The sequence below is a fragment of the Paracoccus sp. (in: a-proteobacteria) genome (assembly GCF_032007265.1).
GTDB lineage: Bacteria > Pseudomonadota > Alphaproteobacteria > Rhodobacterales > Rhodobacteraceae > Paracoccus.
This window is the reverse complement of sequence record NZ_DALZMB010000015.1, coordinates 1-52,172: the sequence shown is the minus strand read 5'-3', so window position 1 is coordinate 52,172 and position 52,172 is coordinate 1. Positions and strand designations below refer to the sequence as shown.

51 protein-coding genes, 2 tRNA genes and 1 pseudogene are annotated in these 52,172 nt (G+C 58.0%); 22 read left to right on the top strand and 32 right to left on the bottom strand.

The window, feature by feature from the left end; genetic code table 11:
* The coding region (locus RTS12_RS05285) for a DsbA family protein (protein WP_312526192.1) at window positions 1–475 on the bottom strand (475 nt) is incomplete at its 3' end.
* 80 nt (window positions 476–555) lie between these two features.
* On the opposite strand from RTS12_RS05285, the gene RTS12_RS05280 reads away from it, so the two are divergent.
* Window positions 556–1,575, top strand: coding sequence for a ribose-phosphate pyrophosphokinase (locus tag RTS12_RS05280; RefSeq protein ID WP_312526190.1), 1,020 nt, complete (start codon window positions 556–558; stop codon window positions 1,573–1,575).
* Here the strand turns inward: RTS12_RS05280 and RTS12_RS05275 are convergent.
* The 3 genes from RTS12_RS05275 to rlmB form a co-directional block, all read right to left on the bottom strand.
* Window positions 1,563–1,997: a CoA-binding protein gene (locus RTS12_RS05275; protein WP_312526188.1), complete on the bottom strand. Its 435-nt coding sequence runs from the start codon at window positions 1,995–1,997 to the stop codon at window positions 1,563–1,565. The genes RTS12_RS05280 and RTS12_RS05275 overlap by 13 nt on opposite strands.
* Before the next feature lie 204 nt (window positions 1,998–2,201).
* A complete protein-coding gene (locus tag RTS12_RS05270) occupies window positions 2,202–2,624 on the bottom strand; it encodes a YHS domain-containing (seleno)protein (protein WP_312526186.1) in 423 nt (140 codons plus the stop codon).
* A 131-nt stretch (window positions 2,625–2,755) separates the two neighbouring features.
* Complete coding sequence (gene rlmB, locus RTS12_RS05265; protein WP_312526185.1) at window positions 2,756–3,550, bottom strand: 23S rRNA (guanosine(2251)-2'-O)-methyltransferase RlmB; 795 nt, start codon at window positions 3,548–3,550, stop codon at window positions 2,756–2,758.
* 116 nt (window positions 3,551–3,666) lie between these two features.
* Here rlmB and RTS12_RS05260 point away from each other — a divergent pair.
* From RTS12_RS05260 to RTS12_RS05235, 6 genes and pseudogenes are all read left to right on the top strand, one after another.
* Window positions 3,667–3,750, top strand: a tRNA-Tyr gene (locus tag RTS12_RS05260).
* Window positions 3,751–4,583: 833 nt separating this feature from the next.
* A pseudogene (locus RTS12_RS05255) lies at window positions 4,584–5,633 on the top strand (DUF2817 domain-containing protein); the annotation flags it as partial.
* 138 nt (window positions 5,634–5,771) lie between these two features.
* Window positions 5,772–6,554, top strand: coding sequence for an ATP-binding cassette domain-containing protein (locus RTS12_RS05250; RefSeq protein WP_312526200.1), 783 nt, complete (start codon window positions 5,772–5,774; stop codon window positions 6,552–6,554).
* A gap of 77 nt (window positions 6,555–6,631) precedes the next feature.
* A complete protein-coding gene (locus RTS12_RS05245) occupies window positions 6,632–7,429 on the top strand; it encodes a transporter substrate-binding domain-containing protein (protein WP_312526184.1) in 798 nt (265 codons plus the stop codon).
* A 101-nt stretch (window positions 7,430–7,530) separates the two neighbouring features.
* Window positions 7,531–8,238, top strand: a complete 708-nt coding sequence (locus RTS12_RS05240; RefSeq protein ID WP_312526182.1) for an ABC transporter permease subunit — start codon at window positions 7,531–7,533, stop codon at window positions 8,236–8,238.
* 1 nt (window position 8,239) lies between these two features.
* Window positions 8,240–8,932 (top strand): ABC transporter permease, encoded by a 693-nt coding sequence (locus RTS12_RS05235; RefSeq protein WP_312526180.1) that lies wholly within the window; start codon window positions 8,240–8,242, stop codon window positions 8,930–8,932.
* Here RTS12_RS05235 and RTS12_RS05230 read toward each other — a convergent pair.
* Entirely contained in the window at window positions 8,929–9,864 is a 936-nt protein-coding gene (locus RTS12_RS05230) for a LysR substrate-binding domain-containing protein (RefSeq protein ID WP_312526178.1), read from the bottom strand. The two genes, RTS12_RS05235 and RTS12_RS05230, sit on opposite strands and share 4 nt — an antisense overlap.
* A 123-nt stretch (window positions 9,865–9,987) precedes the next feature.
* On the opposite strand from RTS12_RS05230, the gene RTS12_RS05225 reads away from it, so the two are divergent.
* Together RTS12_RS05225 and RTS12_RS05220 are read left to right on the top strand one after the other, a co-directional pair.
* Window positions 9,988–11,031, top strand: coding sequence for an aromatic ring-hydroxylating dioxygenase subunit alpha (locus RTS12_RS05225; protein WP_312526177.1), 1,044 nt, complete (start codon window positions 9,988–9,990; stop codon window positions 11,029–11,031).
* 9 nt (window positions 11,032–11,040) lie between these two features.
* A complete protein-coding gene (locus RTS12_RS05220) occupies window positions 11,041–12,153 on the top strand; it encodes an FAD-binding oxidoreductase (protein WP_312526175.1) in 1,113 nt (370 codons plus the stop codon).
* An 83-nt stretch (window positions 12,154–12,236) separates the two neighbouring features.
* On the opposite strand, the gene RTS12_RS05215 is transcribed toward RTS12_RS05220, so the two are convergent.
* The gene (locus tag RTS12_RS05215) at window positions 12,237–12,794 is read right to left on the bottom strand and encodes an NYN domain-containing protein (RefSeq protein WP_312526173.1); all 558 of its coding nucleotides are present in this window, start codon (window positions 12,792–12,794) and stop codon (window positions 12,237–12,239) included.
* 25 nt (window positions 12,795–12,819) lie between these two features.
* On the opposite strand from RTS12_RS05215, the gene folK reads away from it, so the two are divergent.
* From folK to RTS12_RS05195, 4 genes are all read left to right on the top strand, one after another.
* A complete protein-coding gene (gene folK / locus RTS12_RS05210) occupies window positions 12,820–13,401 on the top strand; it encodes a 2-amino-4-hydroxy-6-hydroxymethyldihydropteridine diphosphokinase (protein WP_312526171.1) in 582 nt (193 codons plus the stop codon).
* 68 nt (window positions 13,402–13,469) lie between these two features.
* Entirely contained in the window at window positions 13,470–13,826 is a 357-nt protein-coding gene (rpoZ, locus tag RTS12_RS05205; protein WP_312526169.1) for a DNA-directed RNA polymerase subunit omega, read from the top strand.
* 22 nt (window positions 13,827–13,848) lie between these two features.
* Complete coding sequence (locus RTS12_RS05200; RefSeq protein ID WP_312526167.1) at window positions 13,849–15,969, top strand: bifunctional (p)ppGpp synthetase/guanosine-3',5'-bis(diphosphate) 3'-pyrophosphohydrolase; 2,121 nt, start codon at window positions 13,849–13,851, stop codon at window positions 15,967–15,969.
* 18 nt (window positions 15,970–15,987) lie between these two features.
* Window positions 15,988–16,662, top strand: a complete 675-nt coding sequence (locus RTS12_RS05195; RefSeq protein WP_312526165.1) for a DUF2062 domain-containing protein — start codon at window positions 15,988–15,990, stop codon at window positions 16,660–16,662.
* 9 nt (window positions 16,663–16,671) lie between these two features.
* On the opposite strand, the gene RTS12_RS05190 is transcribed toward RTS12_RS05195, so the two are convergent.
* The 3 genes from RTS12_RS05190 to RTS12_RS05180 are packed head-to-tail and all read right to left on the bottom strand — an operon-like array spanning window position 16,672 to window position 20,032.
* The gene (locus RTS12_RS05190; protein ID WP_312526163.1) at window positions 16,672–17,982 is read right to left on the bottom strand and encodes an FAD-binding oxidoreductase; all 1,311 of its coding nucleotides are present in this window, start codon (window positions 17,980–17,982) and stop codon (window positions 16,672–16,674) included.
* Window positions 17,979–19,337, bottom strand: coding sequence for a glutamine synthetase family protein (locus tag RTS12_RS05185; protein WP_312526161.1), 1,359 nt, complete (start codon window positions 19,335–19,337; stop codon window positions 17,979–17,981). The genes RTS12_RS05190 and RTS12_RS05185 overlap by 4 nt, the downstream gene beginning before the upstream one ends.
* Window positions 19,334–20,032: a type 1 glutamine amidotransferase gene (locus tag RTS12_RS05180; protein WP_312526157.1), complete on the bottom strand. Its 699-nt coding sequence runs from the start codon at window positions 20,030–20,032 to the stop codon at window positions 19,334–19,336. The genes RTS12_RS05185 and RTS12_RS05180 overlap by 4 nt, the downstream gene beginning before the upstream one ends.
* Before the next feature lie 244 nt (window positions 20,033–20,276).
* Between RTS12_RS05180 and RTS12_RS05175 the strand changes: the two genes are divergently transcribed.
* On the top strand, window positions 20,277–21,404 hold the full coding sequence (locus tag RTS12_RS05175) for an aminotransferase class V-fold PLP-dependent enzyme (protein ID WP_312526156.1): 1,128 nt from the start codon (window positions 20,277–20,279) through the stop codon (window positions 21,402–21,404).
* Window positions 21,405–21,496: 92 nt separating this feature from the next.
* On the opposite strand, the gene RTS12_RS05170 is transcribed toward RTS12_RS05175, so the two are convergent.
* From RTS12_RS05170 to gltX, 14 genes are all read right to left on the bottom strand, one after another.
* On the bottom strand, window positions 21,497–22,828 hold the full coding sequence (locus RTS12_RS05170) for a glutamine synthetase family protein (protein WP_312526154.1): 1,332 nt from the start codon (window positions 22,826–22,828) through the stop codon (window positions 21,497–21,499).
* Window positions 22,829–22,831: 3 nt separating this feature from the next.
* Window positions 22,832–23,659 (bottom strand): ABC transporter permease subunit, encoded by an 828-nt coding sequence (locus RTS12_RS05165; RefSeq protein WP_312526152.1) that lies wholly within the window; start codon window positions 23,657–23,659, stop codon window positions 22,832–22,834.
* Window positions 23,659–24,534, bottom strand: coding sequence for an ABC transporter permease subunit (locus RTS12_RS05160; protein WP_312526150.1), 876 nt, complete (start codon window positions 24,532–24,534; stop codon window positions 23,659–23,661). The genes RTS12_RS05165 and RTS12_RS05160 overlap by 1 nt, the downstream gene beginning before the upstream one ends.
* Window positions 24,535–24,588: 54 nt before the next feature.
* Window positions 24,589–25,323 carry a transporter substrate-binding domain-containing protein gene (locus RTS12_RS05155; protein ID WP_312526148.1) on the bottom strand — a complete coding sequence of 245 codons (735 nt, stop codon included), beginning with the start codon at window positions 25,321–25,323 and terminating at the stop codon, window positions 24,589–24,591.
* A gap of 23 nt (window positions 25,324–25,346) precedes the next feature.
* Window positions 25,347–26,174 carry an amino acid ABC transporter ATP-binding protein gene (locus tag RTS12_RS05150; RefSeq protein ID WP_312526146.1) on the bottom strand — a complete coding sequence of 276 codons (828 nt, stop codon included), beginning with the start codon at window positions 26,172–26,174 and terminating at the stop codon, window positions 25,347–25,349.
* 60 nt (window positions 26,175–26,234) lie between these two features.
* On the bottom strand, window positions 26,235–26,696 hold the full coding sequence (locus tag RTS12_RS05145; protein WP_312526144.1) for a TerB family tellurite resistance protein: 462 nt from the start codon (window positions 26,694–26,696) through the stop codon (window positions 26,235–26,237).
* A gap of 127 nt (window positions 26,697–26,823) precedes the next feature.
* Entirely contained in the window at window positions 26,824–27,114 is a 291-nt protein-coding gene (locus RTS12_RS05140) for a DUF1330 domain-containing protein (protein ID WP_312526142.1), read from the bottom strand.
* Window positions 27,115–27,218: 104 nt separating this feature from the next.
* A complete protein-coding gene (gene ppk2, locus RTS12_RS05135) occupies window positions 27,219–28,127 on the bottom strand; it encodes a polyphosphate kinase 2 (protein WP_409455668.1) in 909 nt (302 codons plus the stop codon).
* Between the two features lie 65 nt (window positions 28,128–28,192).
* Window positions 28,193–28,678, bottom strand: a complete 486-nt coding sequence (locus tag RTS12_RS05130; RefSeq protein WP_312526140.1) for a hypothetical protein — start codon at window positions 28,676–28,678, stop codon at window positions 28,193–28,195.
* Window positions 28,679–28,857: 179 nt separating this feature from the next.
* Window positions 28,858–30,501, bottom strand: coding sequence for a CTP synthase (locus tag RTS12_RS05125; RefSeq protein WP_312526138.1), 1,644 nt, complete (start codon window positions 30,499–30,501; stop codon window positions 28,858–28,860).
* A gap of 145 nt (window positions 30,502–30,646) precedes the next feature.
* A complete protein-coding gene (secG, locus tag RTS12_RS05120) occupies window positions 30,647–31,228 on the bottom strand; it encodes a preprotein translocase subunit SecG (protein WP_312526135.1) in 582 nt (193 codons plus the stop codon).
* Between the two features lie 98 nt (window positions 31,229–31,326).
* A complete protein-coding gene (locus tag RTS12_RS05115; RefSeq protein WP_312526196.1) occupies window positions 31,327–32,001 on the bottom strand; it encodes an SDR family NAD(P)-dependent oxidoreductase in 675 nt (224 codons plus the stop codon).
* 129 nt (window positions 32,002–32,130) lie between these two features.
* Window positions 32,131–33,423, bottom strand: a complete 1,293-nt coding sequence (gene gltA / locus RTS12_RS05110; protein ID WP_312526133.1) for a citrate synthase — start codon at window positions 33,421–33,423, stop codon at window positions 32,131–32,133.
* Window positions 33,424–33,474: 51 nt separating this feature from the next.
* Window positions 33,475–34,881 (bottom strand): glutamate--tRNA ligase, encoded by a 1,407-nt coding sequence (gltX, locus tag RTS12_RS05105; RefSeq protein ID WP_312526131.1) that lies wholly within the window; start codon window positions 34,879–34,881, stop codon window positions 33,475–33,477.
* 119 nt (window positions 34,882–35,000) lie between these two features.
* Between gltX and RTS12_RS05100 the strand changes: the two genes are divergently transcribed.
* The 5 genes from RTS12_RS05100 to RTS12_RS05080 all read left to right on the top strand — a co-directional run bounded on the left by RTS12_RS05100 (window position 35,001) and on the right by RTS12_RS05080 (window position 41,610).
* Entirely contained in the window at window positions 35,001–37,211 is a 2,211-nt protein-coding gene (locus tag RTS12_RS05100; RefSeq protein WP_312526129.1) for a ComEC/Rec2 family competence protein, read from the top strand.
* A 44-nt stretch (window positions 37,212–37,255) separates the two neighbouring features.
* Window positions 37,256–37,822 carry a heme NO-binding domain-containing protein gene (locus RTS12_RS05095; protein WP_312526127.1) on the top strand — a complete coding sequence of 189 codons (567 nt, stop codon included), beginning with the start codon at window positions 37,256–37,258 and terminating at the stop codon, window positions 37,820–37,822.
* Window positions 37,823–37,827: 5 nt separating this feature from the next.
* Entirely contained in the window at window positions 37,828–38,829 is a 1,002-nt protein-coding gene (locus RTS12_RS05090) for a GGDEF domain-containing protein (protein ID WP_312526124.1), read from the top strand.
* A 280-nt stretch (window positions 38,830–39,109) separates the two neighbouring features.
* Window positions 39,110–39,265 (top strand): hypothetical protein, encoded by a 156-nt coding sequence (locus RTS12_RS05085; protein WP_312526123.1) that lies wholly within the window; start codon window positions 39,110–39,112, stop codon window positions 39,263–39,265.
* A gap of 1,127 nt (window positions 39,266–40,392) precedes the next feature.
* A complete protein-coding gene (locus tag RTS12_RS05080; protein WP_312526121.1) occupies window positions 40,393–41,610 on the top strand; it encodes a glycosyltransferase in 1,218 nt (405 codons plus the stop codon).
* Window positions 41,611–41,733: 123 nt separating this feature from the next.
* On the opposite strand, the gene RTS12_RS05075 is transcribed toward RTS12_RS05080, so the two are convergent.
* The 3 genes from RTS12_RS05075 to RTS12_RS05065 form a co-directional block, all read right to left on the bottom strand.
* Entirely contained in the window at window positions 41,734–41,922 is a 189-nt protein-coding gene (locus RTS12_RS05075) for a hypothetical protein (protein ID WP_312526119.1), read from the bottom strand.
* Between the two features lie 64 nt (window positions 41,923–41,986).
* The gene (locus RTS12_RS05070) at window positions 41,987–42,349 is read right to left on the bottom strand and encodes a hypothetical protein (protein WP_312526117.1); all 363 of its coding nucleotides are present in this window, start codon (window positions 42,347–42,349) and stop codon (window positions 41,987–41,989) included.
* A gap of 382 nt (window positions 42,350–42,731) precedes the next feature.
* Window positions 42,732–42,807: transfer RNA gene (locus tag RTS12_RS05065), tRNA-Ile, on the bottom strand.
* Window positions 42,808–42,991: 184 nt separating this feature from the next.
* Between RTS12_RS05065 and purM the strand changes: the two genes are divergently transcribed.
* Window positions 42,992–44,038: a phosphoribosylformylglycinamidine cyclo-ligase gene (purM, locus tag RTS12_RS05060; protein WP_312526116.1), complete on the top strand. Its 1,047-nt coding sequence runs from the start codon at window positions 42,992–42,994 to the stop codon at window positions 44,036–44,038.
* Window positions 44,035–44,631: a phosphoribosylglycinamide formyltransferase gene (purN, locus tag RTS12_RS05055; protein WP_312526115.1), complete on the top strand. Its 597-nt coding sequence runs from the start codon at window positions 44,035–44,037 to the stop codon at window positions 44,629–44,631. Before purM ends, purN begins: the two co-directional genes overlap by 4 nt.
* Before the next feature lie 134 nt (window positions 44,632–44,765).
* Here purN and RTS12_RS05050 read toward each other — a convergent pair whose 3' ends face one another.
* From RTS12_RS05050 to RTS12_RS05025, 6 genes are all read right to left on the bottom strand, one after another.
* The gene (locus RTS12_RS05050) at window positions 44,766–46,106 is read right to left on the bottom strand and encodes a branched-chain amino acid ABC transporter permease (RefSeq protein ID WP_312526113.1); all 1,341 of its coding nucleotides are present in this window, start codon (window positions 46,104–46,106) and stop codon (window positions 44,766–44,768) included.
* 9 nt (window positions 46,107–46,115) lie between these two features.
* Window positions 46,116–47,123 carry a branched-chain amino acid ABC transporter permease gene (locus RTS12_RS05045; RefSeq protein ID WP_312526111.1) on the bottom strand — a complete coding sequence of 336 codons (1,008 nt, stop codon included), beginning with the start codon at window positions 47,121–47,123 and terminating at the stop codon, window positions 46,116–46,118.
* A 3-nt stretch (window positions 47,124–47,126) separates the two neighbouring features.
* Window positions 47,127–47,837 carry an ABC transporter ATP-binding protein gene (locus tag RTS12_RS05040; protein WP_312526109.1) on the bottom strand — a complete coding sequence of 237 codons (711 nt, stop codon included), beginning with the start codon at window positions 47,835–47,837 and terminating at the stop codon, window positions 47,127–47,129.
* Window positions 47,834–48,694 (bottom strand): ABC transporter ATP-binding protein, encoded by an 861-nt coding sequence (locus tag RTS12_RS05035; protein WP_312526107.1) that lies wholly within the window; start codon window positions 48,692–48,694, stop codon window positions 47,834–47,836. Before RTS12_RS05035 ends, RTS12_RS05040 begins: the two co-directional genes overlap by 4 nt.
* A gap of 97 nt (window positions 48,695–48,791) precedes the next feature.
* Window positions 48,792–49,976, bottom strand: a complete 1,185-nt coding sequence (locus RTS12_RS05030; protein ID WP_312526105.1) for an ABC transporter substrate-binding protein — start codon at window positions 49,974–49,976, stop codon at window positions 48,792–48,794.
* A gap of 164 nt (window positions 49,977–50,140) precedes the next feature.
* Window positions 50,141–51,133, bottom strand: a complete 993-nt coding sequence (locus tag RTS12_RS05025) for a GlxA family transcriptional regulator (RefSeq protein ID WP_312526194.1) — start codon at window positions 51,131–51,133, stop codon at window positions 50,141–50,143.
* A 156-nt stretch (window positions 51,134–51,289) separates the two neighbouring features.
* Here RTS12_RS05025 and RTS12_RS05020 point away from each other — a divergent pair.
* On the top strand, window positions 51,290–52,172 hold an 883-nt coding region (locus RTS12_RS05020; RefSeq protein WP_312526103.1), incomplete at its 3' end, for a 3-deoxy-7-phosphoheptulonate synthase.

The following is a 52,172-nucleotide window of genomic DNA, read 5'->3' as shown; positions in this document are numbered from 1 at the left end:
CGCGCCCATAGATTTCAGCGCCGACGAATAAACCTTTGTTCGCGATTTCAGGGTCAAATCCGCAGCTGGTAAGCACATCGCGGATAACTTCGTCGTCCGAGATGTCGCGATCCTCGACCCAGCGCGCGCGCAGGAACCCTTGGACCAAGGCGCCGATGTTGCCCTGACCGGCCTCTTGTGCAGCAATCACCGCGTAAGACGAGGGCGCCATATTGACCTGAGGAAGGGTCGGATTGGGATTCATGGGCATGCCAAGCCACTTTGACCAACGCAGGATTTCCTGCATGCGATAGGCCACGCGGTTGGGGTGACGCGCCGGGGGGCGGGTGCCGCCAGAGCGGTCAAAAAGCTGCATCACATCCAAGGGGCGATAGCGAATGGTGGCGCCGTGGCGGGCTGCAATCTCTTCCAGCCGGTTGCCAGCGAGGTAGCACCAGGGGCTAAGTGTCGCGAGGTAGTAGTCGATATGCGCCATCTGCATTCCTTCCGGGTTTGCGGGCAAGCTAACCGGGTGCTAAGGCGTGTGCAATCGCGCCAAAACCAACGGAGTCTGCCATGCCGGCTATGACCGAACCCAAGCTGATTGCAGGAAATGCCAACCGCTCGCTTGCCAATTCCATTGCCCGCCGCATGTCCATGCACAGAGGAATGAACGTCGCACCCATCGAAGCACGGGTCGAGCGGTTCAACGATCAGGAAGTTTTTGTCGAAGTCTACGAAAACGTTCGTGGCGAAGACATGTATATCATTCAGTCGACGTCGAACCCGGCCAATGACAACTTGATGGAGCTGTTGATCATGACTGATGCGCTGCGCCGTTCGTCGGCTGCGCGTATTACTGCCGTGATCCCCTATTTTGGTTATGCGCGTCAGGATCGCCGCGCCAAAGCCCGTACGCCGATCTCGGCCAAGCTGGTTGCAAACCTGCTGACCGAAGCCGGGGTTGACCGCGTGTTGACGCTGGATCTGCATGCTGCTCAGATCCAAGGCTTTTTCGACATTCCGGTGGATAACCTTTATGCCGCGCCGATCTTCTCGTTGGATATTCTGCATCACTTCCGCGAGAAGCTAAGCGATGTCATGGTGGTCTCGCCAGATGTCGGCGGTGTGGCCCGCGCGCGCGAGATCGCGCAGCGCATTGGCGCGCCGCTGGCCATTGTCGACAAGCGCCGCGAAAAGGCTGGTGAAGTCGCAGAAATGACGGTGATTGGTGATGTTTCGGGCAAGATCTGTATCATCGTCGACGATATTTGCGATACGGCAGGGACGCTGTGCAAAGCCGCCCAGACCCTGATTGACGGCGGCGCCACCGAAGTTCACGCCTATATCACCCATGGCGTTCTGTCGGGACCGGCCATCACCCGCGTCGAGAATTCGGTGATGAAATCGCTGGTGATCACCGATTCGATCGAACCAACCGATGCGGTGAAAAATGCGCGCAATATTCGCATTGTTCCCACCGCACCGATGTTTGCTCAGGCGATCTTGAACATCTGGAACGGCACCTCGGTCAGCTCACTGTTCGAGCTTGATACCCTGGGGCCGATCTACGAAGGTCTTTATCACACCGAATAAAGCGCAGCGCCAAGGCGGGGAAGCTCGATTTTCGGGCAGCGGTCCTCGATGACCGCGATCCCCGCCTTGCGGGCCTTGGCGCTGGCTTCGGCGTGGCGCACCCCCAATTGCATCCAGATGGATTTGAGGTCGGGCAGATATTGCAGCGCCTCATCGACGATGCCGGCGACGGCCTCGGGGCGACGAAAGATGTCGACCATGTCGACCTTGACCTCGGCGGGGATGGATTTCAGATCCGCATAGACGGTTTCATCCAGGAAAGTCGAACCTGCATGGCCGGGATTGACCGGGATGACGCGGTAGCCTTGCGATTTCAGAAAGCGCGCGACGCCCCAGCTTGGGCGATCCTCTTTAGGAGACATGCCGACAATGGCAATGGTGCGCGCTTGTTTCAGGACACGTGCAATATCTTCATCGCTCATGGGACCTGTTCTCCTTTCGGCCAGAAATTCGGCCTTGGTCTTTCTTGGTCACTCGCATGGAAAAAGCGCCCGGTCGAGAATATCGCCGGGCGCAAGTCGCGGAACGAGGGACAGTGATCTGAGCAAGACCGTTCCGTGGTCAAGCTCAATAATTAAATAGTTGTGTAGCATAAAAGTTCCAGTATTCTCACGAAATAGTGAGAACTACCGCGGCATTTTCGAAAAAGCCGTCTCGGCGGCGCGCAAAATCGCGTTGGGGTTATTCAAAAGTCGCGACCGCGCCGCTGCTGATTGCGTCAGATAGGTGCGATTGTGAATGACCACGAAATAGCGTGGGTTTCCTGGCTCGGCGCGGCCCTCGGATAGGGCGACGACACAGCGGCCCCCCAATCCCGGCGCATAGGCATGGGGGTCGGCCTCGAACGAGGCGCGGCTTTCCTCAGAGACAAAGTGCCAGCTTTTTCCATGCCAAAGCGTGACAATATCCTGACGGCCCGCCCGCGCCGCGCCATCATGTTGATAGGCGACCGGGTCCATCCCGTCCAATGCCCAATCCTGCGCCAGCGCGAGCGAGGGCATCAAGTAAACCGCAGTGGCGGCGGCTCTGACAAAGAGACGACGGATCATGGCTCTCACGGCTGTTGGAACAGGGTAGCTAGATGCCCAATACGGCCCCTAGCCACCCGTGATATGTGGCAGTTCGCTTGGCGATTCTCAACCATTCATGGGGGATGATGGCGGGGATGTGAAATCTGCCCTCACGCCTGTGAAGCAGCGTAAAGCGCGATGGCGGCCGCATTCGAGACGTTCAGCGAGCCGAAATCCGTCGCATAGGGGATGCGCGCCAGCTTGTCGCAGGTTTCCAGCGTACGCTCGCGCAGACCCGGCCCTTCGGCGCCCAGCACCAGACAGATCGCGCGGCCTTTGATCGGTGCCAGAACCTCGGACAGATCCTCGGTGGCGGTGCCATCAAGGCCGATGACGATATAGCCCATGTCCTGCAGTTCAATCAGCGCATCAGCAAGGTTGCCGACCCGAAGATAGGGCTGACGCTCTAGCGCCCCCGAGGCGGTTTTCGCCAAGGCGCCGGTTTCAGGTGCGGAATGGCGGGTCGGGGCGATGACGGCGCGCGCGCCAAAAACCTCGGCCGAGCGCAGAATGGCGCCGATATTATGGGGGTCGGTCACGCGGTCTAGCGCCACCAGCAAGGGTTTGCCCTCGCCCTCAAGCGCCAGATCCGCCAGCTTGCCCCATTTAAGCGGTTTAACCTCAAGCGCCGCACCTTGGTGAACGCTTTCAGGTGGCAAGGGCACTTTCTTGTCGAAGACGCGCACATCGACGATCTCGGGTTCGATGTCGGTACCGATGTCGCCCAAGCGATCCAGCGCATTTTGCGAGACCACAAGGCGAATTTTCTCGCGGCGTGGGTTGGCCAGCGCGTCGCGCACCGCATGCAGACCAAATAGCCAGACCGTTTCGGCGGCGGCTGCGCGCTTGGCGCGCTCTTTATCGATGACCCAGGTTGGTTTTTTGGCCTTAGGCGGCTGGCTCATGGTGGCAATCCTTCTTATTTCGCCCTTCCTGCGACGATGTCATCAACTTCGCAACCAAAAAGCTGAAATCTGCTCTTGACCCTCCGAAATGCTGCGGCTACTTACCCCCCAGCGTCGGGCGACGTGCTGCAAGGTGCGGCAGCGGACTGTAACTCCGCCGGGGAGACCCATGCCTGGTTCGATTCCAGGGTCGCCCACCATTCAACCTTTTCAAAGGGTTGGATGGTGGAGCCCAGCTTTTCCATATCAGAACATATCGAAGCCAGAACACCAGCTAGGTGGCCGCGTCTTGATCAATTTGCGCGTGGTTTCGTGACCTCTTTGCCGAATATCAGGCATGCGCTTTTTTAGTCAGCAGGGCAGGAAGATCCGCCTTGGCTTGTGGCTTTGCACAACAGATCCATGCGCGGCGGGGGAAAGCTGAAACACCGATTCTTTGGCCATGTTTTTGAAGCAGGGCTTTTCGCAAAGCGGTGACTTTAGAGCGTCCTTCCACGCGCTAGTGACCGGCAAATGACAGTTTGCTCGGCCACCAAACACGATTACTTGTTAATAACGAAAACTCACTCATTACCGGATATGAACGTTCGAGTGCCGCTCTGCGTTTCCTGTCTAATTCGTCAGGATCGCCAAAGCGTTTTAGCCGGCCCGAAACTCAGCCAGCAGAGCTTTGCCGCGTCGCCAACTTGGGCGAATGCAGCGGTCGGTCAGCCGACCGATTCGGCGCGATTGACGTAGCGGCGATCAACCAATTGCGCGAATAAGAGGCAGTTGGCCAAGTTGTGGTGTTTCCTTCATCATACAATCGTATGAGTTTGCGGATTGTTGCAGGCTGTTGAAGCGCTTGAAGATCATTGGATTTCTAAGGATTTTCACGCCTTACGTACCCTCGCCAAGGCTGATATGGAGAGGGCTGCGACTGAGTTTGGAAAAATAAAGTCTATACATATTCCCCCCGATCCCTAAGGTTTGCTTTCAAGAGGACGCGGAATCGGAACTTGGTTTCCTGCTGCGCTAGAAGGAGAGGGAACCCATGCCTAACGTGCCGACCGGCAAGCCCTATGCGATCGATTACCAAACCATGCGGCAGGAATTTCTGGCGGCAGCGCAGGTCGCTGGCGCAAGCATTTCTGCCTATCCACATCCGTTGCGCGGTCCCGCCGATGAAGAGCTGGCGACCGATGTCGCGTTGATCGGGCGGCCCGATGCCGCCAAGCTGATTGTCGTGAATTCGGGAACGCATGGGGTCGAAGGGGCCTATGGCTCGGCGTGTCAAAGCCAGTGGCTGCGTGATCACCAATCCTGGTCGCTGCCAGAAGATGTGGCGATTCTGTTTATCCACCTGATCAACCCTTGGGGCGCGGCGTGGTCGCGTCGGGTCAATGAGGATAACGTCGATCTGAATCGCAACTTCATCGATTGGAACGGCACCCCGCCGCGCAATGACGCATATGGCGATCTGCACGAGGCCTTTACATTCACCACGCTAAGCGGCCCTGACCGCGACCGCGCTGATGCCCATCTTGAGGCCCAAAGCCAGGCGCGCGGCGGCTTTGCGGCGCTGTCGCCGATCATCGAGGCTGGGCAATACGACTATCCCGCAGGCATGTTCTATGGTGGGGCAGGCCCGGTTTGGTCCAACCAGACGTTGAACCAGATCCTTCAGGATTTTGGTCAGACCGCCCGCGACGTGGTCGTATTTGATCTGCATACCGGAGCGGGCCCTTACGGCTATCCGGCGCTGCTTTCGGTCGCGCAAACGGCTCATGATGGCTTGGCTTGGGGGCAATCGCTGTTTGGCCCGGCCCTTTCAGTCGTATTGACGGGCGCCAATCGCACCACCGACACCGGAATTGCCGCCACTGCGACGGGCTATGTCTCGGCGGCGGTGATCGATGCGATGCCCCAGGCGCGCGTCCTGCCTTTGGTGGTGGAATGTGGCACCTTGCCGGGCGCTCTGGTGACGGCGGCGGTGCTTGCTGACAACTGGCTGCATCTGCATGGCGAGTTGGCCTCGAGCGAAGGCCAGCAGATCAAAGAAGATCTGCGTCGCGCCTTTATTCCCGACGATGCAATCTGGCAGCAGCATTGCCTGAACGTCACGCTTGGCTTTTTCGATCGCGCCTTGACCGATCTTGGCGGTGTGCAGGCTCAACCGGTGCAGGCTCAACCAGAGGCAGCGCAACCCGTCGCGGCCAAGCCGCGTGAAACCGCGCGTCCGCTGGCCGATGTTTCCGATGAAGTTGCCGCCGTCGAGGTCCATGATCTGCACAAAAGCTATGGCAGCCACGAAGTCCTGAAGGGCGTCGGTCTGGTTGCCCGGCCCGGTGAGGTCGTGTCGATGATCGGCTCGTCGGGTTCAGGCAAGTCGACCTTCCTGCGCTGCATCAACCTGCTAGAGCAGCCGAAATCCGGCCGTATCATCGTTGATGGTGAAGAAATCCGGATGAAGCCGGGCAAAGATGGTGCAGCGGTTCCGGTCGATCACAAGCAGGTCGAGCGTATCCGGGCGCGCGTCGGCATGGTCTTTCAGAACTTCAATCTGTGGCCGCATATGTCGGTCGTGGACAATATTATCGAAGCGCCCGTGCATGTGTTGAAAGAAAACCGTGCCGATGCGATCGAGCATGCCCATGCGCTGCTGAAAAAGGTCGGGCTGTCGGATAAGCATGCTCAATATCCGGGCCAGCTTTCGGGTGGTCAGCAGCAGCGCGCGGCGATTGCCCGCACACTTGCCATGCGCCCCAAGGTCATTTTGCTGGACGAGCCGACCTCGGCGCTTGACCCCGAGCTGGTCGGCGAGGTGCTGCGCGTCATTCGCCAGCTGGCCGAAGAAGGCAACACCATGATTCTTGTGACGCATGAAATGCAATTTGCGCGCGAAGTCTCGCATCGCATCAAGTTTCTGCATCAGGGCGTCGTCGAAGAAGAGGGCGCGCCTGCTCAGCTTTTCTCCAATCCTCGCTCCGAGCGTCTGCGCCAGTTCCTGTCACGGACCAATTAACTGGCCAGATCTTGGAAGGAGCCGCATGATCACTCGGCAAAAAATGTGACGCCAATCAAACCCAGGGAGACCACCGAATGAAACTTAAACTTCTGAGCCTCGCTGCAGCTATGACGCTTGGCATGAATGCCGCCTATGCCGCCGAGGGCGAGCTGGTGATCGGGACCGAAGGCGCTTACCCGCCCTTCTCGATGGCCGATGCCAATGGCAATGTCACCGGCTTTGACGCTGATGTCGGCAATGCGCTTTGCGCCAAGCTGGAACTGAAGTGCCGCTTTGTGGTTCAGGCGTTCGACGGCCTGATCCCCGCGCTGAACGCCAAGCGTTTCGACGTTATCATTTCCGGCATGTCGATCACCGACGAGCGTGGCAAGCAGATCGACTTCTCGAACAGCTATGCGGAATTCCCCAACCAGTTCGTCGCCAAGAAGGGCTCGCCCCTGACCGAAGCAAACGATCTGGAAACGCTGAAGAAAGACCTGAGCGGTCTGCGCATTGGCGTTCAGGGTGGCACCACCCACGCGGCCTATGTTGAAAAGAACATGCCCGACGCGCAGCTGATGACCTATGACACGCTTGACCAGATGCAGATCGATCTGGCCAGCGGTCGTCTGGACAGCTCTTTCTCGGATAGCTCGGCCCAAAACGACTTCCTTGCCAAACCCGAAGGCGCTGACTTTGCCCTGGTTCCGTTTGTGATCGATTCCGCTTCGGACAAGACGCTTGGCGACGGTCTGGGCATCGGTATCCGCAAGGATGAAGGCGATCTGAAAGCCAAAATCAACACCGCGCTGTGTGAACTTGGTGCAGATGGCACGCTGAAAGCGTCCTCGGAGAAGTGGTTCAAAATGGACATCTCGCGCAACTGCCAGTGAGCGCGTGACAGCTAAGGAAGGGGCGCGCCGCGCCCTTTCCGATCGGACGCCAAAGATTGGCGGGTCGAAAACTCCCACCTGACGAACGGTAGGTAAGACGGATGCAATTCGGGCTATTGCAGCTTTGGGAGGGCGGCTGGATCAGCGCGCTTCTTCGGGGCGCGACAATCACGGTACTGGTCGGCCTTTGCGCGATGTTCGCGGGGCTGGTGATCGGTATTATCTGTGGGCTGATCAAATGGGGCAGGCTCAAACCCCTGAGTTGGCTGGTCGATATCTACACGACCGTTGTGCGCGGTGTTCCCGAGCTATTGATCATCTATCTGCTGTTCTTCTCGTCGGTCGAATTTGTGACCCGCGTGGCCAATGCCTTTGGCTGGTCGGGATTGGCGGATACGGGCTATGCATTCATCATCGCTGTGATCGCGATTGCTGCCATCTCGGGGTCGTATTCGACCGAGGTCGTGCGCGGTGCATTGTCGTCGATCCCCAAAGGCCATCTTGAGGCTGCACGTGCCTTGGGCATGCCGGGGCCGCGGATTTTCCGCAAGATCATTCTGCCGCAGATGTTGCGCATTGCTGTGCCGGGCATGAACAACGTGTGGCAAGCCACCATGAAAGATACGGCGCTTGTGTCGGTTGTCGGCTTGCAAGAGCTGATGCGCGCGGCCTCGGTCGGGGCAGGATCGACGCGAAATCCGTTCATCTTCTACCTGATTGCTGCGGTTGTTTACCTCTGCATCACCTTTGTCAGCCAATTTTTCTTCAAACGGGCCGAGCGCTCGCTGATGCTTAAGGGAAGGGGTTGAGATGGATCTAGATCTTGCTCAACGCGCGTTCGCGACAATTACCAAGGGCGTATCGGTTACACTGACCCTTGCCGCGACCTCGGCCGTGATTGGCTTTTGCCTTGGGCTTTGCCTGGCGATGATGCGCGTCTCGTCCAACCGCTTCCTGCAGAAATTCGCGGAATATTACAGCGCGGTCTTTCGCGGCACGCCGCTTTTGGTGCAGCTGTTCCTGTTCTATTACGGGCTTGGTCAGTTTGAATTCGTACGCAATAACGCGATCTTATGGTCGGTTATTGGCGGCGGCATGAATTGCGCGATCATGGCTTTGTCGCTGAACACGGCTGCCTATACATCGGAAATTCTGCGCGGCGGTTTGATGTCAGTCCCCGTTGGGCTGATCGAGGCGGCCAAGGCAGCCGGCATGTCGCGGATGATGCGCTTTCGGCGTATCGAATTCCCGTTGGCGATCCGTCAGGCCCTTCCGGCCTATAGCAATGAGCTGATCCTGATCGTCAAAGGGACCAGCCTTGCCTCGACGATCACCGTGCTGGAGATCACCGGACATGCGAAACGGTTGATGAGCCAAACCTATGCAATCTTCGAGATTTTCGCGATCGCGGGCGTGTTTTATCTGGTCATCAACACGATTCTGGTCTTGCTTGTGCGCTATTTTGAGGGTCGTTTGACGCGCTATCAAACCGCCTCGCGCTAAGGCGCGGCGGGATTTGCGGGCGGCGCTGACAAAAGCGTCTGGCGCCGTCCGATCTGCAAAAGCCAATTGTGAAAAGCCGGGCCATTTGGCTTTTCCATCGCCGCCCTGTCCCAAGCAAGATAATAGCTCTCGGGCAGCTGCAGGCGAATATCAAAGGGCACGACCAGCGTTCCTGCCGCCAATTCCTCGCCAATCATTGATAGCTGAGCTAAAGCAAAGCCGCGCTTGTTGATGGCCGCGTCAATCGCACTGCTGGACAGGGTGAACGACAGCGTCGACAGCCTTTGGCCGCGGCTTGCGCCGACATGGCGCGCCCAGTCCGACCATTGCGGCGGCGGCAGGTAATGCTTCTCCCATTCGACATTCAGCAGGGGAAATTCCAGCAGATCTGCGGGTTCGCGCAGCTTATGATCTGTGATCAGCATAGGAGAGCAGACAGGCACCGACCAGTCCCGAAACAATTCGGTATAATGGCGATGGGCCTGAACCCCACGGCCATAGGTGATGCGAAAATCCACCTCGTCGTGACCCAAAAGCGGTTCTTCGTCCTTGCCGATAATGCGCACATTCGCGGCGGGATGCAGGCTTTGCCAGTCAAAAATGCGGCGCGTTATCCATTTATTCACAACCGAGGTCAGTGCGCTGAGCACGATTGCGGATTGATTGCGCGCGCGTTCCAGCGCATCTGCTGCCAGCTCGAACTGCCTAAAGCCTTTCGCAATTTCCTCGTAATAGATCCTGCCCCAGCTGGTCAGCTCGACCCGCCTGCCACGCCGTTCCAACAGCGTGACGGCAAGGTGATCTTCAAGATTGCGCACCTGCTGGCTGATGGCGCCGGGCGATACAGCCAGATCGCGGGCGGCGCCGCTTACGGTGCCTGTTCGGCCAATCGCCTCGAATGCTTGCAGGGCGCGCAGGGAAGGAAGGGGCATAAATACACCTGTTTTTGTCAGGTTAATTGTTTAGCTAATCTAAAATAGAACGCAACCCCCGGCTGCTTGCGACCGACCTCAACCAGGCGGATAATCATGCAAAGAGAACGCAAGGGGTATCCAATGTTTTTGAAGAATGCCTGGTATGTAGCTGCATGGGATCACGAAGTCGGCCGCGAGCTGAAGCCGGTGACCATGCTTGGCCAGAATCTGGTGCTCTATCGCACGCAGGATGGCCGCGCGGCTGCGCTTGAGGATGCTTGCCCGCATCGCAAGCTGCCCCTGTCGATGGGACGGATCAAGGGTGACGAGGTCGAATGCGGCTATCACGGCCTGACCTTCGACACGACGGGCACCTGTACCCGCGTCCCCGGCGCCGAGAAAATCCCGCATGTGGCCTGTGTGCGCTCTTATCCGATCGAAGAGCGTTATGGCCTTTTGTGGGTCTGGATGGGCGATGTGGCCGAAGCTGATCCTGCCAAGATTTTCGAGGTCGAAAACTGGGGCGATCCGGCTTGGGGCGTGAACCGCGGCGAGTCGATGACCCTGCGCTGCAACTATCTTTACATGACCGACAACCTGCTTGACCCTTCGCATGTCGCTTGGGTTCACCAGTCGTCCTTTGCAAGCTCTGCCTGCGAGGAAACCCCGCTGGAAACCACCGTCAAGGATGACGGCGTGACCGTATGGCGCTGGATGCTGGATTCCGAGCCGGCACCTTTCTATGCGCCCTTCCTGCAGTTCGAGGGCAATACCGACCGCAAGCAGCATTATGAAGTGCGCTATCCGTCGAATGCCATCATCAAGGCGATCTTTGCACCCGCGCATACCGGTGGCGAAGGGGCGGTGTTGCCCGACAACACTTTCCTGATGGACAGCTACAACTTCATGACCCCGGTCGATGACAAGCACACGAAGTACTATTGGTTCCAGATGCGTAACTTTGCGCCGAACGATCCGGAAGTTTCGGCAAGCTTTGCGAAATCGGTCCGCGGCGCCTTTGAAGAGGACCGCCTGGTTCTTGAGGCCGTCCAGAAGGGGATCGATGAGATGATCACCCCGAACCTCGATCTGAAAATCGACGTTGGCCCGATGCGCTTCCGTCGCAAGATGACCCAGTTGATCGCAGCCGAAGAGGCCGCGGCCGCCAAGGTTGCAGCCGAGTAAAGGTCCGCCATGAAAGACAGCCAATCCTCTCGTTTTCGTCCGTTCAAGGTGGTCGATAAAGTGCGCGAAAGCGCGACGATTACCTCGTTCCATCTCGAGCCGGTCGACCGGCAGGATTGGATGCCTTTCGAGGCCGGTCAGTTCTTGATCCTGCGTGTGCCCGAGGGATCGGGCCACGCTATTCGCAACTATACCGTCTCATCCGCACCGCAGGACGAGGGGCGCTATCGCATCACGGTCAAGCGTGAGGGTGCGCCACAGCCGGGGCTGGCCGAGGGGCTAAGCTCGACCTGGTTGCATGACCGCATCCAGCCGGGCGATGAGATCGACGTGCAGGGCCCGCGTGGCGGGTTCAAGCTGGACCGTGATAGCAAGCGCCCGGTTCTGTTGATTTCGGGCGGGGTCGGCGTCACGCCGATGATCTCGATGCTGAAGGTGTTGGCCGAGACATCCGACCGTCCTGTCTGGTTTATCCATGCCTGTGACAGCCGCGAGGTTCATGCGCTGCGCGACGAGGTTGCGCTGCACGCCCAGAAGCGCCCGGGCATCCATGTTCACTATTGCTATCGCAATGCCACCGACGAAGATCGCGCCGAAGGCCGCCATCACTCGGAAGGGCTGCTGACGCGCGAAGTGTTGCAAAGCATTTTGCCGCTGGATGACTATGAGGCTTATCTTTGCGGTCCGCCGCCCTTCATGCAGGCGCTTTACGGGCTGTTGCTGGGGCTTGGTATCGCCAAGGATCGCATCGCTTACGAATTTTTCGGCCCCGCCAGCCTGCTATCTGATGGCAGCGCTCCGGCGGCTGCTGCGGCCCCTCGTGATGCCGCCGCAGCACCCGCCGTCGCCGAAGCAGCCGCAGGCGATGGCCCGCAAATCGTGCTGAACCGCTCGGGTCGCGTCATTCCCTGGCAGGAGGGGGCAGAATCGCTTTTGTCGCTGCTTGAGGATGCCGGGCTGACGCCCGATTTCAGCTGCCGGGCAGGGGTCTGCGGGACTTGTGTGCAGGGCTTGGTCTCGGGCGAGGTCGATTACTTTGAAGAGCCGCTGGACGAGCCCGAGGCCGGCAAGGTGCTGCTGTGCTGCTGCCGTCCAACCTCGAATGTGGTGCTGGACCTTTAAGCACCCTGATCCAAGAGAAAGCAAATGGCCGGGTTGTTGCCCGGCCTTTCCTATTGAATGATGATGATCTGGGGCAGACGGATTTATTCGGTCACAAGCGCCGCGGTTTGTTCGCGCGGGGGGCGGCCAATCGTGTCGCGCAGGGCATCCAGCTCGATGAAGTTGTCGGCCTGACGGCGCAGCTCATCGGCGATCATGGGGGGTTGGCTGCGGGTGGTGGAGACGATCGAGACGCGCACGCCCTGACGCTGCAGCGCCTCGACAAGCGGGCGAAAATCACCATCGCCCGAGAAAATCACCGCATGGTCCATACGCGGCGCCAGCTCCATCGCGGTGACGGCCAGCTCGATGTCCATATTGCCCTTGATTTTCCGGCGGCCCAAACCGTCGGTATATTCGCGCGCCGATTTCGTCACCATCGAAAAGCCGTTGTAATGCAGCCAGTCAACCAACGGGCGAATGGGTGAATACTCGTCATTTTCCAGCAGGGCGGTATAGTAGTAAGCGCGTATCAACTTGCCACGGCGCTCGAACTCTTGACGGAGAAGCTTGTAGTCGATGTCGAAACCGAGTGACTTTGCTGCGGCATATAGGTTAGAGCCGTCAATGAACAAAGCCAGACGATCGTCCTTATAAAACATAATCTTCTCCAAAAATAACCAACAAATGGAATACCAAGCACACAGTTTAGGCCTGCTCGCACTTGGAGCAAACCTGCCAACTTCGGCAGGTAACCCTTCAGACAGCTTGCGCATTGCATTACAGCAATTGACGCGCGACGGGGTCCAGTTGCGCGGGGTCAGCCGATTCTGGAAAACCCCAGCATTTCCAGCGGGATCCGGGCCAGATTACATCAATGCTGCCGCTGTGGTTGCAACCAGTCTTCCCCCTCGTGAGCTGCTTGATTGGCTGCATCTGATCGAGGCGGGGCTGGGCCGCAAACGCGATGGCGGCCGGTGGCAGGCGCGCGGCATCGACATCGATCTGATCGCCTATGACGGGATGATCTTGCCTGATTTGGCCACACAGGACAGCTGGCGCAATCTGCCGCCCGAGCGGCAATTGCGCGAAGCGCCCGATCAGTTGATCCTTCCCCATCCAAGGATGCAGGAACGCGGCTTTGTACTTGCACCGCTGGCCGAGGTCGCTCCGCTCTGGCGTCACCCGATCATAGGTGCTAATGTGCAAGAAATGTTGGCGGCCCTGCCGTCAGCCTCGTTAGAGGGGATGCAGCTTGTGGAAGCTTGACTTTAATCCGTCGAGCAACCATTTAACTGTACTCGCCTCCCCAGCCGATTCGAAATCATAGGTGACCGATGGCCCGCGTTACAGTCGAAGATTGCGTCGACAAGGTTCCCAACCGCTTTGATCTGGTGATGATCGCTGCACATCGCGCACGCGAAATCGCTGCCGGCAGCGCTTTGACCGTTGATCGCGACAACGACAAAAACCCGGTCGTCGCCCTGCGCGAGATCGCTGACGAAACTCAGTCGGTCGATGAGCTGCGCGAGCGCATGATCGAAACCACCCAGACCCAGATCGAGGTCGATGAGCCCGAAGAAGACGCGATGGCGCTGCTTCTGGGTGCCGAGGTGGATCGTCCCAAGCCCGCCGATGAGGAATCGGAAGAGCGCATGTTGCGCATGATGCTGGAAGCGCAGGGTCGCGAGTAACGAGCGGAGTCTTCGGCTAGAAATGATTGACGTCGAAGACCTCATTGCCCTTGTTCGCAATTATAACCCGCGTACCAATGCCAATCTGATCCGCGACGCCTATGAATATGGGCGTCGCATGCATGAAGGGCAGTTCCGCCATTCTGGCGAGCCCTATTTTACCCATCCTGTTGCCGTCGCCGCCATTCTGACCGAGATGCGGCTTGACGATGCCACGATCATCACCGCGCTATTGCACGATACGATCGAGGATACCCGCTCGACCTGGAGCGACATTGCCGAGCAATTTGGCCGCGAGGTCGCCGAGCTGGTCGATGGGGTCACCAAGCTGACCAATCTGCAGCTGTCGGGCGTTCACTCCAAGCAGGCCGAGAATTTCCGCAAGCTTTTCATGGCGATGTCGCGTGATCTTCGCGTGATTTTGGTCAAGCTTGCCGACCGTTTGCACAATATGCGCACCATCAAATCGATGCGCCCCGAAAAGCAGCTGCAAAAAGCCCGCGAGACGATGGATATCTTTGCCCCCCTTGCCGGACGCATGGGGATGCAGGGGATGCGCGAAGAGCTGGAAGATCTGGCTTTCAAGGTCATCAATCCCGAGGCGCGAAACTCGATCATTCGCCGCTTTGTCACGCTTCAGCGCGAGACGGGCGATGTCGTGCCCAAGATTACCGCTGACATCCGCACCGTCCTAGAGGCGCAGGGCATCGAAGCCGATGTCTATGGCCGGGCCAAAAAGCCGTTCTCGGTCTGGCGCAAGATGCAGGAAAAGCAGCTGTCCTTTTCGCGGCTGTCCGACATTTACGGCTTTCGCCTGATCACCCGCAACGAGGCGGATTGCTATCGCGCGCTTGGCTGTATCCATCAGCGCTGGCGGGCAGTTCCGGGGCGGTTCAAGGACTATATCAGCCAACCGAAATCGAACGGCTATCGCTCGATCCACACGACAGTGTCGGGTCGCGATGGCAAGCGCGTCGAGGTTCAGATCCGGACCCGCCAGATGCACGAGGTCAACGAGGCAGGCGTCGCCGCCCATTGGGCCTATCGCGACGGCGTGCGCACGCAAAACCCCTTTGCTGTTGATCCGGGCGAATGGATCACCAATCTGACCGAGCGTTTTGGCGAAGAGGATCACGACGAATTCCTCGAACATGTCAAACTCGAGATGTATTCCGATCAGGTTTTCTGCTTCACGCCGAATGGTGACGTGATCCAGCTGCCCAAGGGGGCGACCCCGATCGATTTTGCCTATGCAATCCATTCGCGGCTTGGCCATTCCTGTGTGGGCGCCAAGGTTGACGGCATTCGCGTGCCGCTGTGGACGCGCCTGAAAAATGGCCAGTCGGTCGAGATTATCGCGGCCTCGGGCCAGCGCCCGCAAGCGACATGGCTGGATATCGTTGTGACCGGGCGCGCCAAGGCGGCGATCCGGAAATCCTTGCGCGACGAGGACCGCGATCGCTTCATCCGGCTAGGTTCCGAGCTGGTGCGCGTGGCCTTTGAACATGTGGGTCGCAAGGTGACGGACAAGGCCCTGCGCACTGCCGCACGGACCATGGCTCTGCCCGATACCGATGAACTGCTGGCCCGTATCGGCAGCGCTGAAATCGCAGGCCAAGAGGTTCTGGCCGCGCTTTATCCCGAGCTTGCAAGCAGCCCCCAAGGCGAAATCGACGCCAAACGGGCCGTGGCCGGGCTTGAGGCCGATCAGGAATTCACACGCGCGCCTTGCTGCTCGCCGCTGCCCGGAGAGCGGATCGTGGGCATCACCTATCGCGGTAAAGGCGTGGTGATTCACGCGATCGACTGTCCGGTTCTGGCGGATTTCGAAGATAGCCCGCAGCGCTGGGTCGATTTGCATTGGCGTCAGGGCCAGCATCCTGCCGCCTATTCGACAACGCTGTCGCTGACCATTCGCCATGATGCGGGTGTTCTGGGCCGCATTTGTACTTTGATCGGTCTGCAAGGCGCCAATATCTCGGATCTGGAGTTTCTGGACCGCAAACCCGATTTCTATCGCCTGCGCGTCGAGGTCGAGTTGCGTGATCGCGAACATCTTCATGCCCTGATGACGGCATTGGATGCGGAAAGCGATGTGGCGCAGGTCTCGCGGATCCGGGACGTCAGCGCGCGCCTGCAATAGGGCCGATCGGGGGAAGCCGTGTTCAAACGCCGGACGCCACGCAGTTATAGCCAGCTGGCGACCGAGATGGTCTATCCACGGGGCGGCTGGAAGCGCGCTGCGCGCTATGTTCTGCACCGCATCCGTCGTCTGCCGGATCAGCCCAGCCGCATCGCTTTGGGCTTTGCCTGCGGTATCTTTATCTCTTTCACCCCGTTTTTCGGCTTTCATTTTCTGGGCGCTGCGGGGCTTGCCTGGTTGTTTGGCGGCAATATTATCGCGGCGCTTCTGGGCACATTCGTCGGCAATCCCCTGACCACGCCCTTCATGGCCTTGGCCTCGATCTCAACCGGGCGATGGCTGCTAGGCAGCAGTGAGGCGATCTCGATCAAGATGGTGCCGGTCGAATTCGCCCGGGCAGGCGGCGAGATCTGGCACAATATCCGCGCGATTTTCAGCGATGAGGTCATGCATTGGGGGCATCTGGGTTGGTTTTACCATCAGGTGTTTTTGCCCTATGCCGTCGGCAGCATCATCCCGGGGATCATCGCGGGTGCGGTGGGATATGCCATTACGCTGCCGCTGATCCGCGCCTATCACAAGCGTCGCGAAAAGAAGATGGCGGCACGCATTGCCAAGCAAAAGGCGATCCAGCAGGCGCGTGAGCAGGCCAGCTTTGAGGCAAGCCTGACTGCGACGGTAAAGAAACCCTAAGGGGCGGCGCTATAGCCCCAATTTGTCGCGCAGCGAAAACCACGACATGCCGGCAATCAACAACGGAAAGCGCAGCATCCCGCCGCCCGGAAAGGGTGGGGGCGACAGGCTGGCCATTGTGTCAAATCCCGCGGCCTGACCCGCAATCGCCTGTGCCATCAACTTGCCCGCCATGCTGGCCATGGCAACGCCGTGGCCGGAATAGCCGCTTGCAGACAGGCAGTTCGGGGCGGGGCGTGCAAAGCACGGCATCCGGTTGCGCGTGATGGCCAGCGTGCCGCCCCAGGCATGGGTCAGTCGCACATCGGCAAGGCTTGGATAGATCTCGAGCAAGGGCTTGCGCACTTTGGCGGCGATATCGCTGGGAAAGCGATAGGTGATGGTCTCGCCACCGCCAAAGATCAGGCGCTTATCGGGCGACAAACGCCAATAATTCACCACGAATTTTGTATCATGCACCGCAATGTCACGGGTAAGCACTTCCACCGCGCGCGCGCCCAAAGGCTCGGTCACGGCGATGTAGTTGTTGATCGGCATGACACGCGCAGCAATTTTGGGCTCGAGGCGGTCCAGATATCCATTGGCCGCAAGGATCACGTGATCGGCCCGCAGTTGGCCCTGTTCGCAGTGCAAGATGCTTGGCTCTGATGCGGTTTGGCCGTGATCAATGCGTAAAACCGCGCTCATTTCATGCAGCACGGCACCCGCGTCGCGCGCCAGTCTGGCCATGCCAAGTGCCAAGTTCAGCGGATGCAGATGGCCTGCTCCGTGATCCAGCTCGCCGGCCATATAGGTTTGGGACGGCAAAATCGCGCGGAAGTCAGCGCCGTGAAAGGCCTCGATCTGATCATAGTCATAGCGGCTTGCCAAAAGATCGATATGGGCGCGGGCATGGTCGAATTCGCGCTGATTGCGAAAGGCATGGGCGATACCGGGGGTAAAGGGCACGCCGCTTTCGGCTGCAAGGTCTTTGACCAAAGCCTTGGCCTCTTCGGCCAGGTCCCACAGCTGTTTCGCAGTCTCGCGCCCGGCCAGACGCTCGAGCTCCTCGACATCCAGACGCTGGCCCGAGCCGACCTGACCGCCATTGCGTCCCGATGCCCCAAATCCCACGCGATGGGCCTCGAGCAGGGTCACACGAAATCCCGCCCGCGCCAGATGCAGCGCCGCCGAAAGGCCGGTATAGCCGCCCCCGACAATGGCCACATCACAGCGCGCCTCGCCCTGCAATGGTGCAAAGGGCGCTAATGCATCGCGGGTATCGGCGTAAAGTGAGGGGGGGTATTCCCCCCTTTTGTCGTTGGCAAAGAGCAGGTTCATACGTTTAACAGCAGATGCTCGCGCTCCCATGGGCTGATGACTTGCAGGAACTCTTTGAACTCGTTGCGCTTGACTGACACGTAAACATCAACGAATTCCGAACCCAAAACGTCGCGCATCGCCTGGCTTTCGGTCAAAAGATCCAGCGCATCGCCCAGGTTATAGGGCAGCTCATCATCGGACATATAAGCATCGCCCAGACATTCCGAGCGCGGCTTTTCCTGTTCGATCAGGCCCAGATAGCCACAGGCAAGGCTTGCGGCCAGACCCAGATAGGGGTTGCAATCCATCCCCGCCAGCCGGTTTTCAAGGCGACGGGCCTCGGGGCTGGAAACGGGGACCCGCAATCCGGTCGTGCGGTTGTCGCGACCCCATTCAAGGTTAATCGGGGCCGCAAAATCAGGAACATAGCGGCGATAGCTGTTGACGTAGGGGGCCAGCAAAGCGATCGCGGCAGGCAGATGCTTTTGCATGCCCGCGATGAAGTTCAAAAACTCGGGGGTTTCGCGACCCTTGCTGTCAGAAAAGATGTTCTTTCCGGTTTTCACATCCACCACCGAATGGTGAATATGCATGGCCGATCCCGGCTCGTCCTCGATCGGCTTGGCCATGAATGTGGCAAAGCAGTCGTGGCGCAGTGCTGCCTCTCGGATCAGGCGCTTGAAGTAGAAGATCTGATCAGCCAGATGGACGGCATCGCCATGGTTGAGGTTGATCTCGATCTGGCCTGCGCCGCCTTCTTGCAAGATGCCATCGATTTCAAAGCCTTGCGCTTCGGCGAAATCATAGATGTCGTCGATCACCTTGCCATATTCATCGACCGCCGACATCGAATAGGCCTGTTTGGCAGCCGCGCGACGGCCGGTGCGGCCCATGGGCGGAATAATGGGCTGGTTGGGGTCGATATTGCGCGCGACCAGGAAAAATTCCATCTCGGGGGCCACGATTGGCCGCCAGCCTTTATCCTCGTATAGTTTCAACACGCGCTTAAGCACGTTGCGCGGCGCAATCGGTACCGGATTGCCCTGCTGATCGCTGACATCATGGATCACCATCAGCGTGACATCGGCGGTCCAAGGTGCCGCAGCCGTCGTCGAAAAATCGGGCGTCAGGATCATATCCGGCTCGGTGAATGCACCCGCAGGGTTATCGGCCCATTCCCCGGTGATCGTCTGCAAAAAGATCGAGTTCGGAAGGTAGAAATGCTCTTGCTTGGCGAATTTCGACGCGGGCATGGCCTTGCCGCGCGCGACGCCGGCAATATCGGCGACGATACATTCGACCTCATCCAAGCGGCGGCCAGCGACAAAATCCTGTGCGGCCTGCGGTGTGTCTTCCAGCCAGCGGGGTTTCATGCGGCACCTCTTTGCAGCGCCCGTGGCGCTTTGAAAAATTCTTCGATGCGGTCAGCCAGCTTTTGCGAGCCCAAATCCGATCCCATTCGTCCCTCGGCGCGGTTGATCAGCTCGGGGGGGACGACGCCTTTGGCGCGGTGATCGATCAGCGCCTGTACGAAACTGTCGCTGAATTCGGGATGGGCCTGAACGGTGAAGGCACGGTCGTCATAGACCAGCGCTGCATTCTCGCAAAAGTCGTTTTGCGCCGCGACGCGAGCCCCTGTGGGCAGTGCCACGACCTGATCCTGATGCCAGGCATTCAGGGTGACATTCTGGCCTTCAAACTCATAATCCTGCGCGCCAACCGACCAGCCTTTTGGGCTTTTGATGACGGTGCCGCCAAGGGCCTGGGCGATGATCTGATGGCCAAAGCAGATACCGACCATCGGAATATGGGCCTCATAGGCCTGACGGATAAAATCTTCGAGCGGCGGGATAAAGGCGTGATCCTCATAGACGCCATGACGCGAGCCGGTCAGTAGCCATCCATCTGCTTCGCGGACACTGTCGGGAAATTCCATTTTCTCGACATGCCAGCTTTTAAAGTCAAAGCCGCGCCCGCCAAGAAGATCTTCGAACATAGAATCGTAGTCGCCAAGCTCGCCCCGGATGACTTCGGGGGATTGGCCGCATTTCAGAATGCCGATACGCATTGAGTTGCCTGTGGTTGTGCCACACCAAGGTAGATGGCCTCCGGGATTGCGGCAAGAGGGGCAAGCGCGTGAAAGCGCCGCTCACCCCGCAGTCAATCGCATCTTTTGGCCTTTTTACCCAAGGTTTGGGCATCGTGATATGTCGGCTTGACCTTGGGCCTTGCAGGCGGCCTAAGCATTATTGGCGGGCTGACCTTTGCGCAGCCTTCATGCTAAATCGCCCAAAGTGATAATGGAGAATGACATGCCCAGTCTGCGCCCCGAAGTCGATCCCGATGGTTTGCTTGAATATTCGGTGGTTTTTACCGACCGTTCGCTGAACCACATGTCGAAGCGCTTTCAAAAGGCGATGCGCGATATTTCCGAGACGCTGCGCGAGGTCTATAGCGCCGAGCAGGTCGCATTGATCCCCGGCGGCGGCAGCGCCGCGATGGAGGCCGTCGCCCGCCAGTTCGGCCGTGACGCCCATGCCCTGATCATCCGCAACGGGTTTTTCAGCTATCGCTGGAGCCAGATCTTTGAAGCCGGTGGTTTTGCGCGCGAGACCACCGTGGTCATGGCCCGTGCAACCGGAAACGAGGCGCAGGCCAGCTTTTCGCCGCCCCCCGTCGAAGAGGTCGTGGCCCGCATCCATGAGGCCAAACCCAATGCGGTTTTCGCCCCCCATGTCGAGACGGCAGCAGGCATGATCTTGCCCGACGATTATATTCGTCAGGTCGCCGATGCCGCCCACGAGGTCGGTGCGATCATGGTTCTGGATTGCATCGCCTCGGGCGCGATCTGGGTTGATATGAAAAAGACCGGCGTTGATGTGCTGATCTCGGCGCCGCAAAAAGGCTGGTCGGCTGCGCCCTCTGCAGGGATGGTGATGCTTTCCGCCGAAGGCGCCGCGCGGATGGAGGCAAGCACCAGCGATAGCTTCTTCCTTGATCTCAAGAAATGGCGCGCCATCATGGCGGCCTATGAAAACGGCGGTCACGCCTATCATGCCACGGTTCCGACCGATGCACTGATTGGTTTGCGCGACGCGATGAACGAAACCCGCGAATTCGGCTTTCAGAATGCATTTGATGCGCAGTGGAAGCTGGGCAACTCGGTGCGTGCGTTGCTGCGCGAAAAGGGTATCCGCCTGCTTGCCGCCGAAGGTTTTGGTGCACCGGGCGTCGTGGTTGCCTATACCGGTGATCCCGATTTCCAAAACGGCAGCAAATTCGCGGCTGAGGGGCTGCAGATTGCGGCGGGGGTACCGCTGCAGGTTGGCGAGGGCGCAGATTTCCGTACCTTCCGCCTTGGCCTATTCGGGCTCGATAAACTTAAGGATGTCGATGCGGCAGTCGGACGGCTGAAGACGGTGCTCGATAAAATCGCCTGATCTGAACTGGTTCATTCAGGATAAGAAAAGCCGGCGGATACGCCGGCTTTTTGTTATGTCGATCAGCTTGCTAAGCGGCGAAAGGGTGATGCTTAAACCGTATCAAGATAAAGCTCGACGGTTTCATCATCGGTCAGTTCGGCCATGTAGCGCAGCTCTTGGCGCTTGGTCATGACGAAATTCTCGATCAGATGTTTGGGGAAAATTCGCGCGATTTCAGTTGAGGCGGCAAAGGCGTCGATGGCCTCGCCCCAGCTTGCGGGTAGTTGCTCCAACCCTTGCGCATAGGCATTGCCCTTGATCGGTTCCGGGGCGGGCAGTTGATCCTCAAGCCCGTTCAGGGCGGCGCCCAGAACGGCTGCAACTGTCAGATAAGGGTTCACATCGCCACCCGCGACGCGGTGCTCGATCCGGCGTGCTTTGGGCGAGGATGAGGGAATTCGAATTGCCGAGGTCCGGTTTTCATAAGCCCAGCCGATGCCGGTAGGGGCATGGGCGTTGGGCACCAGACGGTCATAGCTGTTTTCATGCGGCGCGAAAATCAGTGTGGAGCCTGGCATGGCAGCCAGACAGCCCGCCACCGCATGACGCAGCGCCTGCGAACCTTCGGGGCCGCCATTGTCAAAGATATTGTTGCCATCGCGGTCGAGGATCGAGAAATGCATATGCATGCCCGAGCCATTCCACTCTTCATAGGGCTTGGCCATGAATGAGCCCGCGAAACCATATTGCCGCGCCAATCCCTTAACCAGAAGTTTGAAAAACCACGCATCATCTGCCGCTTTCAGCGGGTCAGGCTGATGCATCATATTGATCTCGAACTGGCCCGGCGCTGCCTCGGAAATGGCGGTGTCGGCGGGAATATCCATCGCCTCGCAGGCATCATAAAGCGCGGTAAAGAAGCGGTCGAAACCGTCAAGGGCGCGCAGTGACAGCGTTTCGGCGCCGGTACGGCGTTTGCCCGACCGCGGAGAGGGGGGCACGCGCAGCTGACCGCCTGAATCGTCGATCAAAAAGAATTCCAGCTCGGTCGCGACGACGGGCGTTAATCCGGCGGCCTTGTAGCGGTCCACCACCCGAGCCAGCGCCTGCCGCGGATCGCCATCATAGGGGCGGCCGTCATCATGAAACATCCATAAAGGCAGCAGGCCGGTTGGCGCATCAAGCCAAGGCATCGGCATGAAGCCGCGCTCGGTCGGTAATAGCACGCCATCAGGATCGCCGGATTCAAAGACAAGGGGGCTGTCTTCGACATCCTCGCCCCAGATATCCATATTCAGGACGGAATAGGGAAACTTTGTGCCCTCGGACAGAAGCTTATCTGCAAATCGGGCGGGGACGCGCTTGCCGCGCGCCACCCCGTTCAGATCTGCCGCAGCAACGCGGATCGTCTTGACGTCGGGGTGGTCACGCAGCCAGTCCATGTTTCACCTGAAAAGGTTGGGCCGGTAGCGCAGCTTTTGCGGCGCATCCGGTAAGTGTCGGTTCAAACGACGGTTCATGACGCCAAACAAGCCAATCAAGATCAGCGTCATCATGATGAAATATCCCGCAACGATCGGATAGGCGACGAAGGGGTTAAAGGTCTTGTCGGCCAGATAGCTGGCGTAATAAAGCGCATCGCCGCGCTGCTGGAACGCGGGGAAGCTTGAGAAATAGACCAGCGTCGTTGCATGGAACAGAAAGATCGCCTCATTGGTATAGGCGGGCCATGCCAGCCGCATCGAAATGGGCCAGATGATCTTGCGATAGCGCCGCCAGCCGGTGAAGCCATAGGCATCGGCCGCCTCGATATCACCTTTCGGGATATTGCGCAGCGCGCCGTAAAAAATCTCGGCGGAATAGGCGGCGGTATTCATGGTCAAAACGATCAGCGCCCCGGCCCATGCCTTGGTCAGCCAGCTGGTGTAAATCGTGATGCCAAAGACATCTATGCCCGCGCGTGGCAGCTGGACCAGCGCCTCATAAGCGACGAAGAACTGGATAAAAAGCGGGCTGCCGCGAAACAGAAAGATGAACCATTCGGCGGGTTTGCGCAGCCACGGATTGTTGCTTGCTTTGGCCTGCGCCAGAAGATTGGCCAGGATAAATCCAAAGAACAGCGCAAAGACCGCGAAATAGATATTCCAGATCAATCCGGACCCGATCAACGTCACCTGCTCGCAAAGCGAGATGTCGCTTTTAGGCAGCATCCGCTCGCCCAGACCGATGGAGCGCAGGCCGAAGTTCTGGATGGCTTCAAGACACTGACCCATCACGCGGCCCTTCGCATGGATTCGCCAGCCATCGTTGCCTGACCACGGGACAGGCGCATTCTAAGGCGGTTAAAGACGCGCTCGGACACCCAGGTCATCAGCAAATAGAACACCAGAATCCCCAAGAAATAGTAAAGCCGCCAATCCGGATGGGGATAGGCATAGGCGCTGGTCTTGGACCCACCCAATTCGCGCGCCCAATAGACGATATCCTCGACGCCAAGCACAAACAAAAGCGGCGTCGATTTAATCAGGATCATCCACAGGTTAGACAGGCCGGGCAGGGCATAGGTCCACATCTGCGGGATTAGAATGCGCCAGGTGACCTGTTTGCTGGACATGCCATAGGCCTCGGCCGTTTCCAGCTGCGCGCGGGGCACGGCCTTCATTGCGCCGTAAAGCACATTCGCGGCGAAGGCGCCAAAAACGATGGAAAAGGCGAGGATGGCCAAGAAAACCGCGTAAACCTGATGAACCCATTCCGGCGAGCTGGAGAGGGGCAATTTGGCCGCAGCGCAGACAAGGAACTCATTGCCCTGGCGCACGGGGACCGAAGGGTCGCAATAGACCCTGCTGCGCAGCCATTCAAAGGCCTGATCCAGCGCGATCGGCACGAAAAGAAAGAAGATGATGTCGGGCACACCGCGCACCATCGAAGTATAGATCTTGCCAAACCAGCGCAGCGGCGCAATCCGCGAGCGCGACGCCATAGCACCGCCAAACCCGAAAAGCAGCGCCACCGGGGCGGTGATTGCCAGCAGTAAAAGCACCGTTCCAAATGACAGATAGAACAGCAGATGCTTGCCCGATGTGAGGTAACACATCAGCCAAGCGAGCCCTTCAAGGGCTTTGGGATCGGTGCATTGAAGGAACATAGGGCCTCGATACCGCCACCCGCCCCAAGGCAGGGTGGCGGCTGTCAAATCAAATCAGTTTTGTGCCGGGAAGGTCGCGGCCTCGGGGCCAAACCATTTTTCGATCAAAGTATTGATGCTGCCATCTTTTTTCATCGAGGTGATGGCGGCGTCGAACTTGTCTTTCAAAGCGGTGTCCGATTGGCGCAGACCCATGCCGATTCCGTCGCCAAGCGGGACATCTGCACCCACCCAGACGAAGCCTTCATTGCTTTCCTTGACCAGCGGCACAAGGAAGTCCTTGTCTGCGAAAACCGCATCGGCCTCACCGTTGCGCACGGCGGCGGCGGCTTCGTCGAAGGTGCCGAATTCAACCAGTTTCGCGCCGCTTTCCGCGACATAGCTGGCCTGAATCGTGCCGGTCTGCGAGGCCACCACAGCGGTTTTGACATCCACATCCGGCGTCAGCGCCATATAGGCCGAGGGGACCGGCGGAAGATAGTTCTGGGTGAACTGGATCGCTTTCTTGCGCTCATCCGTGATCGACATGCCCGCCATGATCGCGTCGAAGTTTGCGCTGACCAGGTTCGGGATCATCGAATCGAAATCGTTTTTGACCCAGGTACAGGTCAGCTCAGCGCGCTTGCACAGCTCATTGCCAAGGTCGATCTCATAGCCGTCCAGCTCCCCCTTGTCGTTGATCAGGTTATAAGGGGCATAAGCACCTTCCGACGCAATCCGCACGGTTTCTGCAAAGCCCGCGCCGCTGGTCAGAGCAAAAGCAGTAGCAGCAATCAGCAACTTTTTCATTTTTAACACTCGCTGTTGGACAATCAATGTGCATTGCCTGCACTGAGGAATTGGCGGAGCCGTTCTGTGCGGGGCGCGCCAAATAGCTGATCTGGGGAACCCTCTTCTTCGATAAGTCCCTGATGCAGAAAGACGACATGGTCACTGACATCGGCGGCAAGGCGCATGTCATGCGTGACCAAAAGCATGGTGCGATGTTCAGAGGCCAGATCCTTGATGACCTTGACGACCTCTTGTTGCAATTCGGGGTCAAGCGCCGAGGTCGGCTCGTCCAGCAGCAGGGCCTTTGGCTCCATGCACAGGGCGCGCGCGATCGCCGCGCGCTGTTGCTGACCGCCCGATAGTTGCGCGGGCCAAGCGTCGGCCTTGTCGCCGATGCCGACTTTTGCCAGCAGGGCACGGGCCTTTTCCTCGACCTCCTTGGGGTCGCGGCCAAGGACGGTGACCGGGGCCTCCATGACGTTTTGCAAGATCGTCATATGCGACCACAGATTGAACTGTTGGAACACCATCGACAGATTGGTCCGAAGACGGGCGACCTGGGCGCGGTCAGCGGGGCGGCGGGCCAGACCATTGCCGGCCCATTTCACTGCCTCACCCTCAAAGATCACGTCGCCCTTTTGGCTGTCCTCTAGCAGGTTGCAGCAGCGCAAAAGCGTCGATTTGCCCGACCCGGAAGAGCCGATCAGGCTAACCACATGCCCGCGCGGTGCCACAAGCCCGACCCCTTTCAGGACCTCGTGATCGCCATAGGATTTGTGAAGTCCGCGAATCTCGATGACCGGGCCCTGGGGGGCGGTCGCGGTGGCGGAAAGGGAGCCGCCAGAGGCGGTGAGATCTGAGGTGTTCATCTGCTCATGAGGCGATATTTGCGGCGCGATTGCAACGATTACGTCACATCCGTCGCGGGGTCAAACCTCGGATAAGCCCAGATTTACCATGACTTTTTGACGAATGAGGCCCGAATCAACATCGGCAATCCCCAAAAGTCCCGTGACCAGACGCACCAATGCCTCTTCGGCGGGGGTGCGACGGCCGTCGGCATAGGCCACTTCCCACAGCGCTTCCAGCACGCCAAGGCGGTCCTCTAGCAAAATGCGCTCTTTGATCGAGCGGGTAAAGCGCACCGTATCCGGGGCCTCGGCCTCGATCATTTCGGCGGCAAGGCGGCGTGCGGCGGCCTCGTCCATATCCAGACCACGGCGGCGCGCCAGAACCTGATCGATCCTGATCTTTTCCGCCTCGCCATAGTGATCATCGGCACGTGCAAGACGGACCAAAAGCGCGGCAATCGCGACTTCGGAATCCTGACTTGTCAGAGATGTCGATTGAGCCTCTTCGTTGAAGAGACGACTTAAAAGATTTCGGAACATGGCGCTACAATCGTGTTTGTCGGTTAACAATAAGTCATTCTGTTAGACTGACAAGGTCAAACCATTGAGCAGAGCGAAAGCTTGAGCCCTCTGGCCGGGCTTTGTCTTTGGCCCTGCAAATCCAGCCTCAAACCCAACCTTCGACAATGATCAGATCGCAAAGGCTGCAGCTGTCGCGCAGAGCGCGCGCGGCGCGATATTCCGGGCTGTCGTAGCAGGCCTGAGCAGTGGCCAGATCCGCAAATTCGATCACGACGCAGCGCGGCCTGATCTGTCCCTCGACCACCTGCTGCGCCCCGCCCCGGACCAAAAAGCGCGCGCCATATTTATCAAAAGCGGCCGCATTGGCACGGCGATAGTTTTCATAGGCAGAGGGATCGTCGACCGTCACATGGCCGACCCAATAGGCTTTGGGCATCATTTGTCCTGCAAAGGGCCGGAAAATCTCCGGCGCGCGATTGTCCCGCCCACAGCCGCTTTTTGCAAGCGCTGGGGCGGAGGTTCACGATGCCGCAGACGAAGTTAGAACCTTTGGGGCACGAACAGATCGCGCGGCAGGACATCGCGTTCGTAATCGGGGTTGAAGACACGGTCGGGCAATTCGACCTCTTCATGAGGCACCGGCGCATAGGGTATTTGGGTCAGCAGATGCGAGATGCAGTTCAGCCGGGCGCGTTTCTTGTCGTTGCCGGGGACGATATACCAGGGGGCCTCGGGGATATTCGTGCGCTCAAACATCTCTTCCTTGGCTTTTGTGTAATCCTCCCAGCGGACGCGAGATTGCAAGTCCATCGGTGAGAGTTTCCATTGTTTCAGCGGGTCATGGATGCGCATTAAAAAGCGCATCTGTTGCTCTTCATCCGTGACCGAGAACCAGTATTTCACCAGACGGATCCCCGAGCGTACCAGCATCCGCTCGAATTCGGGGACATCCTCGAAAAATTGCTGGACTTGCTCTTCATCGGCGAAACCCATCACGCGCTCGACGCCGGCGCGATTGTACCAGCTGCGGTCAAACAAGACGATCTCGCCGCCCGCTGGCAGGTGAGGCACGTAGCGCTGGAAATACCACTGGGTTTTCTCGCGATCCGAGGGCGCGGGCAGGGCAACGACGCGGCAGACGCGCGGATTAAGACGTTGCGTAATGCGTTTGATCGCGCCGCCTTTGCCCGCGCTGTCGCGCCCCTCAAAGATCACCACGACCTTTTCCTTGTGATAGCTGACCCAATCTTGCAGCTTGATCAGCTCGGCCTGAAGGCGCAGCAATTCGTGGAAATAGACCCGGCGATCCAGCTGGTCAGGATGAGTTTCACGATAGATCCGGGCAATTTCCTCGGACAGGACCGCATCCTCGAGCTCGATCTCGATGTCTTCATCCAAGGTGTTGTCAAGTTCGGCACGCAGCCACGGATTTTCGATATTCATACTCATTTACCTGTTCCCACGTCTCCACGCGCGATTATAGCCGAGTATATGACGTTAATGTGGCAAAGAGGTTAACGAAACAGCCGTGACGCACATTTGCGCGTGATCCCAAAGGCAAATCCCGTCCCTTGGGCCGCCGCAACCGTGCCGCACCAGTCGCCGGTGTTCGAAAACAAGCTTTTGGTGCCGCGCGGGCGGTAAAAGACCCGTTGTCCGTTGACCGAAAAGATATTCAGCGTTCCGCTGCCGTTTTCGGCGTAATAGCCCACAACCTCGCCGTCGCCGGTAAAGATGACCCGCTTTTCATTGGCTGGATTGCGCGGTGAATTGGCATAGTTTGACGCGGAATTGGCGGCATTCGCGGTGGAATTCGACGCCGCTGAGGGCGCGTTTTTCTGCGCAGCAGGCGAGTTCGCAGGCGCCCCCGGACCCAGATCGAATGGCAGCTGACTTTGGTCCAGCACGAAGATCGGCGCGTCGGCCAATCCTGCAAGCGGATGAAGGCACAGGCCAATAACGGCCAGGGTCAGGCCAAAGCGAGGGCGGGTCATGCGCATTGGCGGTCCTTGCGATTGGGGCAGGGACATGGTCGCAGAAAGACACTGCGGGCTCAATGCCGCTTGCCCGATCGCAAGGATCATAGGGCCATAATCGGCAAAAGGCGGCCACGAGGGCCGCCTTTCACGCATATTCCAAGCTGTGTTGGGCAGGTCACCCGCGGCCCAACGGGTCTGGATCAGACCAGACGATCACAGGCCTTTGCGGCCCGGACGAAATCAGCAAAAAGCGGCGCGGGATCGAAGGGCTTTGATTTCAATTCCGGGTGGAACTGGACGCCGATGAACCAAGGGTGGTCCTTGATCTCGACGATTTCGGGCAAGCGACCGTCCGGCGACATCCCCGAGAAAGTCATGCCTGCCGCTTCAAGCTGCGTGCGATAGGTGGCATCGACCTCATAGCGGTGGCGGTGGCGTTCCTCGATCTGGGTGGTGCCATAGATGCCCGCGATTTTCGAGCCCGGAGACAGAATCGCCGTATAGGCGCCCAGACGCATGGTGCCGCCCTTGTCGTCGGTCACTTTACGCTCGATCTTGTGATTGCCCTGCACCCATTCCTTGAGGTGATAGACGATCGGGGTAAAGCGGGACTCGCCGGATTCGTGGTCGAATTCCTCCGAGCCGGCGTCGTTGATCCCGGCCGTATTGCGCGCAGCCTCGATGACGGCCATTTGCATGCCAAGGCAGATGCCCAGATAGGGCACCTTCTTTTCGCGGGCATATTTCGCAGCAGCGATCATGCCTTCGGTGCCGCGCTCGCCAAAGCCGCCGGGCACGAGGATGGCGTTGAAATCTTCAAGATAGGCCGCCGGATCGCCGCGTTCGAGCAGCTCACTGTCGATCCAGCTTGTCTTGACGCGGACGCGGTTGGCCATGCCACCGTGGGTCAGTGCCTCGGCATAGGATTTATAGGCATCTTCAAGCTGGGTATATTTGCCGACGACCGCGACGCGCACCTCACCCTCGGCATTATTCAGCCGGTCCATCACATCTTCCCAACGCGTCAGATCGGGGCGCGGGGCAGGGCTGATGTCGAAAGCGTCCAGAACCGCACGGTCAAGACCAGCACGGTGATAGGCCAAAGGTGCCTCATAGATCGATTTGAGGTCATAGGCGGGGATCACAGCATCGGGGCGGACGTTACAGAACAGCGCGATCTTGGCGCGTTCATTTTCCGGGATCGGATGTTCCGAGCGGCAGACCAGAATATCAGGCTGCAGGCCGATCGAACGCAGTTCCTTGACCGAATGCTGGGTGGGTTTGGTCTTGAGTTCGCCCGAAGCCGCCAGATAGGGCAGCAGCGTCAGATGCATGAAAATGCACTGGCCCCGCGGACGATCCTGGCTGAACTGACGAATGGCCTCGAAGAAAGGAAGGCCTTCAATGTCACCGACGGTGCCACCAATTTCGCAGAGCATGAAATCGACTTCTTCTTCACCTACGGCCAAGAAGTCTTTGATTTCGTTGGTAACATGCGGGATAACCTGAATGGTTTTTCCCAGGTAAGCGCCCTTGCGCTCTTTATCCAGAACATTCGAATAAATCCGCCCCGAGCTGACGGAATCGGTGCGACGCGCCGAAACGCCGGTGAAACGCTCGTAATGGCCAAGATCAAGGTCAGTTTCCGCGCCGTCATCGGTCACGAAAACCTCGCCATGTTCAAAGGGCGACATCGTGCCCGGATCGACGTTCAGATAGGGATCAAGCTTGCGCAGCCGCACACGGTAGCCACGCGCCTGAAGCAGGGCGCCAAGTGCCGCCGATGCGAGGCCCTTGCCGAGTGAGGAAACCACGCCGCCTGTGATGAAGATATAACGCGCCATTGGGCCCCCGTGATCTGTTCAAAAAACGAAAATGCGGTCCATCCTGACCGGCATCACGGGAGAAAACATATAACTGATTCTTCCCGAAGCCGCAACGGACCGCAGTAATTGGAAGGGGCGCTAGATGCGCCCCGTTTGGTGGTGGTCAGTTTGAGGCCGGGGCAGTTGCCGGGGCCGGTGTTGCTTCCGGCGCAGGCTCTGTCGCCGGAGCGGTTGCCGCCGGGGCTTCGACCGGTGCGGTTTCGACCGGTGTTTGTGCCGGGGCTGCAGGCGCAGCCGCCTCGGGTGCCGCTGCTGCCGGGGGCGTCACAACGGGTTCCGTGGTTGCAGGTTCTGTGGCTGCAGGCTCGCTTGCTGCGGGCGCTGCGACCGGAGCGGGCGGCGTGATCGGCTGACCGGCTGCCGGCGGCGGAGCATAGCTGGGCAATGCAGGCATCGAGCTTTCCGGCGCGGGCATGGCCGGACGGCTAAGGTCAAGCTGGTCGATGACCGAGCCGGTGGATGAATTGCGGGCTGCCATGATCGTCAGCGACATCGAGGTCACCAGAAAGGCAATGGCCAGGATCCAGGTCAGCTTGCTGAGCGCATTGGCAGCCTGACGGCCGGTCATGACACCGCCACCACCACCGCCCATGCCAAGGCCACCGCCCTCGGACCGTTGCAGGAGAACCAGAACGATCAGCGCCACGGCCAGGAGCAGATGAACAGTGAGGACGACGTTTTCCACGACGGGGCCTTTCTTTCAGCGACGGGTCTATCTAGTCGCCAGAACCGGAGTTGGCAAGCGCGTGTCTTGCGACTTGCCGTAAGGGATGATCGATGTGATCAGTCGGAATAAAGCGCGCTCAGGATGCGCTCGGCCTCGGTCCGGCAGGGGGAAAGCTTGTCGCGGTCCTCTCCTGGGAAAAAGCGCGCGCGCAGGGCTGTCGGCATGGGGGCGGGGGCAGCGATCTCGATTTGGGGGCCAAGCTGGGCATTTTCGGCCTGCCAGCTGCGCGCCAAAGCAATTTGCGCGGCTTTCGTCGCGCCGTAGCTGCCAAAGAATTTATGTCCGGCACGCGGATCGTCAAAGAAAAGACCACGCCCGTTGCGACCGCGCAGCAACGGCTCGATCAAGGTGATCAGGCCACTGGTTGCGGTCAGGTTCAGATCGACCGATTTGGCGAAATCGCGCGGGTCGATATGGCCTGCGGGCGAAAGAGGCGCACCGTGAATGGCGGTATGGGCCCAAAGATCGACGCCACCCCAGCGACCCATGACGGATTTCACCATCTGGATCATCGCCTCGGGGTTGGTGACATCCATTGGCGCAAGCGTGGCCGAGCCGCCAAGCGCACGGATGCGGTCGTCAAGCTCCTCCAGCGCGCCGGTGGTGCGGGCAATGGCAAGAATATGCCAGCCACGCGCCGCCAGCCCTTCGGCCAGCGCCGAGCCGAGGCCACGGGAAGCGCCGGTGATCAGCGCGATCTTATTCGGGTCTTTTGGGGCGTTCTCAGACATGGCAACCGTTTCGCATCGCTTGACCTTTCGCGCAAGCCCCGGAAAAGCACGGGGCAGGGCGATCGGGGATTTGGACATGGAAAGGCCCCGGAATTTCGTCCGAGGCCCCTGGAAAAATCTTGCGAGAAATCAGCGCGCGTTCAGCGCAGTGTAATCGCGACGCTCGGCCCCGATATACAGCTGACGCGGGCGGCCGATCTTGCTTTGCGGATCGGCGAGCATTTCTTTCCACTGGGCAACCCAGCCCACGGTGCGCGAAATGGCAAAGATCGGCGTGAACATCGAGGTCGGGAAGCCCATCGCTTCCAAGATGATGCCCGAGTAGAAATCGACGTTGGGATAAAGTTTTTTCTCGATGAAATACTCATCCTCAAGCGCGATCCGCTCGAGTTCCTTGGCGACTTTCAGCGTCTCGTTGTTGTGAATGCCCAGCAGGCCCAGAACCTCGTCTGCCGATTCCTTCATGACCTTGGCGCGCGGGTCGAAGTTCTTATAGACGCGGTGACCAAAGCCCATCAGCTTGAAAGGATCGCTTTTGTCTTTGGCTTTGGCGATATATTCCGGGATGCGGTCAACGGTGCCGATTTCACGCAGCATCTCAAGCGCCGCTTGGTTGGCGCCGCCATGTGCGGGACCCCACAGGCAGGCAATACCCGCCGCGATGCAGGCAAAGGGGTTTGCCCCCGACGAGCCAGCAAGACGGACGGTCGAGGTGGATGCGTTTTGCTCATGATCGGCATGAAGCATCATGATGCGGTCCATCGCCTTGGCCAGAACCGGCGAAACCTCGTAATCCTCGCAGGGAACGGCAAAGCACATGCGCAGGAAGTTTGACGCATAATCAAGGTCGTTCTTGGGATAAACGAAGGGCTGACCGACCGAGTATTTATAGGCCATCGCCGCAATCGTGGGCAGTTTCGCGATCAGGCGGATCGACGCGACTTCACGCTGCCAGGGATCGTTCACATCGGTCGAATCGTGGTAAAAGGCCGACATGGCGCCAACCACACCCACCATGGTCGCCATCGGATGTGCATCGCGACGGAAACCACGGAAGAAGTTGTGCATCTGCTCATGCACCATCGTGTGGCGGGTGATGCGATCCTCGAAATCGGCCATTTGCTCGGCATTGGGCAGCTCGCCGTAAAGCAGCAGATACGAGGTCTCGAGGTGGTTCGATTTCGCAGCAAGCTGGTCGATCGGATAGCCGCGATACCACAGCTCGCCTTTGTCACCGTCAATAAAGGTGATGGTCGATTCGCAGGATGCGGTCGAGGTGAAGCCGGGGTCAAAGGTGAAGACATCGGCATCACTATAGAGCTTTCGGATGTCGATCGCATCGGGACCAACAGTCGGAGAAAGCAACGGCAAATCATACTCTTTGCCGTGGACTTTTACCGTTGCGGATTTAGCGTCTGCCATTCCGTTTTCCTTTCGCCTGAAACCGGCTGATGCCGGCATTTGGTAGGGGCCTCAGCCCAGCTGGTCCTGCATCCGGGCCAGTGATTCTTCTTTCCCGAGGGCGAGCATCATATCAAAGACGCTGGGGGTGGAGCTGCGGCCGGCCAGCACCGCGCGCAACGGTGCGGCAATCTTGCCCAATCCCAGACCATGCGCTTCACCGATTGCTTTGATTGTCCCCTCAAGATCGTCTCGGGACCACGTAACATTCTGCAATGCGGCAGTCAATTCACCGAGTATACCACGGGATACCGAATCAAGCGAGGCGGCTGCTTTTTCATCAGCCACGACCGGGCGTTCGATCAGCGCAAAATGGGCCTGCTCTAGCAGGGCTGGCAATGTTTTTGCCTTTGCTTTCAATACGTCGAGGGCTGCAGACAGGCGCGCGGTTTGGATCTCGGTCAGGGCGGGTTCACCAATTTCGCCGCGGAAATTATTCAACTCGGTCAAAAGCTGGGCATTCTCCATCTGGCCGATGTGGAAACTGCTGACATGTTCAAGCTTTTTGAAGTCAAGCCGCGCCGGAGCCTTGCCGATCCCACTTAGATCGAACCATTCGCGGGCCTGAGCGTCATTGAAAAGTTCGTCATCGCCATGGCTCCAGCCAAGGCGGGCCAGATAGTTGCGCATAGCCGCCGCCGGATAGCCCATTGCGGCATATTCATGCAGCCCAACCGCACCGTGGCGCTTGGATAGTTTTTTACCATCCGTGCCGTGGATCAAGGGAATATGGGCGAAGGTCGGAATGTGCCAGCCCATCGCCGCAAAGATCTGGATCTGACGCGCGGCATTGGTCAGGTGGTCGTCACCGCGAATGATATGGGTCACTCCCATATCATGATCATCCACCACAACCGCATGCATATAGGTGGGGGTTCCGTCCGAGCGCAGCAGGACCATGTCATCCAGCTGGTCATTGCCAAAAGTTACATCACCCTGAACCGCATCGCGCACGATCGTTTGTCCATCGCGCGGCGCTTTGAGGCGGATGACATAGGGCGCGTCGGGATGGCTTGCCGGATCGGCATCGCGCCATGGGCTTTGAAACAAGGTGCTGCGGCCTTCGGCGCGGGCGGCCTCGCGGAAGGCTTCGATTTCCTCGCTGGTCGAGAAGCACTTATAAGCTGTGCCATTAGCCAGCATTTCAAGCGCGACTTCGGCATGGCGATCTTTGCGCGCGAATTGGCTGACTGGCTCGCCATCCCAATCCAGACCAAGCCAGGTCAGACCTTTCAGAATGGCTTCGGTCGCCTCGGGGGTCGAGCGAGCGCGATCGGTATCCTCGATCCGAAGCAGGAATTTTCCCCCACGGCCGCGGGCGTAGAGCCAGTTGAACAGCGCTGTGCGCGCACCGCCAATATGAAGATAGCCGGTGGGCGACGGGGCAAAACGGGTAACGATGGGAAGTTCTTCGGTCATTGGAGGCCTTGATATCGAAGTTCGATGTTAGCTGGCGAATGTTAACATTCCATAAAGGCGAACATGCCATTCTCGGCCCCAGAAATACGCAAGCGCGCGCGTAAGGACAAGGAGAGGCCGTGGTTTCCGTAACGGATCAGGATTTACCCCGCACAGGCTGGTCCAAGCGGTGGCAGCCTCTATGGCAAAAAGCGCTAGAGCGGCCATCGCCGCGAACAAACGCACAAGCTGCGCTCACGCGGGCCGGGCTGATCGTTTGGGCGCCGGTTTGGTTTGCGATGGGGATCGGCCTGTGGTTCTGGTTTTCCTTCGAGCCGGGAACCATCAGCTTTACCCTAGCCTTCTCTGCAATGCTCGCGGGGGCAGGGGCGTACCTTTTCGCAACCAAGCTTGGCGGGCGCGGTCAGATTGTGTGGAAACATTCAGATCGCGTCGCGATGGCAGCTTTGGCGACGATGCTGTTTGCGTCCGGATTTATTGCGGTCGGAATTCGCGCCCGTCTTGTTGCGGCGCCGGTGCTTGGCTTTCATTATTACGGCGCGATCGAGGGCAGGGTGATTGGGATCGATCGCTCATCCGGTGATCGCTTAAGGATTTCATTGGATGAGGTGGTTTTGCAACGAACCACATCCGAACGAACGCCTGAACGTGTCCGCGTGTCTCTTTTGACACCAAACCTGCCCCCCCAGATGGGCGCACGTGTCATGCTGACCGGCCATCTTGGCCCGCCTCCACCACCGACCGAGCCCGGAGGCTTTGATTTTCGCCGCAATGCCTGGTTCGAGCGTCTGGGGGCGGTCGGATATACGCGCAATCCAGTTATGATCGTTGCTCCGGCCAGACCTGCCGGCGCCTTGGTGATGTCCAGGTGGCGCATGCGGCTGTCTGCGCTGATCCAGGGCCAGATCGGCGGCCAAAGCGGTGCGGTTGCCGCAGCGCTGATCAGCGGTGATCGCTCGGGTATTTCCGAGGAAACCAACGAGGTGATGCGCATCGCCAACCTGTATCACATCGTCTCGATCTCGGGCCTGCATATGAGTTTGCTGGCTGGCATGGTTTATAGCGCTTTGAGGGTGCTGGGCGTGGTCTGTGTCGCGCTTGGGGGACGCACTGATCGGCCATTTCACAGATGGGCCGCATTTGGGGCGTTGCTCGCCTCGTTGGTCTATCTGGGCCTCTCGGGCGGTGGCGCGGCAACCGAAAGAGCGTTTTTGATGATTGCGGTTATGTTGATCGCCGTCATGGTCGGGCGCCGCGCGATCTCGCTTCGATCTGTGGCTCTTGCTGCGCTGATTTTGCTGACGATTGCGCCAGAGGTTCTGACCTCTCCGGGCTTTCAGATGAGCTTTGCTGCGACAGTCGCACTGGTCGTCTCTTACCGCTGGTGGACCACATTTGCCGTCTACGTGCCCAAACTCGTGGCGCCTCTGGCGATGCTCTTGTTCACATCTCTAGTTGCAGGCCTGGCAACCGGTCCTTTTGCCGCAATGCATTTCGGACGCATCGCACCATATGGTATGCTTGCCAACTTGCTGGCTGTTCCAATCGTCGGGCTGATCGTCATGCCGATGGGCGTGCTTGCCGTAAGTCTTGCTCCGATCGGGCTGGCTGCAATCCCCCTTTGGCTGATGGGGATTGGCACCAGCTTTATGCTGTGGGTCGCCAAGTGGATCACCAGCTTCGGAGGTGCGGATCTACACCTTTCATCACCGCCCGCAGCGGTCCTGCCTTTGGCTGGGACGGGTATGACGATCCTTATCCTCAGCTGCCAAAGCACGGGCAAACGACAGCCAAGAGGAAAATATTTTCTACCCACGCTGGGGGTGGGTTTGCTTGCCGTTGGTTTTCTTGCTTGGGCCACCTCGGAGCGGCCTAAAATCCTTATATCGGCCGAAGGAAATGCAGTGGGTATAATGACGCCCTCGGGACGGGTCATGTCGCATTCACAAGGTGGGGCGTATTACGCGCGAAGCTGGCTGGAAAGCGATGGCGATCAAGTAGATCCAAGAAATTCCGCTGCACGCCCACTCTGGAACGGCTCGGCTTCGATGCGCCACGCAGAGGTTGTCCAGCAGGGAGAGAAAATAAAGATATATCACCTTTCTGGGCGAGAAGACCATAATATTGAAAAAATATGCCTTGATGCCTCTCTTGTTATATCAAGCAGCGATTTGTCTCAAATGGAAACGGCGCTGAGAAAAGAATGCAATATATTTGATCGTCGAACTTTAAGAAAAAACGGTGGACTTTCAGTGAGTATGCATTCTGGGATTGTTTTAATATCATCTCTCAGTCAGGTCGAGGGTTATCGATTATGGACTGAGCGGTAGGTTGAAAAATATGCAACGGTGATTCAAATTTAGAGATATTATCAATGTTGGGTCTGATCAACAGGGCGATCGAAATATTTCTGCGTGAAACTTATGGTGAAAATTTTTGGCGAGAAGTGGCGAGGAAGTCTGATGTGGATCCCCGGGGGTTTAATAGCCTGAAGGATTATCCCGACAGGGTTACCGCAAAGATGCTTAGAATTTCAGCAGTTAAGTTGGGAAATACCCCAGCGGATATCTTGGAAGATACGGGAAGTTGGATCGTTCGCTTGGAGGCGATTAGACGACTGTTAAGGTTTAGTGGCAGCAACTTCTCAGAGTTTATTTTGTCACTGGAAGATCTCCCTGGGCGGGCACGTATGGCTCTTCCTGGCCTCCACTTTCCTCTCATATCTGTCACAAAAAAGGCCACAAATGAATTTTTGATATTTGGTCAAAATTGGCCTGACGGATTTCAATGGGTTCTTGCGGGGGCACTGCGTGGAATGACAGATGATTATGGCGTGCTCGCCCTCATCGAGGCGGGATTGGATGGAGTGGAAATGAAGATAATCGAGCAAGATTTCGCAGAATCCAAGCCCTTTCAGTTTGCCCTTGGACGTGAAGGGTAGGTTTTATGAAAGGAAATATCATCAACTCATGCGGCATTTCTCGAATTCTGCCGATGAGCATTCAAGTAAATCACGATGGTGAAGTTCTCGAAGCAGGCGCAACTATGCGCCGTCTCATTTCAAATGAGGTCAATTTTTGTGATATTTTCCTGATTGAAAGACCTTTAAAGTTTGCGGGAGAGTTTAGGGAAATATATCAAAATATCACTAATTGTGAGCGGTTGATGGTCAGATTAACGCGAAACCCTGACACAGTCTTACGTGGAAGCGGCGCCGCTTTGAGTGACGAGATATTTTTATTCAATTTTGGGTTTGGATCAGGTCTCTCCGAAGCGGTTCGTGTCTTGAAGTTGAGTGACGCTGATTTTTCGCCGTCTGATCTCGCAATGGAGCTACTTTTTCTTAATGAAGCTAACCTTGCTGTGCAAAATGAATTGGCAAGATTTAACCTTCATCTTGAGGAAGCTAAAAAAGCAGCGGAAGTTCAAGCTTACACAGATCCACTAACGGGGTTGTACAACCGTAGGGGGCTTGATGTTGCTTTGAACTCGGCAATTCGTGAGGCCGAGCATTTGCCTTTTGCCTTGGCGCATATTGATCTCGATTATTTCAAAATGGTCAATGATAAATATGGACATGCTGCCGGTGACCACGTTTTGAAAAAAGTAGCCAAAATATTAAGGCAGGAGACGAGATCTTGCGACACCGTTGCGCGAGTTGGTGGGGATGAATTCGTGCTCGTTTTGCCTGGTCAGAGCCATGAAGGCGCCTTGCAGCGGCTTGGAGAGCGTATGATATCCAGAATCGAACAGGATATAGAATATGGGGAGAGCAAGCTTAAAATATCTGCAAGTATAGGCGTTTCGGTATCAAGTTCGCGACCTGATTATGACGCGGAAAGCATGCTCAGCGACGCTGATGAGGCTCTGTACAGTGCGAAAAATGCCGGAAGGGGAAGGGTTGATATCAATAAATTGTCGGGATGGAGTTTTATGGTTCAGAGGTGATTAAGGTAGCTGTAGAAATCCCCGGCTCATAGAATTCACACGACGAATACAAAGGATTAATGACCTCTCTCGATCCAACCTGATCCGGCCTGCTTCCGACTATTCCATCCTTAGGCGCAGGCAAAAAAATATTGAGGTGTAGATGCCGCATTGCTACGGGCTCGGCCCCCTGAACGTGTTGATCGATAGCACGTAGACCAGATTTCTGGACGATTGTGAGTAGCCGGCTAGTAAGCATTGAACACATCATCGATGCCAATATCGCAAGGTCCATCTGTGAATGGATAGCGCCACCGGCGAATTCCGCGCTGTCGGGTTTACTTCAGGGGACCAACGCGACAGCCTTGTTCGTCCCTATTTTCTGGAGCAGATCGGTATGGTGACTATTGACCGCGCCTTCGGCAGCCGTTGTTGCCACACCGCGATCCTGGAGTGAGGCTGCTCCGCACGCATACCATTGCAAGAGTGGATGAGGATGGCGGTAGGAATGTCTATTCGCGGTCGCTCAAATGGAGATTCTCTGTACTGCCTGTTAGCAGGGTTAAGCCAGCTGAAAGCTCTGGACTGGCTATCACGCCCGATGTCGGACCGAACCATGGAAGAGTTTCTTGAAGGCGTTCGGTGAGCGCATCACATGACACCGACCATCAAACCGCTAAACCCACACCCTCATCGCACCCATGCACCGCTTTAACGCCCTCGGCCCTGCCGAAACTGAGCGGGTCACCTAAGCCCGCTGGCGAGAGGGGGGAGGACGGACCGGCTTGGACTTCTATCATAAAGCCAGAGACCTTTATTCCCGGTGTGTAACTGGCTAGTCAATGCAAGCCGGCAGATCACGGGTGACGTTCTGGGGGCTCTGCCGATGGGTGTCCTGAGGTGTTAGCCTTATAGGCTAGGTGTTGGGCATTCGGGGCAGAGCAGCTCATTCTCCAGCATGTACTAGTCTGCGTTCTTGCACACAAAATGCGTGAGCATTCGCCAGCCCGCCCTGGCACCTGTCGCGAGTTTGAGCTGGCAAGCGCGGCTAAGCGAATGATTCGGCGGATAATGTGCACTCCCAAATCACGGTTGCCGAACGCTTTCTTTACCTGCTCAAGCGTGAACGGATCAGGCGCAGGACTTGCTAGTTGTGCGAAGATGCGTAGCACGAATGTTCGATTGCATTGAGATGTTCGACAACTGGAACCACAAGTATGCGAGAAATGGTTTGCTGCGACCCGCTGATTACGAATGGCTGATCGGGTGAAGAGCCGTGAAGACGTCTAAAAAACGTGGTGCTATTCAATGTGAACCGCTGTGGGCATGACGCTGACCTAGGCGAGGCAGAGCATAAACAAAAACCTAAGATCCAACAGCTCTCCTACCTTTGGGGACCGGGATCGTGGTTGCTAACAACGCCAGCGCAATATAGATTTGCAATCTCAGGTTGACTGATGGCGCGATGGACGAGATTTTTCAGCTAAATGGCTGAAATTAAAACAAATATCATCTTTACTTTTGCGCAGAGGCGGGCGCCTGTCGAGCTTCTCGAGACGATCAAAATCTTCGATAGGGAGCGGAATGCTCAGAGTTCTGTATAACGCGGGTCCGGGTAACGCCTTCGAGACATTTCAAAGGTGGCAGGACCAAGAGCGCGACCTTGTGAACTCGCACGTTGCCTATTCTGGTCAAATGCTAGAGGCATGCGCCCGTCGCGGTGCGGCGTTGATGATCACTTGCAGTCACGAGGGTGGCGAAGAACAGAGGCACGGGAACGTCAAAATTGTTCCTCGAGCAGATCTTTCACGGGGAAAATCTGGGATCTCTTACCACCGTAGCATTGCGGCGAAGGCGTTGCAAAACATTAGAGATGCGATTGATTTCAACGCCGATGTTTTGATTATCTCCGAAGATAGTAACCCATCTCATTATCAGGCTTTGCTTCAACGCGGCGTGCGTATTGTGCAATCTTTGCATACACGCTTATGGATTGACGGCCGCAAGCCAAGTTTTCTGCAGCGGTTGCGCTTAAAGGGCTTTGCCAAAGCCTACTCTTCTGGCGAAATTTCGGTTCTGAGTGCATCCGATGTCATCACCGAACAGGTTGCCGCCTTAACCAAGGGTAAAATGCCGCCCGTTCTGGAGTTTCTTCCCCTTTACTATCCAGAACATTATGCAGACATCCCGCCACCTGCGTTTGATCCAAGCCGGCTTGACATCATGTTTATTGGCCGGATCGAAGAGAATAAGGGCGTTTTCGACCTGGTCTTTATCGCTAATCTATTGCGCGCCCGTAACACAGATTTTCGGTTCCAGATCTGTGGCGAGGGTTCGGCACTTGATCGAATGCGCAAAAAGGTTTCGGATCAAAATCTGGAGAAATACTTCTTGTTTCACGGTTGGTGCGATCGCGATCGGCTACGTGCAGTTATGACGCAATGTCAGGCGACGATTGTTCCAACCCGCAGTGATTTTGTCGAGGGATTTAATCAAGTCATCGTGGAATCAGTCTTGGCGCATCGGCCTGTAATTGCGTCGGACATGTGTCCCGCCGTTTCTTATGTCGGTGAGGCCGCCGTGATGGTGAAGGCTGATGACATCCAGGGGTATGCGGATGCTATTTCTAATCTTTCGCATGATATGGCTGCGCTTGCCGGCCATATTCGTGCCTGCACAGGCGCCGGGCGTCGTTTTCTAGATCCCGACTATTCCTTTGCAACAGCGTTGGATGAGGTTTTCTCGGCAGTCAAAGAAAAACGGGCAGTCAGAACGCGCAGGATCGACCCCAAGGCATTGTGATATAGGCCGTCGAGATATGAAAATATCCGTGCGTTTCTGGTTTTGAGTTACGACTGAGGGTTTGTCAGCATGGCCTATTGCTCGCAAATCTTTGATCGCGAGCAATAGCGTTTTTCAGATCGCTTAGCCCAGCAACCAATTGCCACCGAACATGACAACGATCATGCCAATCGTAAAGATGAGCCAGTTCAAGGCGATTACTTTGCGAGAGGTGTTTGCCTGGGGTAAGGGCGGCGGCTCGGACTTGGTGACAGCCGGGTCAGCATCAATCACCAGCGGAGGAAGCTCCGCAGTAGGTTGTTCATTGTACATAAAATGTCTTCCTAAGATCGTGAAATCTGCCGCGACCTCGTCGGTCGCAGCGATAAAGACCGAGTTAGGAAGCCTTTGGGGGCGCGCGTGATTGCGGGCGTAGGAAGGGTCCATCGTGATGGCGCAGCAGCACAGCTAGGAAGCTGGCAAAGCTGAAGTCGCGTCGCGAGGGGCCAATCTGCAGATCTTGCGCGGGCGAGGGAGAGGCCAGCGGTTGAGTGCTGACCGCATCGTTGCGGCCGGTGATCTGACGGTTGTTTAGCGAAACGACCGCGCTGGAAATCTGATAAAGCTGATCAGCATGACCCGTCGCGCCGTCGTGCTTGGGCCCGGGCGTCAGAGCGAGCAGAAAGGCCAGCAGCACGGCAACCCATAGGCTGACCGAAGTTGATGGGCTGGAACTGATCTCGGGGCGCGTCGGGCTCATATGGCCTGCACTAGGGATTGTGTCCCCATGGTGTCAACCATTTGCGGCATTTGATCATAGCCGGGACAGACCCTAACAGTGAAGGCCTTGGCAAGCACATTGCGGGTGATCGATGTCGCGGTGATATACGCGAAAGCCGACGATCTGAACGGGGGCTTTCGCTGGATGCCGCGTTTACGCTTGTGGCAATTGCACCCCCGAAAGGGCCGAAACCTCGCCCCATGGGGCTGGCAACCATTATGATCGGGGTCAGAAAGACCAGACACAGCCAGATCTTGCAGATGCGGTCTGCACCTCAAGCAACGATTGTGGACCATGCTCACTGCTGACGTGGTCCACAATGGGTTTAGCGTATTGAATTGTTTTTATAACCAATGGTTAATGGTAGGCCCGGAGGGACTCGAACCCCCAACCAAGGCGTTATGAGCGCCCTGCTCTGACCATTGAGCTACAGGCCCCTACCGCTACGCCACATGGATATGCGCAGAGTGACGCTTTGGTCAAGTCGCGATCCCGAACCACCTGCATCGCCTGTCATTTTTTGCAGATGCGCCGCCTAGATGCATCAACTTTCCGCCCTGCGCATTGCCTGATCGCGGGGGTTCGGCTATCGGAAGGGTGGGTGAATTCGGGGGCCGAAACATGAGCGAAGTCAAAACTGGCATGTCCTATGCCGAAGCTGGGGTCGATATCGACGCTGGGAATGCATTGGTCGAAAAGATCAAACCGGCAGCCGCCGCCACCAAGCGCCCCGGCGTCATGGATGCGTTGGGTGGGTTCGGTGCACTTTTTGATCTTCGCGCTGCGGGCTATCAGGATCCGATCCTGGTCGCGGCAACCGACGGGGTAGGGACCAAGCTGCGCATCGCCATCGACACGCAAGAGCTTGACACCGTCGGCATCGATCTGGTCGCCATGTGCGTCAATGACCTGGTGTGTCAGGGTGCCGAGCCTTTGTTCTTCCTTGACTATTTTGCCACCGGAAAGCTTTCGGTCGATGAGGCCGCACGTGTGATCAATGGCATCGCCGAAGGTTGCCGCCGCTCGGGGGCTGCGTTGATCGGCGGCGAGACGGCTGAAATGCCGGGCATGTATCATGGCGGTGACTTCGATCTGGCAGGTTTTGCGGTCGGTGCACTCGAGCGCGGGCAAACGCTGCCGCGCGATGTCAGCGATGGCGATATTCTGATTGGCCTCATGTCGGATGGCGTTCATTCGAACGGCTTTTCCTTGGTGCGCCGGGTTGTTGAAAAGGCAGGGCTCGACTGGAATGACGCGGCACCCTTTGCCAGCGGCACAGTCGGACAGGCATTGCTTGTACCCACGCGCCTTTACGTGCGTCCTGTCTTGCAGGCGATCCGTGCAAAGGGCGTGCATGCCGCAGCCCATATCACCGGGGGCGGCCTGACTGAAAACCTGCCTCGCGTGCTGCCCAAAGGCCTTGGCGCCGAGATCGATCTGAACAGCTGGACCTTGCCGGCCGTATTCGACTGGCTGGCTCAAACCGGCGAAATCAGCGATGCCGAAATGCTCAAAACCTTCAACTCTGGCATCGGCATGGTGCTGGCCGTCGCAGCTGACCGCGCAGAAGCCATCGAAGAGGTGCTGAAAGAGGCCGGCGAAACCACCGCCCGCCTTGGCACCGTCGTCCCGGGCGAGGGCGTGCGCTATTCGGGCAAGCTTCGGTGAAACGCGTCGCCATTCTCATTTCGGGGGGCGGATCAAATATGGTCCGCCTCATCGAATCCATGATTGGCGACCACCCGGCCCGGGCGGTTCTGGTGGGCTCAAATGACCCCGGCGCATCTGGCCTCGCCAAGGCCGCGGCCCTTGGTGTTGATACGTTTGCGGTTGATCATCGCAGCTTCAAAGGCGATCGGCAAAGCTTCGAGGCTGCCCTGCTTGAACATCTTGATCGGGTGCAACCGGACATTCTTTGCCTTGCTGGGTTCATGCGAATCCTGACGCCGGATTTTGTCAGCAAATTCAACGATCGGATGCTGAACATCCATCCTTCATTGCTACCAAAATACCCGGGCCTGCATACCCATGAGCGTGCAATCGCGGCCGGCGACAGCCTTGCTGGCGCGACCGTGCATCTCGTCACGCCGGAACTGGATGCGGGGCCAATTCTGGGGCAGGCTCACGTGCGGATTTTGCCCGATGACGATGCCGCAAGCCTCGCAAGACGGGTGCTTACCCAAGAGCACCGCCTATATCCACAGGTTTTGCGGCGCTTTGCATCAGGTGAGCGAAGCCCCGTCATGCTGTCAGCCCAATAACTCACTCTTCCATGTGAAAATATCCCGGGGGTGCGGGGGCAGCGCCCCCGTAACATGGCTGCACTTTGATCCGGGTGTCGTGGGGGCTATCGGATGCAGGGCCAGCGATCCATGATCAGGCCCCGCACCGATTTTTACTTTTCTGGCAGCAGCCCGCGCGGGGCAAAGCGCAACACCAGCAAAAGCACCAGCCCCATGGCGATAAAGCGCACATGCGGCGCACTGTCGATCAAATGGCTGCGCAATTCACCATCAGGCAGAAGGAAGGTCAGGGTTTCCATCAGCTTCGGCCCCCAGACCTCGGCTTTGATCCATAAAAACCAGATCAGAACTCCGCCCAAAACTGCGCCCCAGTTGTTGCCCGAGCCCCCGACGATCACCATCACCCAGATCAGAAACGTATAGCGCAGCGGGGCATATCCGCCCGGGCTCATGAGCCCGTCCTGCGTGATCATCATCGCACCTGCCAGGCCGATCACGGCCGATCCGATGACAAAGATCTGCAGATGACGGCGCGTGACATCCTTTCCCATGGCCTCAGCTGCGGTTTCATTATCGCGAATGGCGCGCATCATCCGCCCCCAGGGCGAATTCAGCGCCAGCTGCGCCAAAGCGATGATGGCCAGCAAGACCAGCGTGAACAGACCGGTGTACAGCAGCTTGACCCAAAGGCCCGAGGCCGTTGCCGGATCCATGCCAAGCGCCGAAGCGCGCTCGACGAAAGTGGCGCTGGCCTGCAGGTCGATCTCATAGGGAACAGGGCGGGGAATGCCCGACATATTCTTGACCCCGCGCGCCAGCCATTCCTCATTGCGCATGACCGCGACAATGATCTCGCCAATTCCAAGCGTTGCAATCGCCAGATAATCCGAGCGCAGCCCCAGTGCGACTTTTCCCACCCCCCAGGCGGCGATCGCCGCAAACAGCGCGCCAACCGGCCAGGACAGAAGCACGGGCAGCCCCAATCCGCCGATATTGCCGGCCGAGGCCGAGTTATTGGCCTCGATGGCAATGACGGCGGGGTCGAAAAAGCCGCGATATAGCATGAAGCCCGCGATCAGGACGGCGATCATCACCCAAAGATTCCAGGGCTTGGGCAGGCGCTTCCAAGCCTGGACCGCCAGATAAATTGCCACAATCCCAGTGGCAAAGGCTGCGACCAGCCCCCAGCCTCCGGCCTGCCAGGCCCCGTCAATCGGCTTGGTCGCGATCAATACGGGCGCCAGCCCGCCAATTGCGACGAAACCGACGACACCGGCATTGAACAGCCCGGCATAGCCCCATTGCAGGTTGATGCCCAAAGCCATGACCGCCGAGATCAGGCCCATGTTCAGAATGGTCAGCGCAGAGTTCCAGCTTCCTGAGAATACCGCGTTCCTTGTTGTCCCTTCCAGGATGAACAGCAGCGCCACGACTGCAAAAAGCAATGGAGCGCGCCAGCCAGAGGTCGTGTCAGCTTGACGAGTATTGGACATGACTTCCCCTCAGAAGGATTTGCCGCGAAACAGCCCCGTGGGCCGTATCAGCAAGACGACGATCAGGATTACAAAGCTGACCGCCACTTTATATTCGGTCGATAGCAGCTGAAGCATCCCCTCGGGGTGCCAGTAGGGGAACAGATATCCCGCAACCTTGGTCCACAGATAGGTCACCCCCACCTCGGAAAACGCGATGATGAATCCCCCCGCCAAAGCACCAAGCGGATTGCCCAGCCCTCCAACAATAGCCGCAGCAAAGATCGGCAAAAGGAACTGGAAATAGTTGAAAGCCTTGAAGCTTTTATCCAGCCCGTAAAGCACGCCTGCGGTTGTGGCCAGCGCCGCGGCAATCAGCCAGGTCAGGCGCACCACGCGCTCGGGATCAATGCCCGACAGCAGGGCCAGATCTTCATTGTCGGAATAGGCGCGCATGGCCTTGCCCGATTTGGTCCTGTTCAGGAAGCGGAACAGCGCGATACAGGCAATTGCCGTCACCACCAATGTGATGACCTGGCTAGAACGCAGCGCCAACCCCTCTTGCAGCCCGGTCAGGCGCTTGAATGTCGCGACATCGATGACAAATCGCGCGCCGTCGTCAAAGCGGATCTCGCCGACGCCGATCACGATGCGCGTTAACCCATTCATCACGAACATCACCCCGACCGAGGCCATGACCATGATGATCGGCGCCGCGCGTTTGCGGCGATAAAAGCGATAGACCAAGCGGTCAGTGCCGATGCAAAGCAGCCCCGTCAGCACGATTGCGACCGGCAAGGCCAGCAGGGCAACGGGCAGGGGATAGATCGAGACGCCAAGCGCCATCAACCCCCAGGTCACCAGAATGCAAAGCGCCGTGCCAAAGGCCATCGTGTCGCCATGGGCGAAGTTGGAAAACCGCAAGATCCCATAGATCAGGGTGACGCCAAGTGCGCCAAGGGCCAGCTGCGCGCCATAGGCTGCGGCAGGAATGACGACGAAATTAAGGACCACCACCAGGGCGTTGAGAATATCCATGCCTTAGCCCCCCAAAAAGGTCCGGCGCACGTCCGGATCAGCCATGAGGGCTTTGCCTGTGTCCGTATAGCGATTGCAGCCTTGCACAAGGACATAGCCAATATCAGCGATTTCAAGCGCCTGGCGTGCGTTCTGCTCGACCATCAGGATCGAAATTCCACTGCGCGAGATTTCGATGATGCGGTCGAACAGCTCGTCCATGACGATGGGGGATACGCCCGCAGTCGGCTCATCCAGCATCAAAAGCGAGGGGCGCGTCATCAAGGCACGCCCGACGGCCACCTGTTGGCGCTGACCACCAGACAGCTCTCCGGCATTCTGGCGGCGTTTGTCAGCCACCGCCGGGAACAGCTCGTAAACCTGTGCCAGCGTGGCACGATAATCGTCGCTGCGGATAAAGGCGCCCATTTCAAGGTTTTCCTCGACCGTCATCGAGGGAAAAATATTATGCGTCTGGGGCACAAAACCCATGCCCTTATGCACCCGCTCTTGGGGAGAAAGCGCGGTGATATCCTCGCCATCCAGCAAGACCGTGCCTTCGCGCAGCGACAACATGCCAAAGACCGCCTTCATCGCGGTCGATTTGCCTGCGCCGTTGGGGCCGACGATGACGGCAATCTGGCCCTTTTCGACGGTAATGGTGCAATCGTTCAGAATATCGGCCTTGCCATAGCCGCCGCGCATATTGGTTGCGGAAAGATAGGGTAGGCTCATGGCTGATCCCCCGTTCCACTTTGATCGCCAAGGCCCGGCTGTGCGCCGTGGCTTTCGTTCTGCACGCGCTCGTGTTCGATTTCCGAGGTGACTTTGTTTTTCAGGCCGGTGCCAAGATAGGCTTCAATCACGGCCTCGTTTTCCATGATATGCTGTGCCGAGCCCTGTGCCAGAACCTTGCCCTCGGCCATGACGATCACGGGGTCGCAAAGGCGTCCGATAAAATCCATATCGTGTTCGATGACGCAGAACGTATAGCCGCGTTCGCGGTTCAGGCGCACGATGGCATCACCGATCGTCCCCAAAAGGGTGCGGTTCACACCTGCGCCGACCTCGTCCAGAAAGACGATCCTTGCGTCCACCATCATGGTGCGACCCAGTTCCAACAGCTTCTTTTGACCGCCCGACAGGTTGCCCGCCTTTTCATCCGCAACATGTGAGATGGTCAGAAAGTCCAAAACCTCATCGGCCTTTTGGCGCAATGCGCGTTCCTCGTCGCGGATCTTGCCGCGCTGGAACCAGGCGTTCCACAGGGTTTCACCCGTCTGTCCGCCGGGGACCATCATCAGGTTTTCGCGCACTGTCATCGAGGCAAACTCATGGGCCAGCTGAAAGGTCCGCAGCAGGCCTTTATGGAACAACTCATGCGGAGGCAGCCCGGTGATATCCTCACCATCCATGATCACACGACCCGAGGTCGGCTTAAGAACGCCAGCAATCACGTTGAAAAGGGTGGACTTTCCTGCGCCGTTCGGGCCGATCAGTCCGGTGATCGAGCCGGTCTCGATCGTTAGACTTGTGCCTTGAACTGCGCGGAATCCCCCAAAATGCTTATGCAGGTCATGGACCTGGATCATGTTACTCCCCAGTCCCCGCTTTTTTGCGAGGTTATCTTATCAGCGCATTGGTCTTATTGAAAAAAGGCCCGATATGAACCGGGCCTTTTTGATACAATCAGCGGAACTTGATGACGTTCATCTTGCCGCCTTTGAAGTCTACTTCGCGGTAGACGCCAGCGGTTTCACCCGGCTCCAGCATCTCGACCGAAGTCGCGCCGACGTAATCGATATCGGTGCCTGCCGCGAGCAGCTCTAGGCCCTTGGCCAGCTCACCGGGATAGATCTTCTCACCCGGAGCGTTGGCAATCTCCATGATCTTGTCTTTATAGACTTTGGGATCGGATGATTTTGCTGCTTCCATCGCCAGCAAAATCATGGCCGCGGCGTCATAGGATTCGCCCGCAAAGGCCGAAGTGCCGTCAAAGCCACCAGCCTTGGCGATGGCATCGAACTTGTCATGGCCTTCGCCATCAGCCGACGGGTTCTGACCGAAAGAGGTTTCAAGCTGGTTGCCGAATTTATCGACCAGAACCTGCGAGATCATGCCATCGGGGAATACGAAGGTGCTGAAGGCACCCGAATCAAGCGCGCCCTGCACGATGCCAGAGCCACCCTGATCGACGTAGCCTGCCACAACCAGCGCATCGCCGCCCGCTGCGGCCAGTGCGGCGACCTCGGCCGAATAGTCGGCTTTGCCGTCATCATGTGCGGCGTTCATCGTGACCTTGCCGCCCTTGCCCTCGTAGGCTTTGACGAAACTATCGGCCAGACCTTTGCCATAGTCGTTGTTGGTATAGGTCACGGCGACCGATTTGATGCCATGTTCCAGCGTGATATCCGCCATCACATCACCCTGACGTGCGTCAGAGGGCGAGGTGCGGAAGAAAAAGCCCTTGTCGTCGATATCGGTCAGTGCGGGCGAGGTCGCGGAAGGAGAGATCATGACCATGCCATTGGGCACGCCGACTTTTTCCAACGAAGCGATGGTCTCGCCCGAGCACATGCCGCCGATGATGCCCTTGACGCCATCGGCCGTCACCAGCCGCTCGACTGCGGCCACGGCCGCTGCGGCATCGGTACAGGTGCTATCGGCCTGAACAATGCTGACGGTCGAGCCATCCAGCAGTTTGCCGCTGTCTGAAACCTCTTTGGCGGCCGCCTCGACGCTTTTCAGCATGTTGGGCGACATCGATTCCAGCGGGCCGGTAAAGCCAAAGGATACACCAAGCTTGATGTCCTCGGCCGAGGCCACGCCCGCAACCATGACGCTGGCGACAGATGCGAGAAGCAGTTTTTTCATGTCGATCTCCCTGTTCGGAATGTTATCCGAATTTCAGGCTATAAGCGCTTTGATCAAAAGAAAAGCGTCATGACATGGGGGTTATATTGGACTTTTCGCTTGCCCTTGCGGCAAGCACGGCCGCCACTTGATCGGGACGGCCCGTCAGGGCGGCATGTCCCAGCCTAACGCACCGGCAGTGCTTGCAGGCTGCGCTGACGATGGGGTGTGCTGCCAAAGGCCGCGCGATAGCATTTGGCGAAATGCGAAACGCTGTTGAAACCGCAAGCCAGCGCAATCTCGATGACGGTCATTTCGGTTTGCAGCAGCAGGTTTCTTGCCCGCTCCAGCCGGATATCCATGTAATAGCGTTTGGGCGAGCGACCAAGGTAGCGCCCGAACAGACGCTCCATCTGGCGCGGTGAAATCCCAGCATCATTGGCCAGCTGCACGGGGCTGACCGGGTCTTCCAGATTTGCCTCCATTCGGGCGGCGATCGCGGCCAGTTTAGGGTGGCGCACGCCGATCCGAGAGGGGATGGACAGGCGTTGCTGATCGCCCTCGGTTCTGATTGCGGTGTGGATCATCTGGTCCGCCACGCGTGCCGCCAGATCCGCCCCCTGATCGCGCGCAATCTGGCGCAACATCAGATCAATGGCAGCAGTGCCGCCGGCTGCGGTCAGAAAAGGGCCATCCTCGACGAAAACCGAGCGGATCAGGTTCACATCGGGAAAATCCTCGGCAAAGCCATCCTGATTTTCCCAGTGAATGGTCGCCCGGCGACCGTCCAGAAGACCGGCCTCGGCCAAGGCGCGCGCCCCGGTGCATAGCGCGCCAAGGCGCGCACCCTGACGCGCGGCGCGGCGCAGCCAGCCCAGAATCGGGCGCGTTGTGGCCCGCCGGACATCGATGCCTCCGCATACAAGAATGGTATCCTCGCGCTGCGTTTCCTCTAACCCGCCATCCAGCGCAATGCGGCTGCCGTTCGAGCAGACGGCCTCGGTCCCCTCGGGGCCAAGAAGGCGCCAACTGTAAAGCTGACGACCCGAGATACGATTGGCCAGGCGCAGGGGCTCGATCGCGGCAGCAAAGGAAATCAGGGTGAAGCGGTCCAGCAACAAGAACAAATAGCGCTGGACCCGCTCGGGGGCGGCATAGGCGCGGGGGGCTGGTGCCATTTGAGGGGAGATAGCTTGGTCGGACATGGTCTTTGGCCCTGAAACGAATGTCTGAAGAACATCAGCCCTTCGGTGCAGGCGCAAGTCCCTCCCTTAGGCTTTCCCTTTCGAGTCTGGGCCTCTATATATTCGGGGCTGAACATGAAGGACCAGACCATGGCAGATACTACGCGTCACACCGCGACCGCAACTCAGGCCTGGGACAAGCGTGGCTGGCGTTACCGCCCGCGCGTCCAGATGCCTGATTATCCCGATGCCGCCGCACTTGCGGGTGTCGAGGCTCAGCTTGCGAAATATCCGCCTTTGGTTTTTGCGGGCGAGGCGCGTCGCCTTCGCGCACATTTGGCTGATGTCGCCCAAGGGCGTGCCTTCCTGTTGCAGGGCGGCGATTGCGCCGAAAGCTTCAGTGAATTCTCGGCCGACAATATCCGCGACACCTTCAAGGTGATGTTGCAGATGGCGGTTGTTCTGACCTGGGGCGCACAGCTTCCTGTGATCAAGGTTGGCCGTATGGCTGGCCAATTCGCCAAGCCGCGCTCGGCGCCGATGGAAAAAATTGGCGATGTTGAGCTGCCCAGCTATCGCGGCGACATCATCAACGGCTTTGACTTCACCGCTGATGCCCGCATTCCCGATCCCCAGCGTATGTTGGCGGCTTACACGCAGGCTGCGGCCTCGTTGAACCTGCTGCGCGCGTTTTCGACCGGCGGCTATGCCGATATCCATCGCGTGCAAAGCTGGATCTCGGACTTCACCGGCGGCGACGAGGCTGCGCGCTACCGCGATATTGCGGATCGTATCTCTGATGCGATGGCATTCATGGCTGCGGCGGGCGTCACCGGAGAAACTGCCCATGAACTCGCGCAGGTCGAGTTCTACACCAGCCACGAAGCGCTGCTTTTGGAATATGAAGAAGCACTGGCACGGATCGATTCCACCACCGGTCTTCCGGTGGCAGGTTCGGGTCACATGATCTGGATTGGCGACCGTACGCGTCAGGTTGATGGCGCGCATGTCGAATTCTGCCGCGGCGTTCAAA

Excerpts from the sequence above, each read along its gene's own strand:
- RTS12_RS05280 (WP_312526190.1), top strand. The coding sequence starts at position 556 with ATGCCGGCTATGACCGAACCCAAGCTGATTGCAGGAAATGCCAACCGC.
- RTS12_RS05275 (WP_312526188.1), bottom strand. The coding sequence starts at position 1,997 with ATGAGCGATGAAGATATTGCACGTGTCCTGAAACAAGCGCGCACCATT.
- RTS12_RS05270 (WP_312526186.1), bottom strand. The coding sequence starts at position 2,624 with ATGATCCGTCGTCTCTTTGTCAGAGCCGCCGCCACTGCGGTTTACTTG.
- rlmB (WP_312526185.1), bottom strand. The coding sequence starts at position 3,550 with ATGAGCCAGCCGCCTAAGGCCAAAAAACCAACCTGGGTCATCGATAAA.
- RTS12_RS05245 (WP_312526184.1), top strand. The coding sequence starts at position 6,632 with ATGAAACTTAAACTTCTGAGCCTCGCTGCAGCTATGACGCTTGGCATG.
- RTS12_RS05240 (WP_312526182.1), top strand. The coding sequence starts at position 7,531 with ATGCAATTCGGGCTATTGCAGCTTTGGGAGGGCGGCTGGATCAGCGCG.
- RTS12_RS05235 (WP_312526180.1), top strand. The coding sequence starts at position 8,240 with ATGGATCTAGATCTTGCTCAACGCGCGTTCGCGACAATTACCAAGGGC.
- RTS12_RS05230 (WP_312526178.1), bottom strand. The coding sequence starts at position 9,864 with ATGCCCCTTCCTTCCCTGCGCGCCCTGCAAGCATTCGAGGCGATTGGC.
- RTS12_RS05225 (WP_312526177.1), top strand. The coding sequence starts at position 9,988 with ATGTTTTTGAAGAATGCCTGGTATGTAGCTGCATGGGATCACGAAGTC.
- RTS12_RS05220 (WP_312526175.1), top strand. The coding sequence starts at position 11,041 with ATGAAAGACAGCCAATCCTCTCGTTTTCGTCCGTTCAAGGTGGTCGAT.
- RTS12_RS05215 (WP_312526173.1), bottom strand. The coding sequence starts at position 12,794 with ATGTTTTATAAGGACGATCGTCTGGCTTTGTTCATTGACGGCTCTAAC.
- folK (WP_312526171.1), top strand. The coding sequence starts at position 12,820 with ATGGAATACCAAGCACACAGTTTAGGCCTGCTCGCACTTGGAGCAAAC.
- rpoZ (WP_312526169.1), top strand. The coding sequence starts at position 13,470 with ATGGCCCGCGTTACAGTCGAAGATTGCGTCGACAAGGTTCCCAACCGC.
- RTS12_RS05200 (WP_312526167.1), top strand. The coding sequence starts at position 13,849 with ATGATTGACGTCGAAGACCTCATTGCCCTTGTTCGCAATTATAACCCG.
- RTS12_RS05190 (WP_312526163.1), bottom strand. The coding sequence starts at position 17,982 with ATGAACCTGCTCTTTGCCAACGACAAAAGGGGGGAATACCCCCCCTCA.
- RTS12_RS05185 (WP_312526161.1), bottom strand. The coding sequence starts at position 19,337 with ATGAAACCCCGCTGGCTGGAAGACACACCGCAGGCCGCACAGGATTTT.
- RTS12_RS05180 (WP_312526157.1), bottom strand. The coding sequence starts at position 20,032 with ATGCGTATCGGCATTCTGAAATGCGGCCAATCCCCCGAAGTCATCCGG.
- RTS12_RS05175 (WP_312526156.1), top strand. The coding sequence starts at position 20,277 with ATGCCCAGTCTGCGCCCCGAAGTCGATCCCGATGGTTTGCTTGAATAT.
- RTS12_RS05170 (WP_312526154.1), bottom strand. The coding sequence starts at position 22,828 with ATGGACTGGCTGCGTGACCACCCCGACGTCAAGACGATCCGCGTTGCT.
- RTS12_RS05165 (WP_312526152.1), bottom strand. The coding sequence starts at position 23,659 with ATGGGTCAGTGTCTTGAAGCCATCCAGAACTTCGGCCTGCGCTCCATC.
- RTS12_RS05160 (WP_312526150.1), bottom strand. The coding sequence starts at position 24,534 with ATGTTCCTTCAATGCACCGATCCCAAAGCCCTTGAAGGGCTCGCTTGG.
- RTS12_RS05155 (WP_312526148.1), bottom strand. The coding sequence starts at position 25,323 with ATGAAAAAGTTGCTGATTGCTGCTACTGCTTTTGCTCTGACCAGCGGC.
- RTS12_RS05150 (WP_312526146.1), bottom strand. The coding sequence starts at position 26,174 with ATGAACACCTCAGATCTCACCGCCTCTGGCGGCTCCCTTTCCGCCACC.
- RTS12_RS05145 (WP_312526144.1), bottom strand. The coding sequence starts at position 26,696 with ATGTTCCGAAATCTTTTAAGTCGTCTCTTCAACGAAGAGGCTCAATCG.
- RTS12_RS05140 (WP_312526142.1), bottom strand. The coding sequence starts at position 27,114 with ATGCCCAAAGCCTATTGGGTCGGCCATGTGACGGTCGACGATCCCTCT.
- ppk2 (WP_409455668.1), bottom strand. The coding sequence starts at position 28,127 with ATGAGTATGAATATCGAAAATCCGTGGCTGCGTGCCGAACTTGACAAC.
- RTS12_RS05130 (WP_312526140.1), bottom strand. The coding sequence starts at position 28,678 with ATGCGCATGACCCGCCCTCGCTTTGGCCTGACCCTGGCCGTTATTGGC.
- RTS12_RS05125 (WP_312526138.1), bottom strand. The coding sequence starts at position 30,501 with ATGGCGCGTTATATCTTCATCACAGGCGGCGTGGTTTCCTCACTCGGC.
- RTS12_RS05115 (WP_312526196.1), bottom strand. The coding sequence starts at position 32,001 with ATGTCTGAGAACGCCCCAAAAGACCCGAATAAGATCGCGCTGATCACC.
- gltA (WP_312526133.1), bottom strand. The coding sequence starts at position 33,423 with ATGGCAGACGCTAAATCCGCAACGGTAAAAGTCCACGGCAAAGAGTAT.
- gltX (WP_312526131.1), bottom strand. The coding sequence starts at position 34,881 with ATGACCGAAGAACTTCCCATCGTTACCCGTTTTGCCCCGTCGCCCACC.
- RTS12_RS05095 (WP_312526127.1), top strand. The coding sequence starts at position 37,256 with ATGTTGGGTCTGATCAACAGGGCGATCGAAATATTTCTGCGTGAAACT.
- RTS12_RS05090 (WP_312526124.1), top strand. The coding sequence starts at position 37,828 with ATGAAAGGAAATATCATCAACTCATGCGGCATTTCTCGAATTCTGCCG.
- RTS12_RS05085 (WP_312526123.1), top strand. The coding sequence starts at position 39,110 with ATGGATAGCGCCACCGGCGAATTCCGCGCTGTCGGGTTTACTTCAGGG.
- RTS12_RS05080 (WP_312526121.1), top strand. The coding sequence starts at position 40,393 with ATGCTCAGAGTTCTGTATAACGCGGGTCCGGGTAACGCCTTCGAGACA.
- RTS12_RS05075 (WP_312526119.1), bottom strand. The coding sequence starts at position 41,922 with ATGTACAATGAACAACCTACTGCGGAGCTTCCTCCGCTGGTGATTGAT.
- RTS12_RS05070 (WP_312526117.1), bottom strand. The coding sequence starts at position 42,349 with ATGAGCCCGACGCGCCCCGAGATCAGTTCCAGCCCATCAACTTCGGTC.
- purM (WP_312526116.1), top strand. The coding sequence starts at position 42,992 with ATGAGCGAAGTCAAAACTGGCATGTCCTATGCCGAAGCTGGGGTCGAT.
- RTS12_RS05050 (WP_312526113.1), bottom strand. The coding sequence starts at position 46,106 with ATGTCCAATACTCGTCAAGCTGACACGACCTCTGGCTGGCGCGCTCCA.
- RTS12_RS05045 (WP_312526111.1), bottom strand. The coding sequence starts at position 47,123 with ATGGATATTCTCAACGCCCTGGTGGTGGTCCTTAATTTCGTCGTCATT.
- RTS12_RS05040 (WP_312526109.1), bottom strand. The coding sequence starts at position 47,837 with ATGAGCCTACCCTATCTTTCCGCAACCAATATGCGCGGCGGCTATGGC.
- RTS12_RS05035 (WP_312526107.1), bottom strand. The coding sequence starts at position 48,694 with ATGATCCAGGTCCATGACCTGCATAAGCATTTTGGGGGATTCCGCGCA.
- RTS12_RS05030 (WP_312526105.1), bottom strand. The coding sequence starts at position 49,976 with ATGAAAAAACTGCTTCTCGCATCTGTCGCCAGCGTCATGGTTGCGGGC.
- RTS12_RS05025 (WP_312526194.1), bottom strand. The coding sequence starts at position 51,133 with ATGGCACCAGCCCCCCGCGCCTATGCCGCCCCCGAGCGGGTCCAGCGC.